Source organism: Agrobacterium sp. V1, assembly GCF_030518355.1.
GTDB lineage: Bacteria > Pseudomonadota > Alphaproteobacteria > Rhizobiales > Rhizobiaceae > Agrobacterium > Agrobacterium cucumeris.
Genome location: NZ_JAULSF010000002.1, coordinates 862,427 through 918,682, shown reverse-complemented (window position 1 = coordinate 918,682; position 56,256 = coordinate 862,427). Strand labels below are relative to the sequence as shown.

At 59.8% G+C, this 56,256-nt stretch carries 58 protein-coding genes (2 of these 58 only partly in view); 28 read left to right on the top strand and 30 right to left on the bottom strand.

Going from position 1 to position 56,256, the window contains the following annotated elements; all coding sequences use genetic code 11:
* The 3 genes from QSV77_RS18290 to QSV77_RS18280 all read right to left on the bottom strand — a co-directional run.
* A protein-coding gene (locus QSV77_RS18290) for a carbohydrate ABC transporter permease (RefSeq protein WP_065116512.1) crosses the window boundary here: on the bottom strand, window positions 1-181 show its start. Its footprint begins 695 nt before the window's first position; only the first 181 of its 876 coding nucleotides appear in the window; it begins with the start codon at window positions 179-181; its stop codon lies off the left edge, out of view.
* Entirely contained in the window at window positions 174-1,052 is an 879-nt protein-coding gene (locus tag QSV77_RS18285; RefSeq protein WP_225245840.1) for a carbohydrate ABC transporter permease, read from the bottom strand. Before QSV77_RS18285 ends, QSV77_RS18290 begins: the two co-directional genes overlap by 8 nt.
* A gap of 81 nt (window positions 1,053-1,133) precedes the next feature.
* Entirely contained in the window at window positions 1,134-2,423 is a 1,290-nt protein-coding gene (locus QSV77_RS18280; protein ID WP_137454782.1) for an ABC transporter substrate-binding protein, read from the bottom strand.
* A 117-nt stretch (window positions 2,424-2,540) separates the two neighbouring features.
* Between QSV77_RS18280 and QSV77_RS18275 the strand changes: the two genes are divergently transcribed.
* The 13 genes from QSV77_RS18275 (at window position 2,541) to QSV77_RS18215 (ending at window position 11,324) form a co-directional block, all read left to right on the top strand.
* Window positions 2,541-3,239 carry a TetR/AcrR family transcriptional regulator gene (locus QSV77_RS18275; RefSeq protein WP_302734556.1) on the top strand — a complete coding sequence of 233 codons (699 nt, stop codon included), beginning with the start codon at window positions 2,541-2,543 and terminating at the stop codon, window positions 3,237-3,239.
* Between the two features lie 244 nt (window positions 3,240-3,483).
* On the top strand, window positions 3,484-4,626 hold the full coding sequence (locus tag QSV77_RS18270) for a Gfo/Idh/MocA family protein (protein WP_065116516.1): 1,143 nt from the start codon (window positions 3,484-3,486) through the stop codon (window positions 4,624-4,626).
* A gap of 10 nt (window positions 4,627-4,636) precedes the next feature.
* On the top strand, window positions 4,637-5,800 hold the full coding sequence (locus QSV77_RS18265; RefSeq protein ID WP_302734555.1) for a dihydrodipicolinate synthase family protein: 1,164 nt from the start codon (window positions 4,637-4,639) through the stop codon (window positions 5,798-5,800).
* A gap of 27 nt (window positions 5,801-5,827) precedes the next feature.
* The gene (locus tag QSV77_RS18260) at window positions 5,828-6,649 is read left to right on the top strand and encodes a sugar phosphate isomerase/epimerase (protein ID WP_302734554.1); all 822 of its coding nucleotides are present in this window, start codon (window positions 5,828-5,830) and stop codon (window positions 6,647-6,649) included.
* A 19-nt stretch (window positions 6,650-6,668) separates the two neighbouring features.
* The gene (locus QSV77_RS18255) at window positions 6,669-7,904 is read left to right on the top strand and encodes a Gfo/Idh/MocA family protein (RefSeq protein WP_142843213.1); all 1,236 of its coding nucleotides are present in this window, start codon (window positions 6,669-6,671) and stop codon (window positions 7,902-7,904) included.
* Between the two features lie 333 nt (window positions 7,905-8,237).
* The gene (locus tag QSV77_RS18250) at window positions 8,238-8,411 is read left to right on the top strand and encodes a hypothetical protein (RefSeq protein ID WP_271363251.1); all 174 of its coding nucleotides are present in this window, start codon (window positions 8,238-8,240) and stop codon (window positions 8,409-8,411) included.
* Window positions 8,412-8,677: 266 nt separating this feature from the next.
* Window positions 8,678-8,887, top strand: a complete 210-nt coding sequence (locus tag QSV77_RS18245) for a cold-shock protein (protein WP_046800412.1) — start codon at window positions 8,678-8,680, stop codon at window positions 8,885-8,887.
* A gap of 102 nt (window positions 8,888-8,989) precedes the next feature.
* The gene (locus tag QSV77_RS18240; RefSeq protein WP_142843214.1) at window positions 8,990-9,277 is read left to right on the top strand and encodes a cold-shock protein; all 288 of its coding nucleotides are present in this window, start codon (window positions 8,990-8,992) and stop codon (window positions 9,275-9,277) included.
* 28 nt (window positions 9,278-9,305) lie between these two features.
* Window positions 9,306-9,542, top strand: a complete 237-nt coding sequence (gene rpsU / locus QSV77_RS18235; RefSeq protein WP_046800410.1) for a 30S ribosomal protein S21 — start codon at window positions 9,306-9,308, stop codon at window positions 9,540-9,542.
* Window positions 9,543-9,576: 34 nt separating this feature from the next.
* Window positions 9,577-9,792 (top strand): hypothetical protein, encoded by a 216-nt coding sequence (locus QSV77_RS18230; RefSeq protein ID WP_302734553.1) that lies wholly within the window; start codon window positions 9,577-9,579, stop codon window positions 9,790-9,792.
* Between the two features lie 146 nt (window positions 9,793-9,938).
* The gene (locus tag QSV77_RS18225) at window positions 9,939-10,211 is read left to right on the top strand and encodes a hypothetical protein (RefSeq protein ID WP_271363250.1); all 273 of its coding nucleotides are present in this window, start codon (window positions 9,939-9,941) and stop codon (window positions 10,209-10,211) included.
* Between the two features lie 87 nt (window positions 10,212-10,298).
* The gene (locus QSV77_RS18220) at window positions 10,299-10,436 is read left to right on the top strand and encodes a hypothetical protein (RefSeq protein ID WP_167379179.1); all 138 of its coding nucleotides are present in this window, start codon (window positions 10,299-10,301) and stop codon (window positions 10,434-10,436) included.
* Window positions 10,437-11,036: 600 nt separating this feature from the next.
* The gene (locus QSV77_RS18215) at window positions 11,037-11,324 is read left to right on the top strand and encodes a hypothetical protein (protein WP_302734552.1); all 288 of its coding nucleotides are present in this window, start codon (window positions 11,037-11,039) and stop codon (window positions 11,322-11,324) included.
* Between the two features lie 371 nt (window positions 11,325-11,695).
* On the opposite strand, the gene QSV77_RS18210 is transcribed toward QSV77_RS18215, so the two are convergent.
* A complete protein-coding gene (locus QSV77_RS18210; protein ID WP_302734551.1) occupies window positions 11,696-12,805 on the bottom strand; it encodes an acyltransferase in 1,110 nt (369 codons plus the stop codon).
* Between the two features lie 311 nt (window positions 12,806-13,116).
* On the opposite strand from QSV77_RS18210, the gene QSV77_RS18205 reads away from it, so the two are divergent.
* From QSV77_RS18205 to QSV77_RS18190, 4 genes are all read left to right on the top strand, one after another.
* Entirely contained in the window at window positions 13,117-13,353 is a 237-nt protein-coding gene (locus QSV77_RS18205; RefSeq protein WP_046800405.1) for an acyl carrier protein, read from the top strand.
* Between the two features lie 266 nt (window positions 13,354-13,619).
* Window positions 13,620-14,144 (top strand): RNA polymerase sigma factor, encoded by a 525-nt coding sequence (locus QSV77_RS18200; RefSeq protein ID WP_302734550.1) that lies wholly within the window; start codon window positions 13,620-13,622, stop codon window positions 14,142-14,144.
* Window positions 14,141-15,088 (top strand): FecR family protein, encoded by a 948-nt coding sequence (locus tag QSV77_RS18195; RefSeq protein ID WP_302734549.1) that lies wholly within the window; start codon window positions 14,141-14,143, stop codon window positions 15,086-15,088. The genes QSV77_RS18200 and QSV77_RS18195 overlap by 4 nt, the downstream gene beginning before the upstream one ends.
* Before the next feature lie 91 nt (window positions 15,089-15,179).
* On the top strand, window positions 15,180-17,684 hold the full coding sequence (locus QSV77_RS18190) for a TonB-dependent receptor (RefSeq protein WP_302734548.1): 2,505 nt from the start codon (window positions 15,180-15,182) through the stop codon (window positions 17,682-17,684).
* Window positions 17,685-17,735: 51 nt separating this feature from the next.
* Here the strand turns inward: QSV77_RS18190 and QSV77_RS18185 are convergent, their stop codons facing one another.
* The 6 genes from QSV77_RS18185 to kduI all read right to left on the bottom strand — a co-directional run bounded on the left by QSV77_RS18185 (window position 17,736) and on the right by kduI (window position 23,556).
* Window positions 17,736-18,830: a glycoside hydrolase family 105 protein gene (locus tag QSV77_RS18185; protein WP_302734547.1), complete on the bottom strand. Its 1,095-nt coding sequence runs from the start codon at window positions 18,828-18,830 to the stop codon at window positions 17,736-17,738.
* A 99-nt stretch (window positions 18,831-18,929) separates the two neighbouring features.
* On the bottom strand, window positions 18,930-19,808 hold the full coding sequence (locus QSV77_RS18180) for an amidohydrolase family protein (protein WP_302734546.1): 879 nt from the start codon (window positions 19,806-19,808) through the stop codon (window positions 18,930-18,932).
* A complete protein-coding gene (locus QSV77_RS18175; protein ID WP_302734545.1) occupies window positions 19,805-20,941 on the bottom strand; it encodes a D-galactarolactone cycloisomerase in 1,137 nt (378 codons plus the stop codon). Before QSV77_RS18175 ends, QSV77_RS18180 begins: the two co-directional genes overlap by 4 nt.
* Window positions 20,942-20,965: 24 nt before the next feature.
* On the bottom strand, window positions 20,966-21,877 hold the full coding sequence (gene kdgD, locus QSV77_RS18170) for a 5-dehydro-4-deoxyglucarate dehydratase (protein WP_302734544.1): 912 nt from the start codon (window positions 21,875-21,877) through the stop codon (window positions 20,966-20,968).
* 114 nt (window positions 21,878-21,991) lie between these two features.
* Window positions 21,992-22,735, bottom strand: coding sequence for a 2-dehydro-3-deoxy-D-gluconate 5-dehydrogenase KduD (gene kduD / locus QSV77_RS18165; protein WP_302734542.1), 744 nt, complete (start codon window positions 22,733-22,735; stop codon window positions 21,992-21,994).
* The gene (gene kduI / locus QSV77_RS18160; protein WP_174029516.1) at window positions 22,732-23,556 is read right to left on the bottom strand and encodes a 5-dehydro-4-deoxy-D-glucuronate isomerase; all 825 of its coding nucleotides are present in this window, start codon (window positions 23,554-23,556) and stop codon (window positions 22,732-22,734) included. Before kduI ends, kduD begins: the two co-directional genes overlap by 4 nt.
* Before the next feature lie 137 nt (window positions 23,557-23,693).
* Here kduI and QSV77_RS18155 point away from each other — a divergent pair, with 137 nt between their 5' ends.
* The 3 genes from QSV77_RS18155 (at window position 23,694) to QSV77_RS18145 (ending at window position 25,667) form a co-directional block, all read left to right on the top strand.
* A complete protein-coding gene (locus tag QSV77_RS18155; protein ID WP_302734540.1) occupies window positions 23,694-24,491 on the top strand; it encodes an NAD(P)-dependent oxidoreductase in 798 nt (265 codons plus the stop codon).
* Window positions 24,492-24,580: 89 nt separating this feature from the next.
* Window positions 24,581-25,318 carry a FadR/GntR family transcriptional regulator gene (locus tag QSV77_RS18150; RefSeq protein ID WP_142843225.1) on the top strand — a complete coding sequence of 246 codons (738 nt, stop codon included), beginning with the start codon at window positions 24,581-24,583 and terminating at the stop codon, window positions 25,316-25,318.
* Window positions 25,319-25,349: 31 nt separating this feature from the next.
* On the top strand, window positions 25,350-25,667 hold the full coding sequence (locus QSV77_RS18145; RefSeq protein ID WP_110760129.1) for a cupin domain-containing protein: 318 nt from the start codon (window positions 25,350-25,352) through the stop codon (window positions 25,665-25,667).
* A gap of 22 nt (window positions 25,668-25,689) precedes the next feature.
* Here the strand turns inward: QSV77_RS18145 and QSV77_RS18140 are convergent, their stop codons facing one another.
* From QSV77_RS18140 to QSV77_RS18115, 6 genes are all read right to left on the bottom strand, one after another.
* Window positions 25,690-26,922 (bottom strand): Xaa-Pro peptidase family protein, encoded by a 1,233-nt coding sequence (locus tag QSV77_RS18140; RefSeq protein WP_302734539.1) that lies wholly within the window; start codon window positions 26,920-26,922, stop codon window positions 25,690-25,692.
* Window positions 26,923-27,215: 293 nt separating this feature from the next.
* Window positions 27,216-29,219 carry an aldo/keto reductase gene (locus QSV77_RS18135; protein WP_302734538.1) on the bottom strand — a complete coding sequence of 668 codons (2,004 nt, stop codon included), beginning with the start codon at window positions 29,217-29,219 and terminating at the stop codon, window positions 27,216-27,218.
* Window positions 29,220-29,264: 45 nt separating this feature from the next.
* Window positions 29,265-30,350, bottom strand: coding sequence for an ABC transporter ATP-binding protein (locus QSV77_RS18130; protein ID WP_302734536.1), 1,086 nt, complete (start codon window positions 30,348-30,350; stop codon window positions 29,265-29,267).
* 9 nt (window positions 30,351-30,359) lie between these two features.
* On the bottom strand, window positions 30,360-31,196 hold the full coding sequence (locus tag QSV77_RS18125) for a carbohydrate ABC transporter permease (RefSeq protein ID WP_046800394.1): 837 nt from the start codon (window positions 31,194-31,196) through the stop codon (window positions 30,360-30,362).
* Window positions 31,193-32,053: a carbohydrate ABC transporter permease gene (locus QSV77_RS18120; protein WP_302734535.1), complete on the bottom strand. Its 861-nt coding sequence runs from the start codon at window positions 32,051-32,053 to the stop codon at window positions 31,193-31,195. Before QSV77_RS18120 ends, QSV77_RS18125 begins: the two co-directional genes overlap by 4 nt.
* A 259-nt stretch (window positions 32,054-32,312) precedes the next feature.
* Window positions 32,313-33,584: a sugar ABC transporter substrate-binding protein gene (locus QSV77_RS18115; protein WP_080820771.1), complete on the bottom strand. Its 1,272-nt coding sequence runs from the start codon at window positions 33,582-33,584 to the stop codon at window positions 32,313-32,315.
* A 92-nt stretch (window positions 33,585-33,676) separates the two neighbouring features.
* Between QSV77_RS18115 and QSV77_RS18110 the strand changes: the two genes are divergently transcribed.
* On the top strand, window positions 33,677-34,567 hold the full coding sequence (locus QSV77_RS18110; RefSeq protein ID WP_080820769.1) for a helix-turn-helix domain-containing protein: 891 nt from the start codon (window positions 33,677-33,679) through the stop codon (window positions 34,565-34,567).
* On the opposite strand, the gene QSV77_RS18105 is transcribed toward QSV77_RS18110, so the two are convergent.
* Window positions 34,564-35,418, bottom strand: coding sequence for a helix-turn-helix domain-containing protein (locus QSV77_RS18105; protein ID WP_080837053.1), 855 nt, complete (start codon window positions 35,416-35,418; stop codon window positions 34,564-34,566). The genes QSV77_RS18110 and QSV77_RS18105 overlap by 4 nt on opposite strands.
* Before the next feature lie 123 nt (window positions 35,419-35,541).
* Here QSV77_RS18105 and QSV77_RS18100 point away from each other — a divergent pair, with 123 nt between their 5' ends.
* Window positions 35,542-36,744 (top strand): MFS transporter, encoded by a 1,203-nt coding sequence (locus QSV77_RS18100; protein ID WP_003522697.1) that lies wholly within the window; start codon window positions 35,542-35,544, stop codon window positions 36,742-36,744.
* An 85-nt stretch (window positions 36,745-36,829) separates the two neighbouring features.
* Entirely contained in the window at window positions 36,830-37,726 is an 897-nt protein-coding gene (locus QSV77_RS18095; protein ID WP_065116543.1) for a LysR substrate-binding domain-containing protein, read from the top strand.
* A gap of 24 nt (window positions 37,727-37,750) precedes the next feature.
* On the opposite strand, the gene QSV77_RS18090 is transcribed toward QSV77_RS18095, so the two are convergent.
* From QSV77_RS18090 to QSV77_RS18045, 10 genes are all read right to left on the bottom strand, one after another.
* Window positions 37,751-39,031, bottom strand: coding sequence for a TRAP transporter large permease (locus tag QSV77_RS18090; RefSeq protein ID WP_269702679.1), 1,281 nt, complete (start codon window positions 39,029-39,031; stop codon window positions 37,751-37,753).
* 3 nt (window positions 39,032-39,034) lie between these two features.
* Entirely contained in the window at window positions 39,035-39,586 is a 552-nt protein-coding gene (locus tag QSV77_RS18085; protein WP_003522700.1) for a TRAP transporter small permease, read from the bottom strand.
* A gap of 142 nt (window positions 39,587-39,728) precedes the next feature.
* Window positions 39,729-40,724, bottom strand: a complete 996-nt coding sequence (locus QSV77_RS18080; protein ID WP_302734532.1) for a DctP family TRAP transporter solute-binding subunit — start codon at window positions 40,722-40,724, stop codon at window positions 39,729-39,731.
* Window positions 40,725-40,824: 100 nt separating this feature from the next.
* A complete protein-coding gene (locus QSV77_RS18075) occupies window positions 40,825-41,751 on the bottom strand; it encodes an NAD(P)-dependent oxidoreductase (protein WP_302734531.1) in 927 nt (308 codons plus the stop codon).
* 12 nt (window positions 41,752-41,763) lie between these two features.
* The gene (locus tag QSV77_RS18070; RefSeq protein WP_080820760.1) at window positions 41,764-42,066 is read right to left on the bottom strand and encodes a putative quinol monooxygenase; all 303 of its coding nucleotides are present in this window, start codon (window positions 42,064-42,066) and stop codon (window positions 41,764-41,766) included.
* Between the two features lie 17 nt (window positions 42,067-42,083).
* Window positions 42,084-43,442, bottom strand: coding sequence for an NAD(P)H-dependent oxidoreductase (locus QSV77_RS18065; protein WP_302734530.1), 1,359 nt, complete (start codon window positions 43,440-43,442; stop codon window positions 42,084-42,086).
* A 262-nt stretch (window positions 43,443-43,704) separates the two neighbouring features.
* Window positions 43,705-44,718 carry a LacI family DNA-binding transcriptional regulator gene (locus QSV77_RS18060; protein ID WP_048902871.1) on the bottom strand — a complete coding sequence of 338 codons (1,014 nt, stop codon included), beginning with the start codon at window positions 44,716-44,718 and terminating at the stop codon, window positions 43,705-43,707.
* Between the two features lie 114 nt (window positions 44,719-44,832).
* Window positions 44,833-45,843: a D-altritol 5-dehydrogenase gene (locus tag QSV77_RS18055; RefSeq protein ID WP_302734529.1), complete on the bottom strand. Its 1,011-nt coding sequence runs from the start codon at window positions 45,841-45,843 to the stop codon at window positions 44,833-44,835.
* A gap of 16 nt (window positions 45,844-45,859) precedes the next feature.
* Window positions 45,860-46,630 (bottom strand): galactitol 2-dehydrogenase, encoded by a 771-nt coding sequence (locus QSV77_RS18050; RefSeq protein ID WP_302734528.1) that lies wholly within the window; start codon window positions 46,628-46,630, stop codon window positions 45,860-45,862.
* Between the two features lie 263 nt (window positions 46,631-46,893).
* Window positions 46,894-48,207, bottom strand: coding sequence for a sugar ABC transporter substrate-binding protein (locus tag QSV77_RS18045; RefSeq protein WP_046800382.1), 1,314 nt, complete (start codon window positions 48,205-48,207; stop codon window positions 46,894-46,896).
* A 302-nt stretch (window positions 48,208-48,509) separates the two neighbouring features.
* On the opposite strand from QSV77_RS18045, the gene QSV77_RS18040 reads away from it, so the two are divergent.
* The 5 genes from QSV77_RS18040 to QSV77_RS18020 all read left to right on the top strand — a co-directional run bounded on the left by QSV77_RS18040 (window position 48,510) and on the right by QSV77_RS18020 (window position 53,636).
* Complete coding sequence (locus QSV77_RS18040; RefSeq protein WP_302734525.1) at window positions 48,510-49,517, top strand: sugar kinase; 1,008 nt, start codon at window positions 48,510-48,512, stop codon at window positions 49,515-49,517.
* Window positions 49,514-50,791, top strand: a complete 1,278-nt coding sequence (locus tag QSV77_RS18035; protein WP_302734524.1) for a D-tagatose-bisphosphate aldolase, class II, non-catalytic subunit — start codon at window positions 49,514-49,516, stop codon at window positions 50,789-50,791. Before QSV77_RS18040 ends, QSV77_RS18035 begins: the two co-directional genes overlap by 4 nt.
* A 124-nt stretch (window positions 50,792-50,915) precedes the next feature.
* Entirely contained in the window at window positions 50,916-51,788 is an 873-nt protein-coding gene (locus QSV77_RS18030) for a carbohydrate ABC transporter permease (protein WP_302734523.1), read from the top strand.
* 12 nt (window positions 51,789-51,800) lie between these two features.
* Window positions 51,801-52,625 carry a carbohydrate ABC transporter permease gene (locus tag QSV77_RS18025; RefSeq protein WP_080854694.1) on the top strand — a complete coding sequence of 275 codons (825 nt, stop codon included), beginning with the start codon at window positions 51,801-51,803 and terminating at the stop codon, window positions 52,623-52,625.
* A 12-nt stretch (window positions 52,626-52,637) separates the two neighbouring features.
* On the top strand, window positions 52,638-53,636 hold the full coding sequence (locus QSV77_RS18020) for an ABC transporter ATP-binding protein (RefSeq protein ID WP_269699514.1): 999 nt from the start codon (window positions 52,638-52,640) through the stop codon (window positions 53,634-53,636).
* Window positions 53,637-53,853: 217 nt separating this feature from the next.
* On the opposite strand, the gene QSV77_RS18015 is transcribed toward QSV77_RS18020, so the two are convergent.
* The 3 genes in view from QSV77_RS18015 to QSV77_RS18005 are tightly spaced (at most 4 nt apart) and all read right to left on the bottom strand, a layout consistent with a single transcriptional unit that may run on beyond the window.
* Window positions 53,854-54,930, bottom strand: coding sequence for an ABC transporter ATP-binding protein (locus QSV77_RS18015; protein WP_302734521.1), 1,077 nt, complete (start codon window positions 54,928-54,930; stop codon window positions 53,854-53,856).
* A gap of 4 nt (window positions 54,931-54,934) precedes the next feature.
* On the bottom strand, window positions 54,935-55,765 hold the full coding sequence (locus tag QSV77_RS18010) for a carbohydrate ABC transporter permease (protein ID WP_035228147.1): 831 nt from the start codon (window positions 55,763-55,765) through the stop codon (window positions 54,935-54,937).
* Window positions 55,766-55,768: 3 nt separating this feature from the next.
* Window positions 55,769-56,256: the 3' portion of a carbohydrate ABC transporter permease gene (locus QSV77_RS18005; protein ID WP_302734518.1), read on the bottom strand. Its footprint extends 457 nt past the window's final position; only the last 488 of its 945 coding nucleotides appear in the window; its start codon lies beyond the right edge, outside the window; its stop codon occupies window positions 55,769-55,771.

The window sequence follows — 56,256 nt, the reverse complement described above, 5'->3', positions numbered from 1 at the left end:
GAATGAGCGAGGAAGAACCGAACAGCTCATCCTGCGGCCGGAACGAACCTGAAATCATCCACAGGATCGGATAGAGCATCGCAAAGGAAGCAATGATCAGCGCGGTGTGGAGCATCACCGATTTCAGCGGCGTGCGTTGCGGGCCTTGTCCGGGCCGAGGGGCGGTAACAGCGTCAGTCATCGTAATGCACCCAGTATTTCGCGCTGAGGAACGAGAAGGCCGTGAACAGCGAGATGATGATCACCAAAATCCAGGCAAGCGCCGAGGCGTAGCCCATGCGGAAGAAACCAAAGGCTTCCTGATAGAGGTAGAGCGTGTAGAACAGCGTCGAGTTGATCGGCCCGCCGGTGCCTTCGGAAATGATGAAGGCGGGCGTGAAGGCCTTGAAGGCATCGATCGTCTGGATCACGGCGTTGAAGAAGATCACCGGCGTCAGGAGCGGCAGGGTAATGCGAAAGAACTGCCGCACCTTGCTTGCACCGTCGATTTCGGCGGCTTCATACATATCCTGCGGGATTTGTCTCAGACCCGCGAGGAAGATGATCATCGGCGAACCAAACTGCCAGACCGACAGGATGACCAGCGTGTAGATCGAATAATCCGGATTGGAAATCCAGCTCGGTCCTTCATAACCGAAAGCCTGCCACAGGATCATGTTGACGAGGCCGTCAGAGGCGAAAAGCTGGCGCCAGAGCACGGCAATGGCCACGCTGGAACCCAGCAGCGACGGCAGATAGAAGATCGCCCGGTAAAGCGTCAAACCCTTGATGCCGCGATTGAAGGCGAGCGCCACCAGCAGGGCGAAGATGAGCTTCAGCGGCACGGACAGCAGCACATAGGTAAACGTCACCTGCATGGCCGCTGCAAATTTAGGGTCATCGGTGGCGATGCGCACATAGTTCGCTGCCCCCACCCAGTCCGGCGACTGCAACAGGTCATAATTGGTGAAAGACAGGTAAAGCGACGCGAGCGCCGGGCCCAGCGTCAGGCCGAAGAAGCCTATCAGCCAGGGCAGGAGAAACAGGTAGGCGTGAATATTGCGGTCGAACATCCGCTTCACGCTGCCCCGCTTCGGGAGAGCCGCGCCACGGCTCTCCCCCACAAGAGTTTCAGATCGAAATGCCATACGCAATCACTTCCGTTTGATAACGGTTTCAGATTCCTTGACGAGGCGGTCACCGCCCTCTTCAGGCGAAATCTTGCCGAAGCCAACTTCCTCCGCCGTGCGTTTCAGGACAAAGGCGAACTCGCCTGCACCCGGGGGTGGCGCCGGCGGCAGATCGCCGACGCCGGGGGTAATCTCGGCGATATATTCCACCATGCTCTTGCTGACCTCATCGAGCTTGGGGGTAAGCGCGTTACGCATGGATTCCGAAGCGGGAACACCGCGTTCAACGCCCAGAATATCGATGCCCTGCGGGTCGGCGACCAGGAAGTTGATGAACCCAACCGCCTGCTCGATGCCGGCGCTGCCATTGGCGACGCTGATGAGCATGGAAGGTTTCAGATAGTGGCCGGAAGGGCCATCCTTCGTGCTCTTCGGATAGGAGCTTATGGCAAGCTTGGCCTTGTTGAGCTTCTGATAACCGACGAACTGGTTGGAATGGGCGAATGCGGTTGCCGCCTTGCCCGTCGTCAGCGGGTTGGTTTCGATATTGAGCTGGTCGAGCGCCTGCACATCGGCCGGCACACAGGCGCCGCTCTTGCGCAGATCCGCCCACAGGGTGAACCACTTGGTCGCATCAGCAGGATCAAAGCCGATACCGCCATCCTGCGTGTAGAGCGATTTGCCGTTCTGGCGCAGCCAGTTCTCAAAGCTCGGCTCCACGCCGCTGGCATCGGCCGTGGCATAATAACCGGGTTTCGGCTTGTTCTTGCTGAGCTTGGCGGCGTTTTCGGCAAACTCCTCCCAGGTCTGGCCGATGGATGGCGGTGTCGCGCCGGATTTTTCCCAGGCCGCCTGATCGAAGAAAACGGCGCTGGAATTGACGCCGAGATTAATGCCGTAAAGCTTGCCATCAACCCGGCCGGAATCGATGTTCATCTTGCCGAAATCTTCGATCTTCAGGCCCTTGCCGATATATTCATCGAGCGGCGCAAGCGCGCCGCGACGGCCATATTCGAAGATGTAACGATAATCCATCTGGATCAGGTCAGGCGCGTTGCGGCCCGCCACCTGCGTGGCAAGGCGCGGCCAGTAATCACTCCAGCCGGCAAACTCACCGGCAATATCGAGATCCGGCTTGACCTGCTTGTAGGCCGATATCGCCTTGTTGGTGCGATCGGCGCGTTCCTGCGACCCCCACCACAACATGCGAAGGCGCGCGGCCTGCGCCTGCGCCGACCCTCCTCCCAATGTTGCAAGCGACAGGGCCGCAAGCCCTGCTGAAAGCACACCTCTCCTGTGAAGCATCATGGGCATTGGCAACTCCTCCCTATTGACTGCCAATTGATGATGAACGTAAACGACACTTGCCGTTTTATAACTAATTGGTTACATGGGAACACTGATCGCAAACATTGTCAAGCGGGTGCTGAAATGGAAGAAACGACAAAAAACCAGCCACTCGATCCGGCTTTGGAAAAAGCGCCTGCGCCCAAGCGCAAACGCGCCACCGCACAGGTGCGAAACCCTGAAAGAACCCGGGCCGCCATCCTTGAAGCCGCCCGCCGCGAGGTGGCCGCCAAGGGGCTGGCGGGGGCACGGATAGATGTCGTCGCCCGCCGCGCCGGCACCAACAAGCGGATGATCTACCATTATTTCGGCGACAAGGATGCGCTTTATCTCGCCGTTCTGGAAGATGCCTATCGCCATATTCGCCACACCGAAAGGCGGCTCGACCTCACCCGCAAGCCCCCATCGGAGGGGCTGCGGGAGCTTGCGCTTTTCACCTGGCATTATTTCCTCGATCACCCCGAGTTCCTGAGCATCCTCGCCACCGAAAACCTCAATAAAGCCCGCTATCTCAGGCAATCCCCGACAATTGCCGCCATGCATTCGAATTTCATTTCGGAGCTGGAAGAGGTGCTGCGGCGCGGCCGTGACACCGGCGAGTTCCGTGACGGCCTCGATCCGATCGACGTCTATCTGACCATCGCTTCACTCGGTGCTTTCTATCTTTCGAACCGGTTCACGCTCTCGACGATCTTCCAGCGCGACCTGACCGACCCTGCCGAACTGGAAAGATGGGGCCAGCACATCGTCGACACGCTGCTTGCTGCAGTGCGGCCAGTCTGAGCCGGCAGAACCGAATTCTCGTTTAACAACAGCAACGACGCGCTTTCGCATCCGCGAAGCGCGTCGTTTTCTTTTGCGGCGCGGTGAAGAAGCCAGACTCCGACCTCTCTCGAAATTTGAATTTTGTCCGCCAAAAACACCTTGACAGATCGCATCCTTCACGACCACAAATAACCAAATGGTTACAAATTGCCATGTTTGACGGAAGCGGCTTTCGGGAAAAGGCCGCCTTGGGAGGAAATTCATGAAACGTATCGGCGTCATCATGCACGGCATCACCGGCCGCATGGGTTACAACCAGCATCTCGTTCGCTCCGTTCTCGCTATTCGCGATCAGGGCGGCGTGCTTTTGAAGAACGGCGAAAGGGTCATGCTTGACCCCATTCTGGTCGGCCGCAACGGCGCAAAGATCGAGGAAATCGCGAAAAAGCATAATGTCGCCCGCTGGACGACTGATATCGATGCGGCGCTTGCAAACCCTGACGATACGCTGTTCTTCGATGCCGGCACGACGCAGATGCGCGGCAGCCTGCTGGAGAAAGCCATCAAGGCCGGCAAGAACGTTTATTGCGAAAAGCCGATTTCCGACACGATGGAAGAGGCGCTGGCGATTGCCCGGCTCGCCGAAAGCGCCGGCATCAAGCACGGCGTGGTTCAGGACAAGCTGTTCCTGCCCGGCCTGCGCAAGCTCGCCATGCTGCGCGACAGCGGATTTTTCGGCAAAATCCTCTCGGTGCGCGGCGAGTTCGGGTACTGGGTGTTCGAGGGCGACTGGCAGCCGGCGCAGCGCCCGTCATGGAACTACCGCCTGAAGGATGGCGGCGGCATCATTCTCGATATGCTGTGCCACTGGCGTTATGTGCTCGACAATCTGTTCGGCCCGGTAAAATCGGTGAGCTGCCTCGGCGCCACCCATATTCCGGAACGTTTTGATGAGCAGGGCAAAGCCTATAAGGCGGATGCGGACGACGCGGCCTATGCCACTTTTGAGCTGGAAGGCGGCGCCATCGCCCACATCAATTCCTCATGGGCGGTGCGGGTGCGCCGCGACGATCTCGTCACCTTCCAGGTGGATGGCACCCATGGTTCGGCGGTGGCGGGCCTGACCAAATGCTTCACCCAGCACCGCACCAATACACCGAAACCGGTGTGGAACCCCGACCAGCCGCAGACCATCGATTTCTACAAGACCTGGCAGGAAGTGCCCGACAATGTAGTCTATGACAACGGCTTCAAGGCGCAGTGGGAAATGTTCGTGCGCCATCTGGTGGATAATGACCCATGGCCCTACGGGCTGATGGAAGGCGTGAAGGGCGTGCAGCTTGCCGAACTGGGGCTGAGATCGTGGAAGGAACGCCGCTGGCTCGACGTTCCCGCAATCTCTTGAGGAGGCTGACGTGAGCGAACTCAAGCTACCGAAGGACGACCGTAGTATCGAGGTCTACAAATTGTCCGGCACGCCCGTCGCGGTTGAAAAACGAAGTGCTGCGGATTTCAACCGCGTCGCTTTCGCCGCCGCCCATGTGGTGGCCGATCCGTTTGCCGATAATGACCCGTGGCTGACGCCCGCCATTGACTGGGATGCGACGTTGCGCTTCCGTCACCGCCTGTGGGACCTTGGCCTCGGTGTCGCCGAGGCGATGGATACGGCGCAGCGCGGCATGGGGCTCGCTTGGCCGCAGGCGCAGGAACTCATCTCCCGTTCGCTGAGGGAAGCAGCCAGCCGCAAGGATGCGCTGATTGCCTGCGGTGTGGGCACAGACCATCTTGATAGTCGCGGTTATGATCTAAACCAGATTATCGACTCCTATCTGGAACAGCTTGATTTTGTTCAGGGAGAAGGCGGGCGCGTTATCCTGATGGCAAGCCGCGCGCTGGCCGCTGCTGCCCGCTCGCCGGATGATTATCTCAAGGCTTATGCCAGGGTGCTTTCCCGCGCCGAGCAGAAAGTGGTGATCCACTGGCTGGGTGAAATGTTCGATCCCGCGCTTGAGGGTTACTGGGGTTCCGGCGACCATATGACGGCCATGGAAACCTGCCTTGCCATGATCGAGGAAAATGCCGACAAGATCGACGGCATCAAGATTTCGCTTCTTTCCAAGGAGAAGGAAATCGCCATGCGCCGCCGCCTGCCCTCCGGCGTGCGCATGTATACCGGCGACGATTTCAACTACGCCGAACTGATCGCCGGTGACGAACAGGGCCATTCGGACGCCCTGCTCGGCATATTCGACGCCATTGCGCCGGCTGCCTCCAAAGCTCTCGCCAGCCTGAAGCGCGGCGCGGACAATGAATTCTTCGATATTCTGGAGCCAACGGTGGCGCTGTCGCGCCATATCTTCAAGGCCCCGACGCGCTTCTACAAGACCGGCGTGGTGTTCCTCGCCTATCTCAACGGGTTGCAGGAGCATTTCACCATGGTTGGCGGGCAGGAAAGCACCCGCTCCACGCAGCATTTCGCCGAGCTTTTCCGGCTGGCGGACAAGGCCAATGTGCTTGCCGAACCGGATCTCGCAACGCACCGCATGAAGGCGTTTCTTTCGGTCCGGGGCATTGGCTGAGGCAGCAGAACCAGGGGAGATATCGATATGAGCCTTGAAGGCCTTTCCATCAATTTCGCCACCGTGCGCCAGGGCGGTGCTTTTGGCGCCATCGTTGATGCCTGCCTTGCCCATGGCATCACCACCATTTCGCCCTGGCGCGAACAGGTGCACGGCGTCGGGCTCGCGGAAGCCGCCCGCATTGTCGAACAGAACGGCCTGCGCCTCAGCGGCCATTGCCGCGGCGGTTTTTTCCCCGCCCCCGATGCGGAAGGCCGCCGCCGTGCCATCGAGGATAATAAACGCGCCGTCGATGAAGCGGCCGCCATGAAGGCCGATTGCCTCGTGCTTGTCGTGGGTGGCCTGCCCGCCGGCTCCCGCGATCTGAAAGGCGCGCGGCAGATGGTGGAAGACGGCATGGCCGAACTTCTGCCCTATGCCCGAGCCGCCGGCGTGCCGCTTGCCATCGAACCGCTGCATCCCTTTTACGCCGCCGAGCGCGCCTGCTTCAACACACTGAAACAGTCGCTTGATCTCTGCGACCGGCTGGGGGCCGGCACCGGCGTCGCCATCGACGTCTATCACGTCTGGTGGGACCCGGAACTGGAGGAGCAGGTGGCGCGGGCCGGCAGGAACGGGCAAATCCTTGCCCACCACATCTGCGACTGGCTGGTGCCGACCACCGACCCGCTCAATGATCGCGGCATGATGGGTGACGGCGTGATTGACCTGAAGGCATTTCGCGGCATGATCGAGGCTGCCGGCTTCCACGGCCCGCAGGAAGTGGAAATCTTTTCGCATCGCTGGCAGGCGCGGCCAATGGACGAGGTTCTGTCCACGGTGGTCGAGCGTTTCAAGACTGTTTGTTGAGATATCCGGGAGAGAGACAATGCCTGAAAGGGTGAAACGCAAACGCTATGCGCTGGTCGGCACCGGCAATCGCGGCACCACCATGTGGGGCCGCGAACTTCTGGCCGGCTGGAGCGATTATGTCGAGCTGGTCGGCATTTGCGACCTGAACCTGATGCGCGCCGAACGCGCCCGCGCCATGATGGGTTCGAACGCACCGCTTTATGACGATTTCGACCGGATGATGCTGGAGCAGCGCCCGGAACTGGTGATCGTCTGCACGCCTGACGATACGCATGACGACATCATCATCCGCGCGCTGGAAGGCGGAGCCGATGTCATCAGCGAAAAACCCATGACCACCACCCCGGAAAAGATCGACCGTATTCGCGCAGCGGAGGCCAAAAGCGGCCGCCGGGTCGATGTGTCCTTCAATTACCGTTTCTCTCCCACCGCCGCGCGGATCAAGGAACTGATCGACGACGGAGCCATCGGCACGGTCACGTCAGTCGATTTTCACTGGTATCTCGACAACCAGCACGGCGCGGACTATTTCCGCCGATGGCACGCCTTTACCGAACATTCCGGCAGCCTGTTCGTGCACAAGGCCACCCACCATTTCGATCTCTTGAACTGGTATCTCGATTCCGATCCCGTCGAGGTAAAGGGTTTCGGACAGCTGCTGCATTACGGCAAGAACGGCCCGTTCCGCGGAACGCGCTGTCGCACCTGTCCGCACAAGGATGAGTGCGATTATTTCATGGATCTCGGCGCCGATCCTTTCCTCGATGCGCTCTATGAAGATCCGTCGAGCATTGACGGTTATATGCGCGATGCCTGCGTCTTCCGCGAAGAGATCGACATCCCCGATACGATGAGCGCCTCGATCCGTTATGCGAGCGGCGTGCAGGTGTCCTATTCGCTCAACACCTATATGCCGATTGAAGGTCATCACATCGCCTTCAACGGCCATAAGGGCCGCATCGAGATGCGCCAATATGAAAAGCAGCCCTGGACGGAGCCGCCGGCCGATGAAATCCTGCTGGTCAAAAGCTTCGGCGGCGGTGTCGAGCATATCTGGGTGCCGCATGAGCCGGGCGGCCATTATGGCGGCGACAACCGCATGCGCGACATGATCTTCAAACCGGGCTCGAATGACCGGCTGCGCCAGCGGGCAGGTTCACGCGCCGGCGCCATGTCGGTTCTCTGTGGCGTGGCGGCGCTGAAGAGCGCCCGCGAGGGCGGCTCCGAAGCGGTGAAATCACTGCCGCTCTAGAATCTTCGGCGCGCGGCCGCTTCGATAGCGGGCCGCGCGCTGCAACTGGCAAAAAGAACGGACGATATTCCGCAGATTACGTGCCTCTTCCATCCCGATAATATGATCATCGGGGGAAGAGAGAGTGAATTATGTCCAGTTTTGAAGCCTTCGTTCCGCTTATCATCATCGGTGCCAGCCTGTTTGTTTTCTTCAAATGGGTGGGACGCGATATGAACAGGGACGAGAAAAAACCGCGATCCCGCCGCTGACGTATGAACAGCTGCCATAACCCGGCACAGCTGCGGAACCTCGCGCTTCTGCCGGCGTTTTCCTTCCAAAGGAGAACAGGCCATGATGCAGCAGAAAAAACCGAAGACAGACGAAAAGAGCCCTTCCAAGGCCGGCGAAATTCCGCCAGCCGGCCCGCACGCCAAACCTTCGCTTACCGATTATGACAAGACGCCGGGCGCAGGCAGCCTGCCGGATGGCGACAACGCGAAGGATGTTTCGCCTGGTGCCGGTTAACACGTATCCCGTGCGGCTGGCAGCTACAGGGCATCGCGGAAAACGTTTTAAAATAATTACTTACAAGAAATACTAAGATAACTTAACGTATTTTCCACCGCGCCCTCGTTGCAAAATTGAAAATTCCGGCTATATTTGCCCAATCGACCATTGCTTGTGACCGACGCTCCAGCCTCCGTGCTCTCGTTGGATTTCCTCTCAAATAATCGATCCAATCCCGCAAGGTATCGCGGGAACCACAACGATTGCTACGAAAGGAAATCGTTATGAACACTGGTACTGTAAAGTGGTTCAACGCCACCAAGGGCTTCGGCTTCATTCAGCCTGACAACGGCGGCACGGACGTTTTCGTTCACATCTCCGCAGTTGAGCGCGCAGGTCTGCGTTCGCTGAATGACGGCCAGAAGGTCACCTACGACATCGTTCAGGACCGTCGCTCGGGCAAAAGCTCCGCCGACAATCTGCGCGCTGCCTGATTTGTCATTCGCGCCGCTGGCGTTAACACGGCAGCGGCGTAATGATTCTGAGAGGTCGGGTTAAGCCCGGCCTTTTACTTTTTTTGGCCATGGGAGGCTCTCATGCGCAAAAATCTTTACCGCTCCGGCGATGCGATTGTCCTCAAGGCGGGCGTCCTTGGCAGCAATCAGCCCAGCGGTCCTGGCCGGATCACAATGGTTCTGCCGGAAACACAGGGTTTGGTTCGTTTCAGGGTTCGTTTTCAGAACGAGAACTTCGAACGGAACATTGCGTCCGATGAAATCGATACCGCTTCGTCCTCATCGAGAGGAATGGATGCGGAAAGTTTAGCACCCCGTGCTTCGGGATCCAGCTGGATCAACTCGAGCACGATCAAAGTCAGAAAATAGCAGCGACGGCTGCTTTTAAGGAGATATTTTGCAGGTCATCGTCAGAGACAACAATGTCGAGCAAGCGCTTCGCGTCTTGAAGAAGAGAATGCAGCGCGAGGGTATTTTCCGCGAAATGCGTGCTCGTGAAGCTTACGAAAAGCCGTCGGCAAAGCGCGTTCGTGAAGAAGCCGAAGCCGTTCGCCGCCACCGCAAGCTGGCGAGAAAAAAGATGCAGCGCGAGGGACTGCTGCCGGCTCCTAAAAAGGCTGCCCGCACCCGCTAATTGCTAATCCTGCCTTCCCGCAAAGGAGAACGTCATGACCGAACCAAAAGAGGCTGTTTTCAAACCCGAAAAACTGTCCTCTCAGGATAAGGCCTCGATGACGGACAAGGCGGCAAGACAGATTATCACTGCCGAATCCGACCAGCGTACGCGCAAGACGGAACGGCTTCGCCAGCTTCGCGAAGCGCAGGAGGCGGCAACCGCCGCCACTTCGCACCCACCTGCCAAAAGGCCATCCGGTAAAAAATAGCGCCGTTGCGCATTTTGCCGTCGTCTACTCGAAAAACCTCTTGAACCTTATACGCAACAGGCGCACCTTTCGCCTGTCAGCAACCTGTTGAAGGGCGCTGGTGATTGAGGACAGACAGTCCTCGCCCCAAACGAAAGGAGGACGTAATGTCTTCCGAGTTTTATTCACCAAGTCTTTCACGCAACCTCGTCCGCACCGGCGGCGCGGGGTATCGGGAAAATGCGTCGCTGCGCCTGCTTCTGAACGCAGCCGAAGAAACGGCCATCCGCCAGGATCGCGACGCTTATTTTGCAGCTTTTCCGGATTTCGGCGTCCAGACCGACGTGTCGAAGAGAAGCGTTCCAGCGGGCCGCATTCGCCTGTCCAAACCGACCCTGTCCTTCGGGAAACAGTCACTGACGGGACCATCCTTGTCCTGACGGTGAAACTGCTTCCCACCCCTGCCCGCCTTGAGCGACGATGCTCAAGCGTCATATCAGATACTGCTTCAACACGAGGAGAACACCATGGCCAAGGGTCAATTGCGTAGCAACAAGGAAGTCCGCAAACCAAAGAAGGACAAGACCAAGGCTGCAGCCGCAGCGCCGACCGGTTCGCAGGTCAAGTTCGCAAACGCCACGACGGCGGACGGCAAGAAGAAATAACGGGGGCGTCTCACGTGGCTGCCGGCAAATTATGGAGGGTAAAACATCCTTTTAATTACCGGACTTGTTTTGGCCACATTGCCCACCTATATAGCTCATATGGCAACTGCTGGTGAGCGCGAATGAAATTGTCGTTCGCAGTTGTTTTAGTCGCTTTAGACTTTTGACCACGGATGTACTGGCACTGGTGTTGAAAGCGATATGAGGAAGGTCGGTGCAATATTGCCCCGGCCTTTTTTGTTGCCTGCGATGCTGCGGATGACAGATGCCGCAGATTACAAATATCTCCGAACGTGCGATAGGCAGCCGAATTAACTTGCCTATCAGCCCCAAAGGGCGCACGATTCCCCATCGGTAATTTATGGGCGTTACCGCCGTCAGGCTGATATGCCGTCCCAAAGCCCCCGTCCTGCGCATGTCGTTGACCGACAGGACTTTTCGCAATTTTTTAAACGACATGCACGGCGGCATCGGCCGGGACACCGGAAATGGTTTTCCTTGGTATCGCCCGTCGTTTCAAAACGTTGAAGCGTCCTTGCATGGCGTCCGGAAGGACGCGTGACGCTCCGGCTTTGTGTACTCCACAGAAAGGAGGATGTCATGTCTTCCACTTGCGACAATTGCATCATTTCATCACAAGACCTGAAAATGCTTCAATCGGTGCTCGAAAGTCTGGGTTATGACCACCACCTCGTCGATGACGAGGCTCTTCTTTACAACAATGCGGCCCGCAAGGTGATACAGCTGTTTCAGGACGGGTTGACCGACCCGGACGATCTTTCGGGCGAAATGCTTTTTCTGTTCGGCGTTCACAAACATGAACGCGTGAAGGCCTGGAAGCCGCTGCCGCGTTACGCGATCCAGGGCCTGCCGCCGCTTTATCGATGATGGAAATGCCCTCGTGCGTTGCATGAAGGGCAACCTTCAAAATCACCGATGAAAATAACGGCTTGGCAAATGCCTTATATCAGGCAAGACTGAAATGGAGCGTCCTGCATGCGTTCACGCGCAACACGGGACGCTTCCCGTATGGAATTTGCAGCATCGGACATTGCAGAACCGCGACTGGCTTGCGGCAATGTCCTGACCGGGTTTCATATCGGCAAGTTTTGCGTCTGCGTGGAGGGTGGAGTATGACGTATGACTGGAGCGGCCGCAGGATGCGGCGTATGCGAGCGGCGAAACTGACGATCATCAGCCTCGTCGCGGCTTTCGTGCTGACGGCTCCGATCTTTGCGCATTACTGAAGCCACGCAAATTTAACGTCCGATCAAACCGTCTGGCTGATTTTGGCCGGCTTTTTTCAGGCGGTTCTTCACCCATTTCTGAACGGGCTGATCATAATGCACCGTCAGCCACCATGACAGGCAGGTCGTCCCGACCAGGAAAACGATACCGGCCGGCAAAGCCATGTTCGTCCCGTCAACCGTGGGTATCAGAAGCTCCGTCCAGGCCAGAAGCGGAATATGCAGGACATACACCGCATAGGACGCCGTGCCCAGAAACGCCGACACCATTGCCGTCCTGCGGCCCGGAACCGTCTGGCTTGCGACAAACAATAACAGCGGCCAGATGAGCAGCACGACCATAAGATCGAAGAATGGTCGAAGCTCCCGCGTCATCGGCACGGCGAGGATGAAGCAGACCAGCAGAAGACAAAGAACAGCCTGTACCGGCCGCAGCTGCGGCACGCGGTTGCGGTAACGATAAATCAGCACGCCGATGAAAAACGAGAAAAATACCCGTCCCATGCCGGCATACATCTCATGCCAGCGAAAACCCGCATGCAAGCGGCCAAACTCAGCGGCGGCCACCATCAGCACAATGGCGCTGACGGCCAGCACCGCAGCCGTCTGTTTCGCCGTCGCCCGCACGCCCCAGCGGGCATAAAACACATTCACCACCAGCTCGTTGAACAGCGACCATGCCGGGCTGACGAGAAACAACGCGCCGTTGAGGGTGAGCGTGAAGGGAGCCGGCAGAAAGAGAAGCCCCGTGACCAGAGCGAAAGCCAGCTCGCCCGGCTCGATATGCCGATGAAGATCATCGATCGGCGTTGGCAGGCCCAGCACATAAAGACAGATGAAGTACGCAGCCATCAGGGCCAGCGCCAGGCCGTAAAGCGGATAAAGACGGGCAAAGCGCGCCTTCATGAAAAAGCCGGGGGAAATCGCCCCCTCGAGCAACTTCCTGCTATAGGCATGCGCCAGCACGAAACCGCTTAAAGCAAAGAACAGATCCACCGCGAGATAGCTCGACGCCGTGCTTTTTCCGAAAAGCTGCTCGGCATGACGGTGAACGATGAAGAGGGCAGCCACACCCCTTACGCCGTCGAGCAATATGAAGCGTTCCGGGGATGATTGGACCATGATATTGGGGCTCGGTGGGGCTGAACGATATTATTCCGCAAAAACGAGGTTTACCGCGCAGCGGCTCATCGCTTCCAGTCACAAACTGTTTAACGCAGCATACACCGCGCAATATTATGAAACACTTCCCCTTGGCCGACACTCTTCCGCAGACGTGAAAGGCATGCTACGTCCGGATGTCATCGATGCTTTGCCCTTTGACTTTGCGCATCGCGCCCCGCGAAAACCGGCTTCGATTTTTGTGAGGGATACCCCGGGCGCAAATTAGGATCGGGCGGATCGGAGACAGGTAACTTTCGCGGAGTCCCATTATGTCCAGCATTGCAGACCGTATCAGAAAAATCATCGTGGACCAGCTGGGCGTAGACCCCGCCACGGTCGTCGATGACGCCAATTTTGCTGACGATCTCGGTGCTGATTCCCTCGAAGTCGTTCAGGTCGTCATGGAAATCGAAGAGGAATTCGGCGTGGAAATTCCCGATTCCGCCGCAAACACGATCCTGACCGTGGGTGATGCCATCCGCTTCATCGAAAAAAACAAGGCTTGATTTTGGGCCTGCCCGGCAGTGGCGGGTTTACCCCCCGCTAACAGCGCCGCAACGGGTCAGGTTTCGACGCAGGCGGCGCGGCCTGTGCCAGACCGTGATATTCACCACAGCGACGGCTAGAAAGACGGCCGGGCGTCATCCTCCCGGCGTATCTTTCGCTGGGCGCAAAAGATATATGATAAAATTAGTCATGTTTATTGCCACGGGGTGATTTTTCACCTATGCAGCCCGGGATCGCTCAATCCTTCCGACCGGGAACCCGCCTCATGTGGAGCAAGCCCACGTCCCGCGCACTTATCGATGACGCCGTACAGCTCTATTATGAGGAGCTGTGCAAGGCCATGAACCGGCGCGGACACACGACTGCCATTTCGCAGGAGATCGTCCACGATCTTTACGTGCGGCTGACCGGCAAACCCCGGCTTCCCGAAAATACCTCGCTCATCCGCGCCTTTCTGGTGCGCGCCTGCGCCAATCTCGGCATCGACCGCCGCCGCCGCGAACAATTCGAGCGCAGGCTGTTTTCCGGCAGCATGGAGGAAGCGCTTGCCGCGCCACAGCCGGTTAATGATGCCGATAGCCTCGCCGACCGGGAACATCGCCTGAAAGTGCTGCGCCGCGCCGTCATGTCGATGTCGCTACAGCGCCGACAGATCTTCCTTGCCAGCAGCATCGGCAACCTGAATTCGGTCGATATCGCCGCGCGAAGCGGCATCAGCAAAAACATGGTCGATCGTCATCTGCGCAAGGCCTATCTGCATTGCCTTGAGTGCCTGGAGGAAACGCTGTGACGGGATCGGCAAAAAGCGCCTCGACGCTGCGCGAAGAGGCCGTCGACTGGTTCCTGCAACGACGGGAAAGCCCGGACGACCTTCTGCTGGCTGCGCATTTCGATGCCTGGATCGCCGGGGATGAACGACATGCAAAGGCTTATGAGCGTGTCCGATGTCTTATGGGCGACGCCGGCGCCCTTCTGGCGGGTGATCAGGCGTTTCTGGCAAAGGCAACGCGCCGGCGCGGCGGCAAAGCCAAAGCGGCGGCGGCCACCATTGCCGGCGTCTCGCTGCTTTCCGCCTTTTACCTTACCGACATGCCCATGCGTCTGCGTTCCGACCATATGTCCGGCACGGCGGAGCAACAGGTCGTTACGACACCGGATGGTTCGACCGTCACCCTGAATGCCCATTCCGCGATTGCACTGCGTTTCTCGAAAGAGGAGCGGCGCGTTGTGCTGCTGCGCGGGGAAATTTTCGTTGAAGTCGCCCCCGATGCGGCGCGGCCTTTTTCAGTCGAGGCGGCAGGCGGCACGACAACAGCGCTCGGGACAGCCTTCGATGTCGATATGCGCAACGAAGCGACGAGCGTGACGGTGCTGGAACACAGCGTGCAGGTGGAAACCGGCAAGCAGGGCCAGAACGGCCGGGTTCATGAAAACCAGCGCGTCGATTATTCGCCCAACGGCCAGCTTGGCAGCATCGAAACGGTCGATCCCTCCTCCGTCGCCGCCTGGCGCAACGGCCGCTTCATCTTCGAGGACAGGCCGCTTGCCGAAGTGGCGGAAACCTTCGAGCGTTATCTTCCCGGCCGCATCGTCATGACGCGGGAGGGCCTGCGGCAAAAGCGGCTGTCGGGCAATTTCGACCTTTCCAACCCGAATGCCGCTCTTGCGGATCTGGCCGCCGCGCTGGAAATCCGCCTCATCAAAGCCGGCCCTTATCTGACGGTTCTTTATTGAGTGAAATTTTTTCACCGGGGGTGTCCTTAAAAAACGGGCCCATTCGTTCGTGGAGCAGAACAATATCTGCCGCCCCGGAGAGGTGCCCGAAATGACCAGACCAGAACCCGCTTTCCGCCACAGGACACGCGCCCGCGCATCATTATTTTCCCTTTTGCTTGCCAGTGCGGCCATGGCGGCTATTCCCGCACAGGTCTTAGCGCAGCAAACCCAGAAGGTGGCGATCAACCTGCCCGCCGGCAACATGGCGACCGCGCTTAATCGTCTCGCCAGCCAGTCCGGCCTGCAAATGGTCTATGACGCCTCCGTTGCCAGGGGTCTGAAAAGCGCTTCCGTATCGGGAACCATGACGCCGTCCGAGGCGCTGGAGCGGCTGCTTTCGGGAACCGGCATTCGTTACCAGTTCATCGGCGAAAAAACCGTCCGCATGGAAATGGCCAACCGTTCCGCCACCGCCTCCGAAGGCGGTGAAAGCACCGTGCTCCAGCCGATTACACTCAAGGGCGGACGCGTCTTCAACGGCGATGCCCCAAGCGTGGTCGAGATCGATCAGGCCGCCATCGAGGCCGCGCAATCCAACTCCCTGCCGCAACTTCTTCAGAAAACCCCGGGCGTCAGCGCCAGCGGCGGCGTGCGCTCGCAAGGGCAGTCCACCTCCATTCGCGGCTTTGCCCGGCAGTCCGACGTGCGGCTGCTGCTGGATGGCGCACCGAAGAATTTCGAGCGTTACGACCAGGGTACCGTCTTCATCGATCCGGAACTGCTCAAGCGCGTGGAAATCCAGAAAGGCGCGACATCCGTCCGTTATGGCAATGGCGGCTTCGGCGGCACCGTCATCATGGAAAGCAAGACGGCTTCCGACATGCTGAAACCGGGCCAGAGCTTCGGCGCATGGGGCAAGACCAGTTTCCAGTCAGCCAACAAACAGAAGCTCGGATCGGCGGCGATCTATGGCAAATCCGATTTCGGCGGCCCGGTGACCTATGACGGGCTTGCCTCGATCATCTGGCGCAAGAGCGACAATATGCGCGTCGGCGGCGGTCAGGTCTATGACGCGTCCAACGACAAGATCACCTCCTTCTCCGCCAATGCCGGTGCCGCCTATGACGGCCATGAGTTGCGCGCTTCGGTCATTTACGGCAAATCTGGCGATTACGGCCCGCTTGCCGCCAATCGCGGTGATCTCGGTCTGACGGCCTATTCCATCAAGACCTATGGTTATGATCTGGCGCGGCTGAGGGCACTGGCCTGGCGCGACATGGAGGATTTTTCCTCAACGCTGAAATATTCCTATGACGGTGACAGCGACCTTGTGAATTTCAAGGCGATGGCGAGCTTTTCCGCCACCAGCCTCGACATGACCCGTCCGGCCATTCCGGGTTTCGTTCCGACAGGCTCGCTCGGCGGCATGCAGGACGACACGAAATATACCGACTTCAAGCTTGAGGCGGAAAACACCTCCAATTTCGAGCTCGGCGGCGTGTCCCATGTCGCCAATTATGGCGTGCAATATATGCGCCATGAGCGGGACTCGTGGATGTATGACATCGCCAACCGCACCAGTGCCCAATATAATTACGGCCGTTATGCCTCATGGATCAAGCCGGAAGGCAAGCAGGAAACCATCGCCGCCTTCTTCCGCGACGAGATCAGCCTGACCGATACGTTCAAGGTGACGCCGGGCATCAGGTTCGACCATATCCGCTCGCAAGGCGTGCCCAATGCCGCGCCGCGTTATAACACACCGGCCGCCGGTCACGATTATTCTGCCGTGTCGCATAGCGGCGCGACGCCGGCTCTCAGCATGCGCTGGGAAGCGGTGCCCGGCACCACCTTCTTTGCCGACTGGGCCTATGCCATGCGCGCGCCGGTCATTGACGAACTCTATTCAAGCCAGAGCCTGGCAACCACGGCGTCGGGAACCTCGCGTAACCTGAAGGTCGAGCGCAACAACAACTTCAATCTGGGTGTTTCCCAGCGTTTTGATGACGTGTTCCAGAACGGCGACAGCCTGACGGCCTCGATCGGCGGCTTTTACAATAACGTCACCAATCCCATCACCCGGCGGTTCGGCAGCGCCAACCTTGCCCGCGTCAAGAATGTGCCCTTCTACTGGAATACACCGTCCTACAAGATTTACGGCCTCGATGTCTCGGCGAGCTATGATTCCGACTACATCTTCGGAAATCTCGGGGTTTCCTGGATGAACGGTTCCCGCAACGGCGCGATCAACGATGTCTATGGTCCAGATACCTATATGAACGACCTGTCGCCGCTGACCGCCAACCTTCAACTGGGTTACAAGCTGCCGGACTGGGATCTGGCGCTGAGCTGGAACGGCCAGTTCGTGGCCCATCAGGAGCGCACGCCCGTCAATCAGGGTACTGGATATTTCTACGCACGGCCCGAAAGCCTGGGTTACGCCGTGCACGGCATCGCTATCGACTGGACACCGAAGGAAGGCATGATGGCCGGACTGGAAGTGCATGCGGCAGTCGAAAACCTGTTCGACAAATATTACTTCCCCTATCTCAGCGACGGCATCGCCGCCCAGCCGGGCCGTAATTTCAAGCTGTCGATCAGCCGCAAATTCTGATCCCGGAAAACCAAAGGGGCGGAAACCGTTTCCGCCCCCCTCGCCCTTTTTTCACCCCGCAAGCAGATTTTCGGCATAGGCCATCATCAGCGGCCCGACGCCTTTGGCGTCATCGGAGACAACCGGCTCGGTCAGGTAATAGTCCGGAGAGCCATCACGATAATTGCCCTCGAAGCCGCCAAGCCCGGCAACATGGACGATGCCGGTTAGGCGGACGACACCCTCTTCATCGGCCTTGAGCCGCGTTTCCAGCAATGCATCAAGCGCCCGGCGGCCAGCCGCGCGGGCAACATCCGCCTCTTTACCTGACAAGAGCCGCAACCGGCTCGCCCGCAGCAAGGCGTAAGCGAACATGGCCGAGGCGGAGGTTTCCTCGTAATTGCCGGCAAGGGCCGGATTATCGAGCACCTGCATCCACAGACCGTTTCGCGTCTGCCGCGCAATAAGTCCCGCCAGAAGCAGACGCGTCTTTTCCCGAAGCTGCGCCGTGCTGTCATCATCCGGCAGGATGACCAGCGCATCCACCAGCGCCATGGCAAGCCAGCCCACCGCACGCGCCCAGATGGCCGGCGATTTGCCGCTTGCGGGATCGGCCCAGCGCTGCTCGCGGCTTTCATCATAGCCATGGACATAAAGTCCGCCGGCATCCGCCGTCAGTGCAAGCGCGGTTGCGAATTGCCGAAGTGCATCGTCGATCAGTTCAGCGCGGCCTGTTGCCTGCGCATATTCGATCTGGAAAGGCAGCCCCATATAGAGCCCATCCAGCCAGACCTGATGCGGATAACGCTTCTTATGCCAATAATTGCCCGCCTTGATGCGCGGATGGCTGTGGAGCTGGCCTGCCAGATGTTCCGCGGCGGCCAGATAACGCGCCTCACCCGTTTCCGCCGCCAGCGGAAAGAGGACACGCCCGGCGAGAACATGATCGATATTATATTCTTCCGGCGCGTAACCGGTAAGCACTCCATCGGCCGATATCTGCGCATCAGCCAGACGATGAAGATGTTCACTCCAGCGCCGGTCTCCGCTCGCCTGGAACAGAAGCTGCAGCCCCCGATAGATACATCCATCCTCATAACACCAGCTGCCACCCTTGTAGTGCCGATATCGGTTTGAGAATTGATCAAAATAATCAGTGGCTTTCATGAGTTTCCTCAACGAGATTACAACACCTGCCAGCCCGACTTGCCAAGACCCTTCAGTCAGGGATGATGGGTTTGCCCTGCCCCATCGTCTCGACGGAAATTATGCCGCAGCTGACGGTGGCAGCTTGAACAGCGCCTCAGGATTATCCACCAAAGCACGTTGGCGCGCAGCGTCATCCGGCAACCAGCCGAGAACCAGTTCCGCAAGACGGGCATCATCGGGATAGGCTGAAGTCTCCCTGATGGAATTATGTGGCCAGTTGGTGCCCCAGACGATGCGTTCCGGCGCATGGGCCGCAATCACCCGCGAAAAGGCGGCGACATCTTCATAGGGCCAGCTGTCACGCGAACTTTCATAGACGCCAGCGAACTTGAACCAGAGATTGCCACGGTCGATCAGTTTCAGAAGCGCCGCCATTTCTGGGCCATCGGTCTTGATGCCCTTGAAAAACTTGCCATGGTGATCGAACACCCAGCGCGAGCGGATTTTCTCAAGACGCGGCAGGTGATCGAGCAGCGTATTGCCATCAAACTGCACCGCCACCATCCAGTCGGCGGCATGCGCCCGCTCGTCCACAGCTTCCAGTTCGGACAGGTTCACCGCACCGCCGGGCAGATCCATGATGCGCGCCCCGACGGCACCGGCAGCGGTGAGGCTTTCCATGTCCTTTTCGGTGGTTTTCGCATCGATAATGACAACCGCGCGGGCCGCCTCGCCGATTTCAGCAACGCAGGCAAGCGTATTGGCATTGTCACGCTGGTGCGCATTGCCCTGGGTGATGATGACCCGGTCGATGCCGAGCCATTGCATCAGCTTCCGATAATCGGCGGGACCGGGAAGCGAGCCCGGCGGCAGGCCCGGCCCGCCCGGCAAGGCGGGGTAGCCGGGCAGATAAAGATGCATCTGCGTATCGACGGCACCCCTCGGAAAAGCAGGGTTCGGCGCTTCACCCGTCAGCTGGCGTTCAAGCTCACTCATGCGTCCGGCATCCTGAATTCGGTAAGGGCATCCCGGTTGATCTCGATGCCGAGACCCGGACCATCGGGAATGGCGACAACGCCATTGACCGCCTCGATCGGCTTGCTCAAAACCGCCTGCCGGAATGGATTATAAGTGCGGTCGAATTCCATGACCGGCTCTATCGGATTGACGCGAACCGGATCTGGCGTCATCGCCGCCATGAATTGCAGCGCGGCGGCGATCTGCACGCCGGTGCCCCAGACATGCGGCACGATGCGCACGCCATGTAACGTGGCAAGCGTGGCGATCTTCTGCGTTTCGGAAAAACCACCGCAACCGCAGAGATCGGGCTGGAGAATATCCACGGCTCCGGCGGAAAGCGCCTGCCACATGCCGTAACGCCCATGCCAGGTCTCACCGCCCGCAACCGGGATCGGCTGGCCGGCCCGCACGCGGGCATAGGCATCCAGCTGTTCGGGAACAACAGGCTCTTCGAACCAGTCGATGCCATAATCGGCAGCGCGGTTGCCGAGCATGATGGCTTCGGTGATGGTATAACCGTGATTGGCGTCGATCATCAGCCGCATATCCGGCCCGATCGCCTCGCGCACGGCGGCGATGACCCGGAGGTCTTCTTCGATGCCGAAACCGATCTTGATCTTGCAGGCATGGAAACCTTCCGCCCGGCGCTCCGCCATCTCGGATGCATTATCGGACACGCGGTCGACACCATCGCGCTTGAAGCTGCCGGTGGCATAGGCGCGCACGCTTTCGCGCCAGCGCCCGCCAAGCAGCATGGAGATGGAAGCACCGTAATGTTTGCCCTTGATATCCCAGAGCGCAATATCAATGCCAGACAAGGCGGTGAGACTGAGGCCGCGCTGGCCCTGATCGCGCAGGGCATTATAAAGCACGGCCCACAGCTTTTCGGTCTGGCGCGGGTCCTGGCCGATAAGCCAGCCGGCATAAGCCTGAACCACGGCGGCGTTCGGTCTTGCCGGGCCGAGGCATTCGCCCCAGCCGACCGTTCCGTCATCGCATTCGATCTCCACCAGAATATGGGCGCGACGATCAAAGCGCATGGAAGCGCTTTCAAACGGCGTGTCCAGCCGGTGTTCGAGCAGATGCGTGCGCACCGCAGTGATTTTCATGACTCCCCTCCCGTCATGCCGTGATCAGGCTTTACGCTTCTGCGTGCCAATCAGGGCTTCGAGCATGCCGATTTCCTCATTGGTCAGGTCTTTCAGCGGCGCACGCACCGGCCCGGCGTTGAAGCCCTGCAGGCGCACACCGGCCTTGACGGCGGAGACGGCATAACCCTTGGCGCGGTTGCGGATCGCCATGAACGGATAGAAGAAATCCGTCAGGATGCGTTCGCAGGTGGCGCGCTCGCCGGCACGCAGCGCCGCATAGAACTCATTGGCAAGGCCGGGTACGAAGTTGAAGACGGCCGAGGAATAGGTGGTGAAACCGGCGCCGAGATAGGCTTCAGCAAACAGTTCCGCCGTCGGCATGCCGCCGAGATACATCAGGCGGTCGCCCATCTTGGCGGTGATCTGGCGCACGAGGCCGATATCGCCGGTGCCATCCTTGAAACCGACAAGGTTCGGGCACTCGTCACAAAGACGCGCCAGCGTATCGGCCTGCAGCACGGAATTGTCGCGGTTATAAACCATGACGCCGATGCCGACCGACTGACACACCTTCTTGATATGCGCGTAAAGGCCTTCCTGCGGCGCATCGATGAGGTAATGCGGCAGAAGCAGGATACCATCAGCACCGACCTTTTCGACCGAGCGGGCAATGTCGACGGCGATCTCGGTGCCGTAACCGCAGCCGGAAACGATGGCGGTTTCGCCGGCCACTTCCTTGGCGGCGGAAACGATGGTGGGGATTTCATCCGGCTTCAGCGAGAAGAACTCGCCAGTACCGCCGGCGGCAAACAGCACCGGCGCTTTATAACCGGCGAGCCATTCGACATGCGCCCTGTAGCTATCGGCCGCAAAACGACCCTCGGCATCGAAATGGGTGACCGGGAAGGACAACAGACCGGAGCCGAGCGCCGTCTTGATTTGTTCAGGGTTCATCATCGAAATTCCTCTGCAAGTTCACTGACTGAAAGCCACCTAAGCCGCTTGCCGCATCTTTGTCAACAATTCATCATACATCTTGTATGATGAATTTCGAAAATCTGTGACAGATTAACGCGCCAGCCAACCGCCATCGACATTGAGAATGGCGCCATGCACGTAATCCGCCGCCGGCGACGCCAGAAATACCGCCGCGCCGGCAATATCCTGCGAGTGCCCCCAGCGACCTGCCGGAATACGCTCGAGGATGGCCTTGTTGCGGGCGGCATCCGCACGCAGCGCCTCGGTATTGTTGGTTTCGATATAACCGGGGGCAATGGCATTCACATTGATGCCCTTGGCGGCCCACTCATTGGCCAGAAGCTTGGTGAGACCGGCAACGCCATGTTTCGCCGCCGTGTAGGACGGCACGCGGATGCCACCCTGAAAGGATAGAAGCGAGGCGATATTGACCACCTTGCCGGAGCGGCCTTTCGCCAGCAGCTCTTTCGCGAAAGCCTGCGTGGTGAAAAACAGCGCCTTGAGATTGACGTCCATCACCTCATCCCAGTCGAGTTCGGAAAACTCGACGGAATCGGCGCGGCGGATGATGCCGGCATTGTTGACGAGAATATCGAAACCGGCGTCGGCGAAGCTGTCCTTCGCCGCCAGCGGATCGGCGAAATCGATGAGCAGTGCGCTCGCCTTGTCGCCTTCCTTTGCGATGATATCAAGCGTTTCATCCGGCGCACGGCGGGCGGCGCAGACCACCTCTGCGCCAGCGGCGGCAAGACCAACAGCAATCGCCTGGCCAAGACCGGTATTTGCGCCCGTCACAAGCGCCTTGCGCCCTTCAAGCGAAAAGGGGTTTCTCATTTCAGATCCCCCGGCTGGATGAAGTCCATGTCGGTATAATCGACATTGTCGCCGGCCATTGCCCAGATGAAGGTGTAAGAGCCGATGCCGGCGCCGGAATGGATGGACCAGGGCGGCGAAATGGCGCCTTCTTCGTTGGAAATGAACAGATGGCGGGTCTCCTGCGGCTCACCCATCAGGTGCAGCACGCGCGACTTTTCATCCATGCCGAAATAGAGATAGGCCTCCATGCGGCGGTCGTGAATATGCGAGGGAATCGTGTTCCAGACCGAGCCGTCCTCAAGCATGGTGTAACCCAGCACCAGCTGGCAGCTTTCCATGACCAGCGGGTGGATGAACTGGTTGATGGTGCGCTTGTTGGAGGTTTCCGTCGCGCCGAGCTTGACTTCCTTGCTGTTGGCAAGCGTCACGAGCTTTGCCGGCAGGCTGCGATGCGCCGGGCAGGAAGTGATGTAGAATCGGCCAGCGCCGTCAAAGGTGACCGCGCCGCTGCCCGCACCGAGGTAAAGCACATCGCCGCGATTGAGCGTGTAGGTCTCACCGCCCGCGCTGACGGTGCCGCTCTCGCCGATATTGACGATGCCCATTTCGCGACGATCGAGGAAGGACGGCGTCTTGGTTTCTTCCACCTTGTCCAGCGTCAGCGGCGCGCCATCAGGCACCGCGCCACCCATGACGAACCGGTCGTAATGGGTATAGATCAGCCTGATTTCACCGGAACGGAACATGTCGTTGGCGAGGAAATGCCGGCGGAGCCCTTCGGTGTCCAGCGTTTTTGCATATTCCGGGTTCACGGCCTGCCTTGTTTCGACGGTCAACATCAAACTCATCCTTCATGATTGTTGCGTATGGCACATAATATATGTTATCCGCTTTTTGTACGATCTGTATGACAAGGTCAAGAGGCGCCGCCATATCTCGACTGCGTCGGAGACGGCAAAGCTGAGGGAGAATGGCAATGAAACGGCTTCTTGTTACCGGTGCGGCGGGCCAGCTTGGCCGCGTCATGCGTGAACGTCTCGCACCGATGGCCGAGATATTGCGTCTTGCCGATCTCTCCCCGCTCGATGCGGCCGGTCCGAACGAGGAATGTGTGCAATGCGACCTTGCCGATGCGGATGCCGTGAATGCCATGGTTGCGGGTTGCGACGGCATCGTTCATCTGGGTGGCATATCGGTGGAGAAGCCCTTCGAGCAGATCCTTCAGGGCAATATCATCGGGCTTTATAATCTCTACGAGGCCGCCCGCGCCCATGGCCAGCCGCGGATAGTCTTTGCCAGCTCCAACCATACGATCGGTTATTATCCCCAGACCGAGCGGCTCGGCCCCGACGTTCCGGTGCGTCCGGACGGGCTTTACGGCGTCTCCAAATGTTTCGGCGAGAACCTCGCCCGCATGTATTTCGATAAATTCGGACAGGAGACGGCACTGGTGCGCATCGGCTCCTGCACGCCGGTGCCCAATAATTACCGCATGTTGTCCACCTGGTTTTCATACGATGATTTCGTGTCGCTGATCGAGGCGGTGTTTCGGGCACCAGTGCTCGGCTGCCCGGTTGTCTGGGGGGCCTCGGCCAATGAAGCCGGCTGGTGGGACAATTCGCATCTCGGTTTCCTGGGCTGGAAACCGAAGGACAATGCCGAGGCCTTCCGGCAGCATATAGCCGAGACCACACCGATGCCGGACCCGAAGGATGCGTTGGTGCGGTTCCAGGGCGGCACGTTTGTCGACAACCCGATCTTCAAGCAAGGCTGAGTGATCAGCGGGATTGCAAGCCGGGCAGCGAATAACGTATCGAGGACATCCGGACGCAACCCCGCACCCTTTTTAGAACGGCGACACAGATGACAAAAGCGACAACCTCCGAACCGGCAGCTCCACAGGGCAGAACGCTTGTGGTGAAGGTTTCGGAGGAACTCCGCAGCCAGATCGCCAAGGGCCGTTACAAGACGGGCGACCGCCTGCCATCGGAAGCGCAGCTGACGCAGGAATTCGGCGTGAGCCGCACCGTGGTGCGCGAGGCAATTGCCTCGCTGCGCTCCGACGGCCTGGTGGAGCCGCGTCAGGGCGCAGGTGTTTTCGTACTGGAGCCCGCGCCCACCGAGCGGCGGCCTTTCCACAATATCGATCTCGCCCGCGTCTCGTCGCTGATCGAGATGCTGGAATTGCGCACCGCCGTGGAAGGCGATGCCGCCGGCCTTGCCGCCATTCGCCGCTCACCGGCGCAGGAAGAAAAGATCATCGAGGCCTTCGACGCTTTCCGCGCCAGCGCCGCCAGGGGCATTCCGACGGCCGAGGCCGATTTTGCCTTTCATCTCGCCGTGGCCGAAGCGACCAACAATCCCCGCTTCAGCGAGTTTCTGCAGGTGCTTGGCCCAACCGTCATCCCGCGCCGCGCCGTGGCTGATAATGGCGCAGAAACCGTGCTTTCACCCGCCGATCTCAGCCGTCTCGTCGGCGAGCATGAAGCGATCCTGATCGCCATACAGGATGGCAACGAGGATGCAGCGCGCAGCGCCATGCGCAACCACCTGAAAAGCAGTCAGACGCGTTATCGCGCCATGCTGCGTGCGCCGCGCTGAAAATCAATATTGCAAGACAGAGGAGAACGACATGCAGCAGCTTCCCAAATTCCCCACCGTTTCGCCCGATGACGGCGTGGAACGCACCGTGCTTTCCGAGGCACCGGAGCTGATGGTCGTGTCCTTCCGGTTCAAGACCGGCGCAGAAGGCAAGCTGCACAGCCATCCGCATGTGCAGTCCACCTATGTCGCCAGCGGCAGCTTCCGCTTTTACCGCGATGGTGAGGCCTATGACCTGCAGAAAGGCGACAGCCTCGTCGTTCCCGGCCATATCGAACATGGCTGCCTGTGTCTGGAAGAGGGTGAACTGATCGACTGCTTCACCCCACGTCGCGACGACTTTCTCTAAAGGCAGGAACGGCGGCAGGCCGTCACTGCCGTGACAGATCCCTGAGAGTGCGTGGCAGGCTGTTCATGCACTCCGCACCTGACGATGTGACGAGGAACTGATCCTCGATCATCAGCGCGCCCAGCCCTTCGCCATAGAAGGGCGCTTCGAGTGCGACCACCATGCCGGGGAGGATGATTTCCGGATTGTCATGGGAAAAGAACGGCCATTCCTCGATACCCACACCGCCGCCGACGGAATGGCCGAAATGACCGCGATAATATTCGCCGAAACCTTGCCTGCGCATCGAGGCCAGCATGGCCGCGTGCACCGCGCCAAAGCTGTTGCCGGGGCGGAGCGCTTCCAGCCCGCAGGCGAAGGCAACCTCCAGCGCCCTGAAAATATCGGCAGCAAGAGCCGAGACCGGCCCCCACGAAAAAGTCCGCGCACCGTCAGAGGAATAACCGTCGACCAGCGTGCCGACATCGGCCTTGATCAGCGCGCCCGGTGTGACCGCCGCCGTCATATCCGACAGGGCCGGACCGACGGAAATATAGTCCCAATGCCCGCTCAGCGAAAAACCGGATGTCGCGGCATATGCCTGCGCACCGGATTTCCAGGCGGCGGAGAGCTGAGCAAGAGCTGCTCCCGGTCGGACGGCGGCCGCCATCTCGACCAACCCTGCCTCGGCGGCGGCTGCCGCCTGCCTGAGAAGTTTGATCTCGCGTTCTGACTTCACCGCCCTCAGACGTTTCAGCACCGTCGAACCATCGACCCAGTTCACCTCGGGCAGCGCCTGCTGAAGCGCTGAAAAATCGGCAGCGGGCATGAATTCAAGATCGGCACCAATGCGCGCTGCAGCCAACCCGCGATCCCGCAAAAGATCGGAGAGCAGGCCGAAACAGGCGGTGCGATCAAACGTCTCCGGCCGCGGCCCACCGGAATTGTTGCGGCGATAGGCATCATCCACCTGCGCGACGGTTTCCACACCCGAAAGATCGACCATATCGATCCAGATGCGATGGCAGCGCAGATCGACATCAGGTGCCGCCTTCCTAATGAGCGGGGCGGCATGATCGCTGACGACGGCGGCGAGCCCTGCCCCGGCATCTGCCGGCACCAGCGCAATCGCGGAACCCGCTTTGCCCCACATCGTCGCCACGCCGGCAGGAGCACCGAGCGCATAACGGAAGGCTTCGGGCTGGAACAGCACCAGCGCATCAATCTCCGCCTCCTGCATCAGCTGCTGCGCACGGCTTCGATCGATATCGCTCATGGGAACCCCGGTGATTGTTTGGCGGCAGGTTTGTGAACCTACGCTTTAGCAGTCGCCGGGAGAGGAAAGAAGGCGGAAGATGATGTCTCCACCCTGAGAATCGTCAGTGGGAGCGAGCGGATGCCCCTTGTTTCTTCTCCCCGCCGGGGAGAAGGTGGCGCGCAGCGCCGGATGAGGGGGCTACGGTAGAGATATACGGAGAGCTGGCCCCCTCATCTGCCCCTTCGGGGCATCTTCTCCCCGGCGGGGAGAAGAAATACGCGGCACCGTTTTACCTATCGCAAAGAGGCCTTTCACGCCTCCAGCCGCTTCACCTGCTCGGGCGTCAGCGCAATGTCCAGCGCCGAAAGACTGTCTTCCAGCTCCGCAATCGTGCGCGGCCCGATCAGCGGGATGACCGGGAAAGGCTGGGCGATGACATAAGCGAGCGCGATATGGATCGGGTGGCGGCCGAGTTTTTGCGCAAGCTCGATCGCCCGGTCGCGGCGGACGAAGTTGCGGTCGGAGTACCAGACGCGGACGATTTCCTCATCGTCATGCTTGTCGCGCCCTGCCCGGTCGGTGAAGAAACCGCGCCCCTGGCTGGACCAGGCGAAATTGGGGATCTGGCGTGATTGCAGCCACACCTTCCACTCGTCGTCTGATGCCGCCACGCAGCCTGCCCAGATGGGATCGAGCATTTCGGCAAGCGAGAAATTGTTGGAAAGCGCGCCGGGCGCCTGCTTGCCGTTGTTCTGCGCATAAGCCGCGGCCTCATCCATGCGCTCGCGCGTCCAGTTCGAGCCGCCGAAAATGCCGCGAATGCGCCCGCGCCGGACTTCGGCATCCATGGCATCAACGAACTCGCCAACCGGCACGTCGGGATTATCGCGATGCATGAAATAGGCATCGACATAATCCGTCTTCAGCCGCTCCAGCGACTGGTCCAGCTGTCTGGCGATGACGTCGGGATAGCAGAGCGGCGAATGCGCACCCTTGCCGATCAGCACGATCTCCTCACGCGGCACATTGCGGCTGGTGTGCCAGTCGCCGAAAATCGCCTCGGTCCTGCCAGCGCCGTAGACATAGGCCGTATCGAAAAGATTGCCGCCGGCCTCGTAAAAGGCATCGAGCGTCAGGGATGCGGAGGCGAAATTGGGGAAGAACTCGAAACCGAGTGCAACCACGGACGCCGGCTTGGCAAGGCCCGGTATCTGCCGCCTGGGAACCGAATTTCCGGCGACGACCTTGCCACCGGCGATATTTCCGATGCGCGATGTCGCCTTTTCGATGCTGTATTCCAGCCCGACGGAAGCCCGCCACTGGTCCATGACACGCAGATTGCCGAGGCTGTCGGCCCAGGCCATGCCGGGTGCCGCGAATTCGTGTCTGCCCTGGCGAATTGCCTCGCCGGCTGCATCGACTTCGAAGGAATAAAGCCAGCGATCCTCGGGCAATTCGATGGTTTCGACCTTGTCGCCCCTGATGATATCGATCCGGCCGGTGCCGCCCTTGTGGCCGGCGGCGAACCAGAAATCCTTGACCTCGATGCGCCCTTCCGAGCCGATGATGCGCAGCACATTGTCCTGCGCCGCCATGATCGAGCACGAGACTTCGGCGACGATGCCGTTTGCGAATTTCAACACGGCCGAGGCCCATTCATCAACGCCCGACTGGCCGAGATACGCCGCACCCGAGACCTTTTCCGGTTCGGCAAAGGGTTTTCCGTCCACGGCACCGGCAATCATCCGCACCATGGAAACCGGATAACCGCCGACATCCAGAATGCCGCCGCCCGCCGTTTCATTGGCGAACAGCCGGTGATCGGCGCGGAACGAACCCATGTTGAAACCGAAGCTGGAGCGGATGATGCGGATATCGCCCACCGCCCGGGCCTTCACCAGTTCCAGCAATTTCGCCGTCTGCGGATGCAGGCGGTACATATAGGCCTCGCCGGCGAAGACGCCTGCCTTTTTCGCCTCGTGGAAAATGGCGTCGGCATCATAGGCCGAGAGCGCGATGGGTTTTTCCACCAGCACGTTCTTGCCGGCCCGGATCGCCTTGATCGCCCATTCGGCATGGCCGGTATGGGGTGTGGCGATATAGACCGCATCGATAGCGGGATCGGCAAGCAGCGCGTCGTACCCATGGATAATGCGCGCGCCGGCAAAAGCTTCGGCAAGGCCGGGCTTGTCCGGATTGCGGGTGGCGATGGCCTCTAACCTGCCGGTGCGGGAATGGGCGATACCGTCAGCAAAGGTTCTGGCGATGGTGCCCGGGCCGATGATGCCCCAGCGGATTGGTTGTTCGGTCGTCATGAAATCCTCGTCTTTCATATCAGTCTTGGGTGCTTGGGAAAGGGTTCAGCGCAGGCGTTCGCCCTTGTTGTCGAAAAGGAAAGCCCGGCGGGCGGAAAGGCCGACCGTCAGCCGGTCGCGATTGCCGACATCGCGCGATTCCGGCCGTTCGATGATCAGCTGCTCGCCGCCTTCGGTTCGGGCATAGACATAGCTGGTATTGCCGAGATGTTCGGCGACATCGACATGCACGGTGAGATCGGCATCACCCCCGCCCGCATCGGCAAAATGCTCCGGCCGGATGCCAAGCGAGACCTTGGCCCCCTCGTTGACGCCTTCCTTTATCGGCAAAGTCAGCCGCACCGCAGGATCGCTGTCGAGAGCGAGCGTGACGCTGTCGGCGCCGCTGCCGATGATGGTAGCGTCGAGAAAATTCATCTTCGGCGAACCGACGAAACCGGCAACGAAGCGGTTGGCGGGATCGTCATAGAGATCGAGCGGCGCGCCGACCTGTTCGATATTGCCCGCCCGCAGCACAACGATCTTGTCGGCGAGCGTCATCGCCTCGGTCTGGTCATGCGTCACATAGATCATCGTGGTGCCGAGCTGCTTGTGCAGGCGCGAGATTTCCACGCGCATCTGCACCCGCAATTCCGCATCGAGATTGGACAGCGGCTCGTCGAACAGGAAGACCTGCGGTTCGCGCACGATGGCGCGGCCGATGGCGACGCGCTGGCGCTGGCCGCCGGAAAGCTGTTTCGGCCGGCGCTGCATCAACTCGTTGATCTGCAGAATTTCGGCGGCGCGGTTGACCCGCTTTTGCGTATCGGCCTTGGGGTTACCGTTCATTCTAAGGCCAAAGGAGAGGTTTTCGGCCACCGTCATATGCGGATAAAGCGCATAGGACTGGAACACCATGGCAATGCCGCGATCTGCCGGGTCGGCATCACTAACCGTCCTGCCGCCAATCACGATATCGCCACCGGAAATATCCTCCAGCCCGGCGATCATTCTGAGAAGCGTGGATTTGCCGCAGCCGGAGGGACCGACGAAAACGACGAACTCCCCGTCCTTTACCTCCAGATTTGCGCCATGGATCACTTCCAGCGCGCCATAACGCTTGACCACGTTGTTGAGCGAAAGTTCCGCCATGCGGCCCCCTTACTTGACTGCCCCGGCGGAAATGCCGGCGATGAAGTGACGCTGCAAAGCCACGAAAACCACGAGGATGGGTGCGGTGAGCAGCACCGCGCCGGCCATGATGCCGCCCCATGACACTTTGGTCAGCCCGATGAGGGTGCCAAGCGCCACGGGTGCGGTCATCATTCCTGGGCGGGAATTGATGAGAAGCGGCCAGAGGTAATTGTTCCACGAGGCCAGGAAGAGAATGATCGATAGCGCCGCCATGGTTGGTCGCGCCAATGGCAGGGCGATACGCAGGAAAATCTGCCATTCCTTGACGCCCTCCACCCGTGCCGCGTCGAAAAGCTCCGTCGGCATCATCGAGAAGGATTGCCGCATGAACAGCACGCCGAGCGAGTTGAACAGCGGCGGCACGATCAGCGCCACCCAGGTGTTGGCGAGCTTGAATTCCCGCGCCACCATGATGAATTGCGGAATGACAACGACGGCAAAAGGCAAAGTGATGGTGCCGAGAATGATGGCGATCACCACCCCGCGTCCGGCAAAGCGGTAACGCGCCAGCGCCCAGCCGGCCATCGACGTCAGGAACACCGAAAGCACGGTGTAAATGACGGCGACGGTGATCGAGATGAACATGGCCCTGAGGAAATTGGTATCCGCCTGCAGATTGTTGAAATTCTCGACGAAGTTGGTGGATGGCACCAGAACAATGTCCGGGCTGAAAATGCCGTAATCCGGCATGGTCGAGAACACGAACATCATCCACAGCGGAAACAGCCAGATGATGGCAAGCGGTGTCAGCGCCGCATGCAGCGCGATCTTCTGCCAGAAAAGCGATCTCGATTTCGATCTCATTTCGGCTCCCTCCCGACCCAGAGATTAAGCAGCGAAATGGCGATGGCGAGCGCCGCCATGGTGTAGGCAATGGCCGAGGCATAACCGAAATTGAGCGAGGTGAAGCCCTGGCGATAAAGGAACAGCCCCAGCGTCTCCGTGCCGCCGCCCGGCCCGCCCCTGTTGGTGATGAGGAAGGGTTCGGCAAACAGCTGCATTGTGCCGATGACCGACAGGACAACGCAGAACAGGATGATGGGTTTGAGGAGCGGCAGGGTGATGTAAAAGAACTGCTGGCGCTTGCTCACCTTGTCCAGCGTCGCTGCCTCATAGACATCACCGGGGATCGATTGTAGCCCGGCGAGGAGGATGATGGCGTTATACCCCGCCCAGCGCCAGGTCACGGCAATGATGACCAGCGCCATGGCCGCATTGGCATTGTCGAACCACGAGATGGGCGAAAGGCCGACGGAGGTGATGAGCTTGTTGATGATGCCGAAATCGGCGCTGAACATCAGCCGGAAGACAGCCGCATAAGCCACCTCGCCAACGACGACAGGCGCAAAAAAGGCAAAACGATAAAGCGGCCGCGCCTTCAGGAGCGGCGAATTCAACAGCACCGCCATGATGGTGGCGAGCGCGATCATCACGGGCACCTGAATGACCAGAATGATCAGCGTATTATAAAGCGCGTTATAAAAGGCCGGATCGGAAACCAGCCGCCCCCAGTTCATGGAAGGCGCAAACCGCCACGGATTAATCCGCGTGTTCTGGAACGACAGCATGAACGAGCTGATGATCGGCCAGACCCAGAAGGTGGCGAAAATCAGGAGATAGGGCGCAAGGAACGCATAAGCGATCCTGTTCCTGGACGGCATGACGACCTCCATATGCCGGGCGATGGCCGGATAAATGGAAAAGCTTCAGAAAGGCCTGCCCCGTTTTTCAGGGAAAATGCCATTGCGAAAACGGTGCGGCCTAGTTCTTCTCCCCAAGGGGGAGAAGGTGGCCCGAAGGGTCGGATGAGGGGGCTGGCTCTCCGGATATCTCTACCCTCGCCCCCTCATCCCGCTGCCGCGGACTTCTCCCCCTCGGGGAGAAGAAACTTGTGGCACCCGCTCGGTCCTAACCGCCGGCTTACTGCGCGACGGGCAGCCCTGTCGCCGTTTCGATCTGCTTGGCCGCATCATCAAGCGCTGCTTTCGCATCGGGATACCCGCCGGCGAAATATTTCGTCTGCGTCGCCTTGTAGATCGCATCCGCATCCGACTGGAACGCCGTGCCGCGGCTCGGCACGATCTTCGGCAGGGTGGCCAGAATATCGGTCCACACCGCCTGCCCGCCCCAATAGGCCTGCTTTTCCTTGACGAAAGGATCGTCGATGGCGGACAGCAGTGAGGGAACGAGGCCGAAGGATTTCAGCATCGTCACCTGGCCTTCATTGGTGGTCAGCGCGTAATCGATATATTTCCACGCCGCTTCCTTGTGCTGAGACGTCGAGCTGATCGCCAGCGACGAGCCGCCGAGATTGGCCGCATGCGGACCATCCGCCGTCAGGCTCGGCATCAGATAGACGCCCCATTTGCCGGAAAGATCAGGAGAGCCGGAACGAACCGTACCTTCATACCAGGCGCCATACATCTGGCTGGCGGCCTTGCCGGCCGTATTGGCCTGGATTTTCTCATCCCAGATCGCCGCCGTGATGATGCCAGCGTCCTTCATTTCCTTGACCTTTTCAAGGGTCGCGACACAGGCGGGCTGGTTGATGGTGATGTTCTGGCCATCGGTCGAAAAGTAACCGCATCCCTGCTCATTGGCGATCATGCGAAACCATTCGCTGTCGCCGTTGAAATCGGCCTGCGCCATCACGGTGCCGGGATTGGCGGCCATGACCTTCTTGCCGGCGGCGATGAAATCATCCCAGCTTTTGATGGTAGCCGGATCAACGCCTGCCTTCTCATAGAAATCGCGGCGATAAAATACCGCCACCGGACCAGAATCCCACGGAACCGCATAGGCGACGCCGTCAACCTCCAGTTCCGTGCGCTTGAAATCAGGGAAAAGCGCCTGTTTCTCAGGCGTATAGCCAAGCTCGGTCAGATTGGCGAAACAATCGGGAAAACGGCTCCAGAACAGTTCCGCCTCGAAATTTTCAATAGTGACGATATCAGGAAGACCATCGCCCCCGGCTGCGCAGGCAGCCAGCGTCTTGTCAAAAACCTGATTGTTTCCAAGGTCTTCAACGACGATCTTGATATCCGGATTCTGCTTGTTGAAGCCCTCTACCGTGGATTTCAGCGCGGAAGCCGCGACGTTCCAGCTCCAGATGGTGACGGTTTCGGTTTGCGCGAAAGCCGGAGCTGCGAGAAGCAGCATGGCCGTAGACGCGCCAAGAAATTTCAAGCACATTGAAAACCTCCCTTTTTCAATTGCCGTTCTTCAGCGAACATGGGCACATTAGCGGCGGCAGGAAATCTGTCTCGTAAAAAGGGAACATCGATTTGGCGGAAAGTAAGATTGCTGAAAGAGCCTTCTACCAGCCGGGTGCAAGCAGCATCGAAGGCATGCCGACAACGCTGCAGCTTTTTCACAATCATCCGCCCATCATGCTCAGGCCTCACTGGCACGCGCAGGTGGAAGTGAATTACGTGATGTCGGGATCGGTGCATTATCGCATGGGCGATCACGACCTGACGCTCGATGCCGGCCAGATGTGCATCTTCTGGGGTGGCCAGCCGCACCAGATGGACCACTCCTCCGACGATTCCTTTTACGCCGGCGCGCATCTGCCGCTGGTGCACTTCTTCCGCATGCGGCTGCCCGCCACCGTTTCCAGCCTGCTGATGGGTGGTGCTACGATGGTGAGCGCTGAGACCGACCGGGCAGACGCGGAGAATTTCGGCCGCTGGTTCCGTTACGTCACTTCGGGCGAACAGGCGAAAGCCCAGCACGCAGTGGAGGAATTGCTGCTCAGGGTCGAGCGGATGTTCCTTGAACCCTACTCCGTCATATCATCCGCCGCCAATGGCAAACGCAGGGAGGATGACGAGGGCATGGCGCCCTCCATCGGCGTGGTGCGCATGTGCGACTTCATCGCCGCCAATTTTCTTGACGATATCGACGCGACAGAGATTGCCCGTGCCGCATCGCTGCATCCGAAATATGCGATGAACCTGTTCCGCAAATCCACCGGCATGACGCTGATCAAATATCTGACCCTGCTGCGGCTTTCGCGCGCGCAGGCGATGCTGATGACCGGCAAGGACAATATCCTGCAGATCGCCATGGAAAGCGGCTTCGGCTCCGTCAGCGCCTTCAACAAGGCGTTCCGCCAAATCGCCGGCATGTCGCCTTCCGATTTCCGCCGCGACATGCGGGCGACTGCGGCTTAACCTTCGATCTCTTCGAAATCGGAAAAAGCAGCGCTGCGCTGCCGCGCCGCCTGCCGATAGGCCCTTGGTGAACTGCCCAGCATTCGCCGGAACATGGTGGTGAAAGCCGGGATGTTTTCATAACCGGCATCCAGCGCCACATTCGTCACCGCTTCGCCGGCTGCCAGCCTTGGCAGGGAGGCGAAGATACAGGCCTGCTGGCGCCAGGTGACGAAACTCAACCCCAGTTCCTTGCGGAACAGCCGCGTAAAAGAACGCCGGCTGATGCCCATGGCCGCCGCCCAGTCATCGATCTCCACCCGCGCCACCGGCTTTTTCAGGAAATCGCGGCACAGCGCCGCCAGACGCTGATTATCTGGAAAAGGCAGTCCGAGCGGCCTTTCCGGCAGGCGGTTGACCTCGTCCAATAACAGCGCCCGCACAAGGCCCTGCCGGTGAAAAGCCGTCGGCTGGTGTTCTTCACCCAGCAATTCCGAAATCAGGCTGGAGGCGAGATCGGTTATTTCCACCACGCGCGGTGCGCCCGCATGAAACAGGTCCGGATGGACGTAGATCGAATGCATCTCCACCGTCGAGATGGTTTCCGCCTCATGTTGCAGCCCGGCGGGAATGAGCAATCCATGACCGGGCGGTATCATCCAGCGACCATCCGCAGTGCTGACAAGCACGACACCCTGACGGGCGCACCAGATCTGCACGCGGCTATGGCTGTGGGGCGGCGTCCGGTGCCCGGTGGGGTAAACGCGGCAAAGCGCCAGCACCGGCTCATTGGTGCCGTCGATCAATTTCAGACTGCGTTCATGCTCGTCATGCGTCAGTCCTGAAGGCTGCCGCGATTTGATTTTTGCCATTTGGCCCACTCACAAAGAAAATCGTCCAGAACACAAATGCAGGCCAGAAACAATATGAATAAAAGCGGGAAGAAATAAAGACATGTTTCCCGTCTTCCGTCGGGAACCCGAGAGGACCTCATCATGGCCACTGTTACCAGCGCCGGCAACAGCTTCAATCCGCAACGCACGGCGTTTTCGATCATCGCAGCCGCCAGCTTCTGCCACATGCTGAACGACATCATGCAATCGCTGCTGACGTCGCTTTATCCGCTGCTGAAGGCGAATTACGCGCTCGATTTCATGCAGATTGGCCTGCTTACCTTCGCCTTTCAGGTCACCGCCTCGCTGCTGCAGCCGGTCGTCGGCATGGTGACAGACCGCTGGCCCATGCCGTTCTCCCTGCCCGTCGCCATGCTGTCCACCTGCGCCGGCCTCATCACGCTTGCTTTTGCCCATAGTTTCGAGGTTCTAGTGATCGGCGCCTGCCTCATCGGCATCGGTTCGGCGATCTTCCATCCGGAAGCCTCCCGCGTTGCGCGTCTCGCATCCGGCGGCCGTCATGGTCTGGCGCAGTCCTTCTTCCAGGTGGGTGGCAATACCGGCACAGCCATCGGCCCGCTGCTCGCCGCCTTCATCGTCATCCCGCTCGGCCAGACGAGCCTCAGCTGGTTCTCGCTGATCGCACTCGTCGGTTTTGGCGTACTTTCCTGGGTTGGCGTCTGGTACACCCGCCACCGCCGTGCAACGGTCGGCAAGGCGCCGGCCAGCCGCACGCTTCCCCTTGCGCGTGGCACTGTCATGATGACGCTTCTGGTACTGGTGGTTCTGACCGCCACCAAGAATGCCTATCTCGCCAGCCTGTCCAGCTACTTCACCTTCTACACCATCGACAAGTTCGGTCTTGGTGTTCAGGACGCGCAGGTTCTGCTGTTCCTCTTCCTCGGCGCTTCGGCACTGGGCGTGTTCTTTGGTGGCCCGATCGGCGACCGTTTCGGCTCACGCGTCGTCATCTGGTTCTCGATCCTCGGCGTCATTCCCTTCGCGCTGCTGCTGCCCTATGCGAACCTGTTCTGGACGGCCATTCTCGTCGTTGTCATCGGCTTCGTGTTCTCCTCCGCCTTCTCGGCCATCGTCGTGTTCGCGCAGGAACTGGTGCCGGGCCGCGTCGGTCTCATCGCCGGCATGTTCTTCGGTTTCGCCTTCGGTTTCGGCGGCATCGGCGCTGCGGTTCTGGGTGTTTATGCGGACAAGGAAGGCATCGAATTCGTCTACCGCATCTGCTCCTACATGCCGCTGCTCGGCCTGCTCACGGTGTTCCTGCCGAAACTGCCGAGCCACCGCTAAAAGCCTCGCGTTCAACGCTTTTCAACACGGCGGTCACCTGTGATACTCAGGTGACCGCCGTATTCCGTTGAGCAAAGCCCTACCCATGCAAATCCCGATAAAATCGATCCTCGTTTTCCACGCCGCGGCAAGGGCGGGCAGCATTTCCCGGGCGGCGGAGGAACTGAGCGTCACACCATCGGCCGTTTCCCAGCAGATCCAATTGCTGGAAGGCCAGCTCGGCACGACCCTGATGGCGCGGACCGGCCGCAAGGTGACATTGACCGAAGCGGGCGAGCGCTATTTCTCGATGATCACCGCCCAGATCGAACAGATATCAGACGCCACCGACAGTATTCGCGGCTTCCGTTCAGTCACCACGCTGACGATCCGGGCGACGCCGACAATCTCCAACAAATGGCTGCTGCCGCGTCTCGGCTCGTTTCTGGAGGAACACCCGGAACTGGAAGTGCGCCTGGACGGCACCAACGAGCCCACCGATTTTTCGCAGGAACTCGTCGATATAGAGCTGCGCCATGGCGATGGCCGCTGGCCGGGCCTCTTCGTCGAAGGGCTGGTGGAGGAGGAATTCCTGCCGGTCTGTTCGCCGAATTATCAGGGTGCGGGTAAATTTCTGCCCGAGGAATTGCAGAACCAGCGGCTGATCCATTCGGTCAAGGCGCAGGCGCAATGGAACCACTGGTTCCCGCTGGCCGGCGTGACAGCCGAAAAGCGCTGGCGGCGGGTCCTGTTCGACCGCAGCCACATGGCCATCGATGCCGCCGTTCTCGGCATTGGCGTGGCGCTGGAAAGCACATTGATGATGGAGCGGGAGCTGCAGGACAAGATGCTGGTGCCGGCCGTGACGGACGCGCCGCGCATCAAGCTCGTCACCCAATGGATCGTCTGCCCGCATTCCCATCTGCGGCAGAGAAAAGTCATGCTGTTTCTGGAGTGGATGAGAAAACAACGCGACGAGTGGCAAGCCCGCCGCGTTGTCTGAGGTTTCAGGCAATCCGTTTGCGCGTCAATAAAGCCCCATCAGCCGGATTGGCCCGAGCGTCAGCACCGGGAACAGCACCAGCGCGAAGATGGCAAGCGTCAGCACCGTCATCGGCGCCAGCGAACCGCGAATGACATCCTCGATCTTCATATTCGCCACCTGTGCCGCCGCAAATAGGCAGACCCCCACCGGCGGCGTCACCAGCCCGAGTGTCAGCGTCATGACAGTCACGATCAGGAAATGGATCGGATCGATGCCCAGTGCCTCCACCGGCGGCATCAGTACCGGGATGAGGATGAACATCGCCGGGATCGCTTCCATGAAGATGCCGATGATCAGCAGGAAGACGAAGATGACGAGCATGCCGGTCATGGGGCCGAGGTTCATGGCCTGCAAAAGCTCGGCCACCTGTTCGGGCAGCCCATCGAAGGTGAAGACCCAGGCGGCAAGCTGCGAGGTGGCGGCAATGAACAGGATCGTGCCGGAAATGCGCGCCGTCGAAATCAATATTTCCGGCAACTCCCGCACCGGCAGCGTGCGATAGACGATGACGCCAAGCACCGCCACATAAACCACCGCGATGGCAGCGGCCTCCGTTGGCGTGAACAGGCCGCTGGCAATGCCGATGATCAGGATCAGCGGTGTCAGCATCGGCAGGATGGCGCGCAGACCGGTGACGACCACCAGGCGGAAATTGAACGGTGTCGGCGGATTGTAACCGTAATGCACTGAATAGAAGTGGTTGAAGACAAGAAAGGCGAAGGCGATGAAGAGGCCGGGCACCAGACCCGCGATCAGCAGCGTGCCGATCGACACGTTGGCGATGGAGCCGGCAATCACGATCAGGATCGACGGCGGAATGATCGAGGAGAGCGTGGAGGTGCAGAGCGTCATGCCGACGGCATAACCCTTCGGGAAACCGTGGCGCTCCATGGCCTTGATCTCGATGGCGCCGACCGAGGCGATATCGGCGACGGACGAGCCGGAGACGCCGGAAAAGATCACCGATGAGATGACGTTGACGTGGCCAAGCCCGCCGGGAAGCCAGCCGACCATGGCCTCGGCGAAATCAAAGATGCGCTCCGCCACCCGCCCCCGCTCCATGACCGTGCCGACCAGAATGAACAGCGGCACGGCGACAAGAAGGAAGGAGTTCATCGACGAGAACATCGTCTGCGACAGCAGGTCCATGGGCATGGAGGTGAAGAGCCACAGCGTGCCGACACTGGCGAGCGCCAGCGCAATGGCAAGCGGCACGCCGAGCATGCTGAGACCGAAAAAGGCGATGAGAAGAAAGACCGACATGGCTCAATGTCCTGCTGAAATGGAGATATCGGCATGGGCGATCTCGTCCGCCGGCAGGCCAAGCTCGGGAAGCGCGATGAGCTCCCGGCGGCTGCGCAGCGATTCGATGATGGCGAGCACGGCGATGATGGCGGAAACGGGCAAAACCATGCCGATGGCCCACATCGGGATCGGCAGGGTGGCGGCGGTCTCGTTCATCATGATCTGCTGGCGCACCAGGGTGAAACCCGTCCAGCCCATCATGCCGAAGAAGAAAACGGATGAACCGACATAGATCGGCACCGCCAGCCGCCGGAAGAAGCGGTGGAACAGCACCAGAAACACCACGACACGGGCGCTTTCCACGGTGCGGAAACCGGCGGCAAGGCCAAGGAAGACCATCCAGATGAAAAGAAAGCGGGTCGCCTCCTCGGTCCAGGGAAGCGGACTGCCGATGAGGCGGCCGATGACCTGAAGAAGCACGACGATGAGAATGCCGGCGCAGGCTGCCCCCGCGGCTATATCGGCGATGAGTTTTACGATGGTGCCGAGCACCGAAGGTTTCGTATCGCGCATGACAATACCCTTCCACTGCTGAAACCGGATATCCGGTGAACCGAATGCCACCCTGCCTTTCCGGCAAAGCAACGCCTGCTGACGTTTGGGGATGGCCGGGCCTGCCAAAAGATGCAGGCCCGGCGTCCAAGTGCGGGAAACGTCAGTTCGTCTTCAGGAAAGCCTGCGTCTTATCGAAGAACGCCTGATCTTTCACCAGCGCCGAGAACTTCGCCGAGAGACCGGCCGCAACCTCTACGAACGCCTTGCGCTCGTCATCGGTCAGCGTGTTGACCTCCATGCCATTCTTCTTCAGCGTCTCAAGCGACTGGTCGATATCGGCAGCGTCGTTCTCAGCTTTCCAAAGCTCGGTTTCAGTCGCTGCTTCCTTCAGTGCCGTCTTGAAGCCCTCGTCGAGACCTTCGAAGCGGGCCGGGTTCATGCCCAGCACCCAGGCGTCAGCAATGTGGTTGCTGATCGTCAGATACTTCTGCACTTCGTAAAGCTTGGCGCTGACAGGCACGTTGACCGGATTTTCCTGCCCATCGACAACTTTCAGCTGGAGCGCATTGTAAACTTCAGCGAAGGCCATCGGTGTCGGGGCAGCCCCCATGGCGCCGAAGAACTCGACCCAGAGCGGATTGTTCGGCACCCGCAGCTTCATGCCCTTGAGATCGGCCGGTGATTTGATCGGCGCCTTGGAATTGGTGATCTGGCGCAGCGGCCGCGACCAGAGATCGAGCCCGAGAATGCCGATCTTGCTCAGATCGGTGGAAAGCTCCTTGCCGAGATCGCTGTCGAGATAGACCCGGAGCTGGTCGATATCACGGAACTGGTAGGGAATGGCGATGGCCGTGAACTTGGGATTGAAGGTCGCGTAAAGCGAGGTCGAATTCAAAAGCATGTCCAGCGAACCGCCGGCCAGCTGCTTGACGCCCGCCGAAGGGTCGCCGCCATACAGCGTGCCGTTCGGGAATACCTTGATCTTGAGTTTGCCGTCGGTCTTTTTCGAGACGATCTCGGCAAACTTGTTGGCGGCGAGCGTGATTTCGGAATTGTCGGCATCCGGCGTCGAAAGCGTCAGCGTTTCAGCCTGCGCGATGGATGCGACCAGCATGGTGGCGGCGAGAGCCAGCCCGTAAAGTTTCGAAATTTTCATGTGTTCCTCCCTTGTTATCTATGAAGCACGTCCGGTTAAAACGGAATCTTTGGACGTGCTCTATCTCTTTGTTTTAGCGCATTATCCGGACGTAAAACCGCTACGCACTTTTACTGGAAATGCTCTGGACAGTTTCGAGCGTTCCTCCGAACGCATTCATGCGCTTAATCTCAAGGATCACACCGCTGTGATCAAGCTCGCCCGCGCCATGCTCGACCATGGAGCGGAACAACCGGTCAACCTCCTCGCCGACGGGTAATTTCAGGCCACGGCTTTCGGCGAAAGCCAGCGCCGTGGACGTATCCTTCACCTGGTATTTCGCAGGGCCGCCGGGGCGGAAATCGCCCTCCACCATGCGTTTTCCGTGCTGGCGGAAGACGGTGGACTCGGCAAAACCGCCAAGCAAAGCCTGGCGCACCTGCGCCGGGTCGGCTCCGCCCGCTTCAACCAGCGTCAAAGCCTCGGCAACGGCGCAGATTGTCGAGGCGACGATCAGCTGGTTGGCAAGCTTGGCCAGTGAGCCGCAGCCCACCGGCCCGACATGGGTGACGCGGCCAAGGCAATTGAGGAGTGGCCGCAATGCATCCACATCCCGCTGCTCACCGCCGGCCATGATGGCGAGCGTTCCCTCTATCGCCCCCTTTTCACCGCCGGAAACCGGTGCGTCGACATAAGCGACGCCATAAACCTTTGCCGCCTCCGCCTGTTCCCGTGCGCTGTCGACCGGGATGGAACTCATCACCAGCAGAATAGCACCGGGCTTCATGGTGGAAACGACACCCGAGGCACCGAGCAGTACCTCGTCGCAGACCGGCCCGGAACTCAGCATGCAGATGACGACATCGGCTTCGGCCGCAGCTTCGGCAGCCGTGGCCGCCGGCTGCACGCCCTTTGCCGCCAGAGCCGCAGCTTTTTCAGCGCTGCGGTTCCAGGCCTTGACGGAAAACCCGGCCTCCGCCAGACGCCCCGCCATGGGGGCGCCCATGATACCCGTTCCGATAACGGCGATCCGGCGAATGTCAGCCATCGTTTCCATCCTTCAGAGCCATTGCCGGTTCAGGAAACGCACCGGCAGTTCTTCTTCGATGAGGGCGGGAAATGCTTCCCGAAACCGGTCGAGATGTGGTGTTTTCAGATGGTCGTCGAAAGCCTGCCTGTCGTCATAGACCTCGTAGAACACCACGTTGTTTCCGGTTTCCGGCCGCACCACATCGAATTGCTGGCAGCCCGGTTCATCCTGAACCGAATGCCGGGCGTCATCGCGCGCCGCATCGAGAAAGGCGTCCATCGCGTCGGGCTTCACCCGGAATTCTGCGATCACCACGAAAGCTCCCTTCGACATGTCCTCTCTCCCGTCCATTACGCCGCGGCGTCCTTTTGCGGACGGAACTGGTTTTCCATGTCCTGGCGCAGCTTCACCACATCGAGATCATTGACCAGCTCCACATCGTCGAAGCTGACGATCTGGTCTTTCTTGATGGCGCGCTTCAGCTTGACATTATGGGCAAGGCCGATCGGCAGTGCCTTGATGTCGAGGCTACGGGTGGCGGGAATGGCGTTTGCCCAGACCGCGTAACCGCCCTCGCCGTCGAGCATCTCGCCGGGCTGCATGTCCTTCTTCGCCGTAGCGACGGCATCGCCGCGGAACTCCCTGGAGCAACCGGTCGCTTCGTTGCGCAGCACGGCGGAAAGCACGCTGATCGAGGTTTCCAGCCCGATGATGTGGAAGGGGCGCCACATGGAAGCGTACCAGCCGGAGGGATCGGTCAGCAGGCCATATTGCTTGAAGCAGGCGCGGGCATATTCATTATGCGCCTTGAAGGTGACGAAAACGCCATAGCGAATGTTGTTGAACACCTCGCGTCCGTCCGGCTCCTGGCTTGCGGCAATATCGACCAGACCGGAGCGCGACATACGGCCACCATCGGTAGCCGGGCGGAAGACGCGGGCGAGATCGTGCAGGCCGGCGGGCGGGAAGGCCAGACCGTCATCCGGGCAATCCAGCCCCGTGCCGTTGGCGACGGCCGCCATTTCGATGGCCGCCTTGGTGCCGTCGGTGAAGGAATTGTACATTTTCGGATTGAAGTCGCCCTTGGCCACTTCCTCGTCCGTCCAGCCGAAATAACCCCAGACCGTGTCCGGCGTCGAATAACGGTAACGCGGCTCGAAATTCATGCCCTTACCGGCGGAAACGACCTCGAAGCCGGTGGCGCGCGCCCAGTCGACCAGCTCGCAGATCAGCGCCGGCTGGTCGCCGTAAGCCATGGAATAGATCAGGCCCTTGGCCCGGGCCTTTTCAGCAAGGATCGGCCCGACCATGACATCGGCTTCGACATTGACCATGACGACATGTTTGTTGTGCTCGATGGCGCCCAGCGCATGGCGTGCACCAGCCAGCGGATGGCCGGTCGCTTCGATCACGCATTCGATCTCGCCACAGGCGAAAAGCTCGTTCACATCGTCGGTCACATAGGTCTTGCCGCTCTTCAACGCATCGGCGCAGCTCGTCGCGTCGTAACGCTCCTTCGGCCAGCCGACGCGGTCAAACGATTCCCTTGCCTTGCCAACATTGAGGTCTGCGACGGCGACCATGTGGAAACCGGCGATGCGCTGCGCCTGCGCCAGCACCATGGAGCCGAACTTGCCGGCACCGATGAGACCAACCCGGACAGGTTTGCCGCCGGCTGCACGCGCTGACAGAAGAGAATAGAGATTCATGTTTTGACATCCTTCGCTGGGGAAATTGCTGGCGAGAATGTCCAGACTGCCCGGCGAAGGCCATGCGATACCGAGGCAGCGAAGGTTCACCCCTCGCGGCGCTGGCCACATGACGTTTCTGCGTTCCTCCCGGATCCCGGCACGCCTTTGCGCCGGCTCTCGCGGTCGCCTCCCAAAGCAACCTTGAGACCAGAGTAGGAGCGTTCAGATATTAGTTCTATTTAGAAAATCAGATTTTTCGTTTAGTTTATCTAACAAGCTATCAGGCCGATTTGCGCAGCATCAGATCGGCACTGAGGAGGATGCGTTCACGCATCCGCGTCGTGTCATCCGTCTCATCATCCAGCTTCTGCAGCAGAAGCTCGATCGAAAGCCTGCCGATCTCGTTATAATTCTGCGCCACCGTGGTAATCGGCGGGCAGGCATAACGCGACAGCGGATGATCGTCATGGCCCGCAACCCTGAGGTCGTAATCGGAGCCATGGCCAACCTTGATGCCCTTCTGGAAGGCGGCGGCGATAACGCCGAAGGCGATACGGTCATTGGCGCATAAAATGGTGCGCGATGGCAAATGCCCTGCCCCATCCAGCAGCCGGCTCGCCTCATCAAAGGCGAAACGCTCGAAATCCCAGGTGACGATGCCGGGAACATCGATGACATGCGGCTCGAAACCGAGACGCTGCATCGCCTCCTCATAGGCCGTGCGGCGTGTCGCAGCGTTGGTATTGACCTGCGGCATATCGAAGAAACAGGGCGGTTCGCCCGAACGGCAGAGATAATCCACCATCAGCCCGACACTCTGGCGGTTGTCCGTTCCGACAAAGGCCGAGGTCTCATCCAGCGGCGAATCGACATAAACGATCGGAATGCTGGCCGCGAGCTGCTCCAGCGTGGCGCGATGGGATTTGACGCCGAGCGGCGCGATGATGGCGCCCGCCACATTCATCGACTTGAAGGTGCGGATAGCCCGGTCCTCGATTTCCGCCTTGCCATCCGAAGACAGCACGAAGGCGAGGAACCCCGCCTCGTTGGCGATGAGTTCGATGCGGCTCGTCAGCGCCATGTAGAACGGATCGGTGGAGTTTGGAATGATGATGCCGATGATATTGGAACGGCGGCGGTTGAGGTTGACGGCGAATATATTCGGCCGGAAGCCCGATTTCTTCAGCGCATCCTCGATGGTGTCCCGCGTCTTCTTGCGGACCGAGGCCGGATCATTGAAGTATTTCGAAACGGTCGGGCGGGAAAGGCCGACGAATTCCGAAAATTCTTCCATCGTCCTGATAGATTTGGCCAAAGTGCTTGCCCCCAAGAAATATTACATGTGGTACTCTATATCGACCGGCCTTCGGACGAAAAGCCGGTCGAATGGTTATCAACGGCCAAACGATCATTCGGCCGCAAACTGCACTTTCATCGTCGCCGGATCAGACGGTTTTTTCGTAAAGAACGGCAGCATTTCCGAAAGCGGCAACCGGTGCGACACCAGCCGCGCCATGACATCGCCATCCGTCTCCAGAATGGCAAGCGCCTGCGGTATGTTGCGGTTCAGCGAATGGGAGCCGACAAGCTTCAGCTGACGCCGGAAGATTTCGAAAGGCGCCACCGAAATGCGGGCATCCGGCGCGCAGACGCCGAAAAACAGCGCGGTGCCGCCATCCGCAACCAGCGGGATCATCGCTTCGGCAACAGCGGCAATACCCGTCGCATCGGCCACAAAATCGAAAGACTTCTGCTGCCGCAAGAGCGCTTCCGAGCCCGAAACCGCCACCTTCAGTCCGAGGCTTTCTGCAAAGGCCAGCCGGCTTTCATTGATATCGGCCATCGTTACTGTCTGAATGCCGCGGGCTTTCAGCGACAGGGCAAGCAGCAGGCCGATGGGACCGGCGCCGAACACCAGCGCACTCTCCGGCACCACGCCAGTCTCGCCGATGCCAGCGCTCTGCATGCCGTTGACGACGCAGGCGAGCGGTTCGGCCAGTGCCGCGACATGATAGGGCATCGAACCAATGCCGTGCAGGTGATCTGCGCGCACAACGCTGAATTCGGCAAAGCCGCCATTGTGGGAAACGCCATAGGCCTTCAGCGTGCTGCAAAGGTTGGTCAGCCCCTTCCTGCAGCTGGCGCAGGTGCCACATGGCAAATTGGGATCGACGGCCACACGGTCACCGGCCCTGAAGCCTGTCACATCGGAACCCACGGCCGCAACTTCACCGGCATATTCATGGCCGGGGATGACGGGAAACGCACCGTCACCATAACGCGCATGCAGCACGTCTATATCGGTGTGGCAAAGCCCCGAAGCCTTGACCCGCACGAGCGCGTGACCCGGCGGCAGATCGGCGACAGGGAGTTCCGCCAGCACGGCGCGTCCCTTCTCGACAAATTGAATGGCATGCATGGTCATCTCCGGCTTTTCAGCTCATCCAGTTGCCGCCGTCGACATTGTATGTCTGGGCGAGAATATAATCGCTGTCGGCGGAGGCGAGGAAAACCGCCAGCCCCTTGATGTCATCAGGCGTGGCGAAACGGCCGATCGGCACGGATTTGGCCACCGCCGCCTTCTTCTCGCCGGGTTTTAAGCCTTCCCATTTGGCGAAATGCGCATCGACCACTTCCCAATGCTCGCCATCCACGACGCCGGGCGCAATGGCGTTGACATTGATGCCGTGCTTGACGAGCGCCAGCGCCGCCGACTGCGTGGCGGAAATGATCGCCGCCTTGGAGGCGCAATAAAGCGTCACCAGCGCCTCGCCGCGCCGGCCGGCCTGGCTTGCCATATTGATGATCTTGCCGCCGCGCGCGCGCTCGATCATGACATTGGAGACAGCCTTCATCATGAACAGCGGTCCCTTGAGATTGATGTCGAACACCCGCTCATAGCTCTCTTCGGTAATGCCGTTGATCGGCGCCATATCGAAGATCGCGGCATTGTTGACGAGAATATCGATGCCGCCGAACTCCTCATCCACCGCCTTCACCACGGCATCGATCTGAGCGAGGTCGGTAACATCCAGCCGCACCGCCTTCGCCGAAGGACCGATGGCGGCGGCAGACGCCGAGGCCCGGCCAATATCGATATCGGCGATGATAACCTTTGCGCCCTCATCGGCGAAAGCCTGCGCAAAACCAAGGCCGATACCGCGGGCAGCGCCGGTGATCAGCGCAACCTTGTTGTTCAATCTCATGTCGATCTCCGTGATGCATGGCGGGTCAATTGGCCATGCTCGTTTGTTGTTCGATGCTTTTCCTCACTCCCCTCATTCCTGTGCTTGTCACAGGAATCCAGCCGACGCGGCTCTCACGCGGCGAGAAAGTCCTTCCAGCCCAAAGACTTGGGCTGACTGGATTCCTGTGACAGGCACAGGAATGAGGGTAGAACTGGCCCTCAATCCCCACCCATGCCGCCCGCCACCAGAAGGCAAACGGACGGCACGCCGGGAGGACGCGGCTACTTGATGTAGCCCGCGCGGGTCATGTCACGTTCGACCTGTTTCTGCGCGCCTTCGAGCGCCGCATCGACGGTCTGCTGGCCGGAAAGGGCTGCCGCGATCTGCTGGCCGACAACCGTACCGATGGACTGGAATTCCGGTATGGCGACGAACTGCACACCGGTATAGGGCACCGGATCCTTGGTCGGCTTGGACGGATCGGCAGACATGATCGCCTTCAGCACCGTATCCGCGAAAGGCGCAGCCTTCTTGTATTCCGGCAGCTCATAGGTGGATTTGCGCGTGCCCGGCGGCACGGCCACCCAGCCCTCGCTTTCACCAACCGTCTTCACATAGGACTTCGAAGTCGCCCATTTGACGAAGGACTTGGCGGTTTCAAGCTTCTTCGTGCTGTTTGGGATTGCAAGGTTCCAGGACCACGACCAGCTCGAACCGTTCGGCGTTACCTCGACCGGAGCACGCGTAAACGCGGTCTTGTCGGCAACCTGGCTCTGCTTGGGGTCATAAACGCGGCCCGCCGCCGAGGTGGCGTCGATCCACATGGCGCAACGGCCGGATGAAAACAGCGTCTGGTTTTCGTTGAAGCCGTTGGCGGCCGCACCGGGCGGACCGTAGGAGGTCATCAGCGCCACATAATCCGCAATCGCCTTTTTCCACGGCTCGCTCGTCAGCTGGGGTTTCCAGTCCATGTCGAACCAGCGGCCGCCATAGGTATTGATCATGGTGCCGAGGAAGGCCATGTTTTCGCCCCAGCCCGGCTTGCCGCGCAGGCATATGCCATATTGCTGTTTCGACTTGTCGGTCAGCTTGGCGGCGAAATCCTTGATCTGGTCGTAGGTCGGATTGTCGGGCATCTTCAGGCCGGCGGCGTCGAACAGATCCTTGCGGTAAAGCGTGAACGAGCTTTCGGTGTAGAACGGCACGGCGTAAAGCTTGCCGTCCACCGTCAGGCCCTTTTTGATCGGGTCGAGCAGATCGGCATAATCATAATCGTCGCCGAGATCGTCGACCGGCGCCAGCCAGCCCTGCTTGCCCCAGATCGGCGCTTCGTAACCACCAATGGTCATGATGTCGAACTGGCCGCCATTGGTGGCGATGTCGGTGGTGACGCGTTCGCGCAGAACATTCTCTTCCAGCACGATCCAGTTGATCTTGTTGCCTGTTTCCTTCTCCCAGGCGCTGGAAAGCTTCTGCATGATGATCATGTCGCCATTGTTGACGGTGGCGATGTTGATCTCTTCCGCCTGCGCCAGCCCGGCCAGAAGCCCGGCCCCAACCACAGACGACGACAGAATTCCGATGAATTTGCTCATGATACCCGCTCCTCCTTTACGGATGTCCACGCATAACAATACATGCGTAAATTTTTTATCTCGCGAAATTGCATCCATTGTCAACATCCAAAAATAAATCATCGTGCAGCCAAACCGTTTGAAACCTGCATAAATCCTTGTTTACACCAGTATATTCACTCCATAATTTATTATTTCGCGCATTTTCCTTGCTGCATTGCAGCAGATATTTCATCCATTAATATCTTGACGCGCGTAAACTTTAACTGATATCCGAGAAAATAACAGACCGGAAATGCACCTGCCCGGCAGGACGGCAGCACATGCTTATGGAGGAGACGATGAGGCAGGCATCTACACTGGCGCCGCAGACCCAGGGCCCGACCATCACGGCCGGCGAAATCCTCGTGGAGATCATGGCGACGACGGTGGGAAACGGCTTTCTCGAGCCGCAAACGCTGATCGGCCCTTTCCCGAGCGGCGCACCGGCCATCTTCATCGATCAGGTGGCGCGGTGCGGCGGAACCGCCGGCATCATTGCCGCAGTCGGTGACGACGATTTCGGCCGCCTCAATGTCGAAAGGCTGCGCCGCGACGGCGTCGATGTCTCGGCAATCGCCACTATTCCAGATCGCCCGACCGGCAGCGCCTTCGTGCGCTATCGCGAGAACGGCGCGCGCGACTTCGTTTTCAACATCGCCCATTCGGCGGCCAGCGAAACGCAGATGACCGATGAAGCGCAGGCGCTCATCGAAAAAGCCGGCCATGTGCACGTCATGGGATCGGCCTTCGCAATTGCCGGCATTGGCGACATCATTCTGGCGGCGATCAGACATGTCAGGGCACGTGGCGGTTCGGTGTCTTTCGATCCGAACATCCGCAAGGAACTGGCGCAGGGTGACGAAGGCCGCAGGCTGATCGACGATCTGCTTGCCGTCACCGATCTCCTGCTGCCGTCAGGCGAAGAACTTCAGGCCGCCTCCGGTCTGGACGATGAGGAAGCGGCGATAGAAAAGCTGCTCGCCTCCGGTGTCGGCGAAATCGTGCTGAAACGCGGCGCGAAGGGCGCAAGCCATTTCAGCCGCGCCCATGGGCGCATCGACGCCCCCGGCCTGAAGGTGGCGGAAATCGACCCGACCGGTGCCGGCGACTGTTTCGGCGCAACCTACCTCACCTGCCGCCGCCTCGGCATGCACCCGGCAAAAGCGCTCGCTTACGCCAATGCATCGGGTGCCCACAACGTCATCAGGCGCGGCCCGATGGAGGGCGCTGCCAGCCTTGCCGAACTCGATGCCTTCATGGCCGCGCAATTGTCGGAGGAAGTCCTATGACCGCCATTCTGGAAAATCTCGCCGCCGCCCGCCGCGCCGGCAAACCCGCGGGCATCACGTCCGTCTGTTCGGCCCACCCCGTCGTCCTGCGCGCCGCGATCCGCCGCGCCGCCGCCAGCAAGACAGCCGTGCTGATCGAGGCGACCTGCAATCAGGTCAACCATCTCGGCGGTTATACCGGCATGACGCCGCGTGATTTCGTTGCCTTCGTCAACAGCATCGCGGCGGAAGAAGGACTGCCCGGCGAACTCCTGATTTTCGGCGGCGATCATCTCGGACCCAACCCCTGGCGCAGGGAGAAGGCCGAAGAGGCGCTGATAAAAGCCGCCGCCATGGTCGAAGCCTATGTGGCATCGGGTTTTCGCAAGATTCACCTCGATGCATCGATGGGCTGTGCCGGTGAGCCGGCAGCGCTGGATGACGTCACCATCGCCAACCGCGCCGCCAAACTTGCGGCCGTTGCCGAAAAGGCGGCCACCGATGCCGGCCTGCCCAAACCGCTTTATATTCTCGGCACCGAAGTGCCGGTGCCTGGCGGTGCCGACCATGTGCTCGACACGGTTGCGCCAACGCAGCCGCAGGCGGCGCGCAACACCATCGACCTTCACCGCGAGATATTCGCGCAGCACGGTCTTTCGCAAGCCTTCGAACGGGTCATCGCTTTCGTCGTGCAGCCGGGCGTGGAATTCGGCAGCGACAATGTCGTCGCTTATGATCCGCAGGCCGCGGAGGCGCTGAGCGCCGTTCTGGACGGCGAACCGCAGCTGGTGTTCGAGGCCCATTCCACCGATTACCAGAGCGAGCCTGCCCTTGCCGCACTGGTGCGCGACGGATATCCGATCCTCAAAGTCGGTCCGGGCCTCACCTTCGCTTACCGGGAAGCGCTTTATGCGCTTGATATGATCGCATCCGAAATGGTCGGCACCTATGGCGACCGACCGCTGGCACGGACCATGGAAAAACTGATGTTGAGCGCGCCGGGCGACTGGCAGGGCCATTACCATGGCGATGACATCACGCTGCGATTGCAGCGCCACTATAGTTACAGCGACCGCATCCGTTATTACTGGACACGGCCGGAAGCGTTGCAGGCCGTTTCCGCCTTGCATAAGGCGCTGGATGGGAAGACAATTCCCGAAACCCTGCTGCGCCAGTATCTCGGCGAATTACCGCTCGCAACAGTTGCGGGCGAGGACGCGGAAGAGATTTTGATCGCGGCTGTGGATCAGGTTCTGGCGACCTATCACGCGGCGACGGGCGAAGGCCGCCACTGACGGCAATCATAAATCCGGATGCCCCTGCGGCAGAGGCCGCCGGAGCGAAATGGGGGAAGTGCGAGCGGTATTCATTTGAAATCCCGCTCAAACTCATAACTGTATCCGTGAGGGAGGACGACTAATGGCAACTCGAAACACGAGCGGTCTGGCGCGGGTGATGCTTGCGCCATCGGTGCTGTTATTGCTGGTGTGGATGATCGTGCCTCTGGCGATGACGCTGTGGTTCTCGTTCCAGAACTACAATCTCCTCAACCCGGCCAATGTCAGCTTTGCGGGCCTGTTCAATTACCAGTATTTCTACACCGACCCGGCCTTCTTCCAGTCGATCTGGAACACGCTTTTGATCGTCGGCGGCGTGCTTGCGATCACCGTCATCGGCGGCATTGCCATTGCGCTCCTGCTCGACAATGACATTTTCGGCCAGGGCATCGTGCGCATCATGATCATCTCGCCCTTCTTCGTCATGCCGCCGGTGGCCGCATTGGTGTGGAAGAACATGATCATGCATCCCGGTTACGGCGTGCTTGCCGATCTCTCACGCTTCTTCGGCCTGCAGCCGGTCGACTGGTTCGCGCAGTTTCCGCTGCTCTCCATCATCATCATCGTCGCCTGGCAATGGCTGCCGTTTGCGACGCTGATCCTGCTCACCGCGCTGCAATCGCTCGATGGCGAGCAGAAGGAAGCCGCCGAGATGGATAGCGCCAACTTCGTCAACCGCTTCATCCATCTGACCCTGCCGCATCTGTCGCGCGCCATCACCGTCGTCATTCTCATCCAGACGATCTTCCTGCTCGGCGTCTACGCGGAAATCCTCGTCACCACCAATGGCGGACCGGGTTATGCCTCGACCAACCTCGCCTTCCTCATCTATCGCACCGCACTTCTGGGTTACGACGTCGGCGGCGCTTCGGCCGGCGGCATCATCGCCGTCATCCTCGCCAATATCGTCGCCATCTTCCTGATGCGCGCCGTCGGCAAGAACCTCGACCGGTAAAGGGGAAACATCATGGCCCGCAAGACAACCACACGTGCGAAGATCGGCTTTTCCATCGCGGCCTGGGCCGTGGCGCTGTTGCTGTTCTTCCCGATCCTCTATGCCTTCCTCACCTCGCTCAAGACCGAACCGGAGGCGATCGCCGGCTTCAGCCTCATTCCCTCGGGCACGCTTGAGAATTACGTGACGGTCCAGACCCAGCGCGATTACTTCAAGCCGTTCATGAACTCGGTGGTGCTGTCGCTCGGCTCGACGATCATTGCGCTGATCATCGCCATTCCCGCCGCCTGGGCCATGGCGTTCTCGCCGACCAAGCGCACCAAGGACATCTTGATGTGGATGCTCTCCACCAAGATGATGCCGGCCGTCGCCGTCCTGGTGCCAATCTATCTGATCTTCCGCAATGCCGGCCTGCTCGATACCCGCATCGGCCTCACCATCATGCTCACCTTCATCAACCTGCCGATCGTCATCTGGATGCTCTACACTTACTTCCGGGAAATCCCCGGCGAGATCCTCGAAGCCGCCCGCATGGATGGCGCGTCCCTGTGGAACGAGATCGTGCACGTGCTGACGCCAATGGCGGTGCCGGGCATTGCCTCGACGCTGCTGCTCAACGTCATCCTTGCCTGGAATGAAGCCTTCTGGACGATCCGGCTGACGACCACCAATGCCGCCCCGCTGACGGCCTTCATCGCCTCCTTCTCAAGTCCGCAGGGGCTGTTCTGGGCAAAACTCTCGGCCGCCTCGATGATGGCGATCGCCCCCATTCTCGTCATCGGCTGGTTCTCGCAGAAACAACTCGTGCGTGGCCTGACCTTTGGCGCCGTGAAATAAGGAACGACAAACATGGGCAGCATTTCCCTTCAGAACGTGTCCAAGCTCTTCGGTGAGGCGAAAGTCATCCCGTCGATCGATCTCGATATCAACGACGGCGAATTCGTCGTCTTCGTCGGCCCGTCCGGCTGCGGCAAGTCCACGCTTCTGCGCCTGATCGCCGGGCTGGAGGACGTCTCCGGCGGCAAGATCGTCATCGACGGCAATGACGCCACCGAAAAGGCACCGGCCGAGCGCGGCCTTGCCATGGTGTTCCAGTCCTATGCGCTTTATCCGCATATGAGTGTCAGGAACAACATAGCCTTCCCGCTGAAGATGGCCAAGCTCGACAAGGCGGTGATCGACAAAAAGGTGGAAGACGCCGCCCGGGTGCTGAACCTCACCGATTATCTCGAACGCCGGCCCTCGCAGCTATCAGGCGGCCAGCGCCAGCGCGTCGCCATCGGCCGCGCCATCGTGCGCGAACCGAAAGCCTTCCTGTTCGACGAGCCGCTTTCCAACCTCGATGCGGCGCTGCGCGGCACCATGCGGCTGGAAATCTCCGAGCTGCACAACACGCTGAAGACAACGATGATCTACGTCACCCACGACCAGGTGGAGGCCATGACCATGGCCGACAAGATCGTGGTGCTCAACCGCGGCAATATCGAGCAGGTCGGCTCGCCGATGGAGCTTTACCGCACCCCCGCCAACCTCTTCGTCGCCGGCTTCATCGGCTCACCGCGCATGAACCTCATCACCGGTGACTTTGCCCGCAGCAAGAACGCCACCACCGCCGGCGTGCGGCCCGAGCATCTGCTGCTGTCGAAGGAAAGCGGGCTGTGGCAGGGCAAGGTCACCGTCGCCGAACATCTCGGATCGGATACCTTCCTGCATCTCGAGGTGTCAGGCATCGGCCCGATCACCGCCCGCACGGACGGCGAGTTCGAATGCAGGCATGGCGATACCGTCTTCATCACCCCGGACGAGACCAAGATACACAGGTTTGACGAGAAGGGTGTGGCGATCTAGGTGCTGGCTTCCACAAGGTTTTTCATTCACAGCGGACCCGCAAGCGCGTGGGGCTTACCCCCCTCTGCCCTGCCGGGCATCTCCCCCTCAAGGGGGGAGATCGGCAAGAGGCTCTTTCATCGCTTCACTCGCAAGCTTAGAGATGTGCGAGACTTTGCCGCAGATCGATCTCCCCCCTTGCGGGGGAGATGCCCGGCAGGGCAGAGGGGGGTAAGCCTCACGCCTCCCCGATCCTGACGCCATTCCCGTCGAAGACATGCAGCCTTTCCTGCGGGAAACCGACCCGCAGGGATCTACCCGGTTGCAATAATGCCCGGTCTGGCGAAAACAGCTTGAAGGGCAATCCATGCACGGTGAGGTGCAGGATGACGCCGAGGCCGGTTGGCTCGACCAGATCGACCGTCGCTTCCACACCGCCTTCAGCCGGCGCAACAGTGACATGTTCCGGGCGGATGCCGAGCGTGACCGGCTCGCCATCAGCGAGGTCCACTTCCCGGCCAAGCGCCAGACGCGTGCCGTCACCCAGCACGACGAAACTGCCGCCATTCTCCTGCACGAGCCGTCCTTCGAGGAAATTCATGCCGGGCGAACCGATGAAACCAGCGACGAAGAGATTGGCGGGACGATCGTAAAGATCGAGCGGCGCGCCGATCTGCTGCACATGGCCGGCATTCATGGCGACGATACGTGAGGCAAGCGTCATCGCCTCGATCTGGTCATGGGTGACGTAAACCGAGGTTGCGCCAAGATCGGCATGCATGCGTTTGATCTCGGCCCGCATCTGCTCGCGCAGCCGGGCATCGAGGTTGGACAGCGGCTCATCGAACAGGAAGGCCTTTGGCTGGCGCACGATGGCGCGGCCCATGGCGACGCGCTGACGCTGGCCACCGGAGAGCGCCTTCGGGCGGCGGGCGAGATAGGGATCGAGGCCGAGCTTGGCGGAAGCACCGGCCACCGCCGCCGCGATGGTTTCCTTCGGGCTGCGGCGCAGGCGCAGGCTATAGCTCATATTGTCGGCAACGCTCATATGCGGATAGAGCGCATAGGACTGGAACACCATGGCGATATCGCGATCCTTCGGCCGGCGATCATTGACGCGTTCGCCATCGATGGACAGGTCGCCCGATGTTATCTCTTCAAGGCCGGCAATCATGCGCAGCAGCGTCGATTTTCCGCAGCCGGAGGGACCGACGAGGACGATGAACTCGCCATCCCTGATATCAAGATCGACGCCATGCAGCACGGCGAGGTCGCCATAGGTCTTGCCGACATTCTTCAGCTCGATGGAAGCCATGGGATTATCCTTTCACCGCGCCGGCCGTCAGGCCCTGCACGAGATAACGTTGAATGAGCAGGAAGAAGAGGCAGGCCGGAATGAGCGCCAGAACGCCCGCCGCCATCATCTGCCCGAAATCGACGGAGAATTTCGACACGAAGGTCAGAAGGCCAACCGGGAAAGTGGCGCTCTGGTTGCCGGAGATCAGCATCAGCGCAAACAGAAGCTCGCTCCACGCGGCGGTGAAGACGAAACCGAGCGTCGCGGCAATGCCCGGCAGCGTCAGCGGCAGGATGATCTGGCGGAAGGCCGTAAACCGGCTCGCCCCGTCGATCATCGCCGCCTCTTCCAGATCCTTCGGAATGCCATCGAAGAATGACTGCATCAGGAAGGTGGCAAAAGGCACGTTGAAGGCGGTGTAGACGATGACCAGACCCGTCAGGCTGTTGGTGAGGCCGAGGGGCGACAGCATCTTGAAGATCGGCGCGACCAGCATGACCAGCGGAAACATCTGGGTGATCAGCATCAGCGCCACGATCCAGTATTTGCCCTTGAAACGAAAGCGTGACAGCGCGTAACCTGACAGCGACGAGAGTATCGTCACGGCAATTGCCGTGGAGCCCGCGACGATGACGCTGTTCTTAAAAAACGTCGGGAAGGCACTGTTTTCTATGACGAAACGATAATGATCCCATGTCGCCCGCGATGGCCACATCCTCACACCTTCGCTATAGAGCAGATCATTCGGCGTCACGGAAACCTTGAGCAGCCAGAACAGTGGGAACAGTGCAAAGGCGATATAGGCAAGGATCGCCAGACGATGGGCAAGGGTGAGAAATATCCTTGATGTCATCGGTCAGTCCTTCTCGATCAGGCGCTGGCGCAGAAGCACGATCAGCATGGAATAGGCAAGCAACAGCACCAGCAGCACCAGCGCGATGGCCGAGGCATAACCGAAATCCAGACGCCGGAAGGCCTGGGTGAAGATGTAGCTGGCGACGATCTGCGTGCGGTCCGCCGGCCCGCCATTGGTCATGACGATGATGAGATCGGCGAAATTGGCGATCCAGACGGTGCGCAGCAGGATGGTGATGGCGATGGTCGGCGCCAGAAACGGCAGGGTGATGGAGGTGAAACGCTGCAGCGGGTTTGCCCCGTCAATTTCCGCCGCCTCGTAAAGATCGCGCGGGATGGCCTGAAGTGCGGCAAGCAAAGTGATGGCGAAGAAGGGAATGCCCCACCAGACATTGGCGATGATCGGCCCCCACATGGCAAGCTGCGGATCGGCGAGGATATTGTTGGGTGCGGATAACAGCCCGAGCGAGACCATCCAGTGCGGCAGCG

Bases quoted from the DNA above. Each gene is read 5' to 3' on its own strand.
- QSV77_RS18090 (WP_269702679.1), bottom strand. From the start codon at position 39,031: ATGTCGGTCTTTCTTCTCATCGCCTTTTTCGGTCTCAGCATGCTCGGC.
- QSV77_RS18050 (WP_302734528.1), bottom strand. From the start codon at position 46,630: ATGAGATTGAACAACAAGGTTGCGCTGATCACCGGCGCTGCCCGCGGT.
- QSV77_RS18025 (WP_080854694.1), top strand. From the start codon at position 51,801: ATGGCCCGCAAGACAACCACACGTGCGAAGATCGGCTTTTCCATCGCG.
- QSV77_RS18020 (WP_269699514.1), top strand. From the start codon at position 52,638: ATGGGCAGCATTTCCCTTCAGAACGTGTCCAAGCTCTTCGGTGAGGCG.
- QSV77_RS18115 (WP_080820771.1), bottom strand. From the start codon at position 33,584: ATGTGCTTGAAATTTCTTGGCGCGTCTACGGCCATGCTGCTTCTCGCA.
- QSV77_RS18200 (WP_302734550.1), top strand. From the start codon at position 13,620: ATGTGGAGCAAGCCCACGTCCCGCGCACTTATCGATGACGCCGTACAG.
- QSV77_RS18135 (WP_302734538.1), bottom strand. From the start codon at position 29,219: ATGACGACCGAACAACCAATCCGCTGGGGCATCATCGGCCCGGGCACC.
- QSV77_RS18220 (WP_167379179.1), top strand. From the start codon at position 10,299: ATGGCCAAGGGTCAATTGCGTAGCAACAAGGAAGTCCGCAAACCAAAG.
- QSV77_RS18150 (WP_142843225.1), top strand. From the start codon at position 24,581: ATGACAAAAGCGACAACCTCCGAACCGGCAGCTCCACAGGGCAGAACG.
- QSV77_RS18140 (WP_302734539.1), bottom strand. From the start codon at position 26,922: ATGAGCGATATCGATCGAAGCCGTGCGCAGCAGCTGATGCAGGAGGCG.
- QSV77_RS18125 (WP_046800394.1), bottom strand. From the start codon at position 31,196: ATGAGATCGAAATCGAGATCGCTTTTCTGGCAGAAGATCGCGCTGCAT.
- QSV77_RS18180 (WP_302734546.1), bottom strand. From the start codon at position 19,808: ATGAGTGAGCTTGAACGCCAGCTGACGGGTGAAGCGCCGAACCCTGCT.
- QSV77_RS18055 (WP_302734529.1), bottom strand. From the start codon at position 45,843: ATGCATGCCATTCAATTTGTCGAGAAGGGACGCGCCGTGCTGGCGGAA.
- QSV77_RS18075 (WP_302734531.1), bottom strand. From the start codon at position 41,751: ATGGCTGACATTCGCCGGATCGCCGTTATCGGAACGGGTATCATGGGC.
- QSV77_RS18155 (WP_302734540.1), top strand. From the start codon at position 23,694: ATGAAACGGCTTCTTGTTACCGGTGCGGCGGGCCAGCTTGGCCGCGTC.
- QSV77_RS18130 (WP_302734536.1), bottom strand. From the start codon at position 30,350: ATGGCGGAACTTTCGCTCAACAACGTGGTCAAGCGTTATGGCGCGCTG.
- QSV77_RS18010 (WP_035228147.1), bottom strand. From the start codon at position 55,765: ATGACATCAAGGATATTTCTCACCCTTGCCCATCGTCTGGCGATCCTT.
- kduD (WP_302734542.1), bottom strand. From the start codon at position 22,735: ATGAGAAACCCCTTTTCGCTTGAAGGGCGCAAGGCGCTTGTGACGGGC.
- QSV77_RS18030 (WP_302734523.1), top strand. From the start codon at position 50,916: ATGGCAACTCGAAACACGAGCGGTCTGGCGCGGGTGATGCTTGCGCCA.
- QSV77_RS18095 (WP_065116543.1), top strand. From the start codon at position 36,830: ATGCAAATCCCGATAAAATCGATCCTCGTTTTCCACGCCGCGGCAAGG.
- QSV77_RS18275 (WP_302734556.1), top strand. From the start codon at position 2,541: ATGGAAGAAACGACAAAAAACCAGCCACTCGATCCGGCTTTGGAAAAA.
- QSV77_RS18120 (WP_302734535.1), bottom strand. From the start codon at position 32,053: ATGCCGTCCAGGAACAGGATCGCTTATGCGTTCCTTGCGCCCTATCTC.
- QSV77_RS18145 (WP_110760129.1), top strand. From the start codon at position 25,350: ATGCAGCAGCTTCCCAAATTCCCCACCGTTTCGCCCGATGACGGCGTG.
- QSV77_RS18205 (WP_046800405.1), top strand. From the start codon at position 13,117: ATGTCCAGCATTGCAGACCGTATCAGAAAAATCATCGTGGACCAGCTG.
- QSV77_RS18280 (WP_137454782.1), bottom strand. From the start codon at position 2,423: ATGCCCATGATGCTTCACAGGAGAGGTGTGCTTTCAGCAGGGCTTGCG.
- QSV77_RS18185 (WP_302734547.1), bottom strand. From the start codon at position 18,830: ATGAAAGCCACTGATTATTTTGATCAATTCTCAAACCGATATCGGCAC.
- QSV77_RS18260 (WP_302734554.1), top strand. From the start codon at position 5,828: ATGAGCCTTGAAGGCCTTTCCATCAATTTCGCCACCGTGCGCCAGGGC.
- QSV77_RS18175 (WP_302734545.1), bottom strand. From the start codon at position 20,941: ATGAAAATCACTGCGGTGCGCACGCATCTGCTCGAACACCGGCTGGAC.
- QSV77_RS18015 (WP_302734521.1), bottom strand. From the start codon at position 54,930: ATGGCTTCCATCGAGCTGAAGAATGTCGGCAAGACCTATGGCGACCTC.
- QSV77_RS18035 (WP_302734524.1), top strand. From the start codon at position 49,514: ATGACCGCCATTCTGGAAAATCTCGCCGCCGCCCGCCGCGCCGGCAAA.
- QSV77_RS18080 (WP_302734532.1), bottom strand. From the start codon at position 40,724: ATGAAAATTTCGAAACTTTACGGGCTGGCTCTCGCCGCCACCATGCTG.
- QSV77_RS18060 (WP_048902871.1), bottom strand. From the start codon at position 44,718: ATGGAAGAATTTTCGGAATTCGTCGGCCTTTCCCGCCCGACCGTTTCG.
- QSV77_RS18085 (WP_003522700.1), bottom strand. From the start codon at position 39,586: ATGCGCGATACGAAACCTTCGGTGCTCGGCACCATCGTAAAACTCATC.
- QSV77_RS18230 (WP_302734553.1), top strand. From the start codon at position 9,577: ATGACCGAACCAAAAGAGGCTGTTTTCAAACCCGAAAAACTGTCCTCT.
- QSV77_RS18070 (WP_080820760.1), bottom strand. From the start codon at position 42,066: ATGTCGAAGGGAGCTTTCGTGGTGATCGCAGAATTCCGGGTGAAGCCC.
- kduI (WP_174029516.1), bottom strand. From the start codon at position 23,556: ATGTTGACCGTCGAAACAAGGCAGGCCGTGAACCCGGAATATGCAAAA.
- QSV77_RS18215 (WP_302734552.1), top strand. From the start codon at position 11,037: ATGTCTTCCACTTGCGACAATTGCATCATTTCATCACAAGACCTGAAA.
- QSV77_RS18255 (WP_142843213.1), top strand. From the start codon at position 6,669: ATGCCTGAAAGGGTGAAACGCAAACGCTATGCGCTGGTCGGCACCGGC.
- QSV77_RS18210 (WP_302734551.1), bottom strand. From the start codon at position 12,805: ATGGTCCAATCATCCCCGGAACGCTTCATATTGCTCGACGGCGTAAGG.
- QSV77_RS18285 (WP_225245840.1), bottom strand. From the start codon at position 1,052: ATGTTCGACCGCAATATTCACGCCTACCTGTTTCTCCTGCCCTGGCTG.
- QSV77_RS18040 (WP_302734525.1), top strand. From the start codon at position 48,510: ATGCTTATGGAGGAGACGATGAGGCAGGCATCTACACTGGCGCCGCAG.
- QSV77_RS18245 (WP_046800412.1), top strand. From the start codon at position 8,678: ATGAACACTGGTACTGTAAAGTGGTTCAACGCCACCAAGGGCTTCGGC.
- QSV77_RS18250 (WP_271363251.1), top strand. From the start codon at position 8,238: ATGATGCAGCAGAAAAAACCGAAGACAGACGAAAAGAGCCCTTCCAAG.
- QSV77_RS18270 (WP_065116516.1), top strand. From the start codon at position 3,484: ATGAAACGTATCGGCGTCATCATGCACGGCATCACCGGCCGCATGGGT.
- QSV77_RS18065 (WP_302734530.1), bottom strand. From the start codon at position 43,442: ATGAATCTCTATTCTCTTCTGTCAGCGCGTGCAGCCGGCGGCAAACCT.
- QSV77_RS18045 (WP_046800382.1), bottom strand. From the start codon at position 48,207: ATGAGCAAATTCATCGGAATTCTGTCGTCGTCTGTGGTTGGGGCCGGG.
- QSV77_RS18105 (WP_080837053.1), bottom strand. From the start codon at position 35,418: ATGGCAAAAATCAAATCGCGGCAGCCTTCAGGACTGACGCATGACGAG.
- QSV77_RS18100 (WP_003522697.1), top strand. From the start codon at position 35,542: ATGGCCACTGTTACCAGCGCCGGCAACAGCTTCAATCCGCAACGCACG.
- QSV77_RS18190 (WP_302734548.1), top strand. From the start codon at position 15,180: ATGACCAGACCAGAACCCGCTTTCCGCCACAGGACACGCGCCCGCGCA.
- kdgD (WP_302734544.1), bottom strand. From the start codon at position 21,877: ATGAACCCTGAACAAATCAAGACGGCGCTCGGCTCCGGTCTGTTGTCC.
- QSV77_RS18240 (WP_142843214.1), top strand. From the start codon at position 8,990: ATGCGCAAAAATCTTTACCGCTCCGGCGATGCGATTGTCCTCAAGGCG.
- QSV77_RS18225 (WP_271363250.1), top strand. From the start codon at position 9,939: ATGTCTTCCGAGTTTTATTCACCAAGTCTTTCACGCAACCTCGTCCGC.